The sequence below is a fragment of the Klebsiella sp. TF21-TM genome (genome assembly GCF_019753495.1).
Lineage (GTDB): Bacteria > Pseudomonadota > Gammaproteobacteria > Enterobacterales > Enterobacteriaceae > Klebsiella > Klebsiella quasipneumoniae.
Map to the genome: position 1 here is coordinate 225,848 of NZ_JAIJYL010000004.1, position 50,108 is coordinate 275,955.

Annotated in this window: 46 protein-coding genes and 2 pseudogenes (1 of these 48 cut by a window edge); 39 read left to right on the forward strand and 9 right to left on the reverse strand. The window is 63.2% G+C overall.

Annotated elements, in window-relative coordinates; genetic code table 11:
• The 7 genes from mhpB to K5R89_RS06005 form a co-directional block, all read left to right on the forward strand.
• On the forward strand, positions 1–745 hold the 3' portion of the coding sequence (gene mhpB, locus K5R89_RS05975; RefSeq protein ID WP_023290064.1) for a 2,3-dihydroxyphenylpropionate/2,3-dihydroxicinnamic acid 1,2-dioxygenase. It extends 200 nt beyond the left edge of the window; 745 of the gene's 945 nt are visible here — the last part of the coding sequence; the start codon falls outside the window, past its left edge; it ends in the stop codon at positions 743–745.
• A gap of 17 nt (positions 746–762) precedes the next feature.
• Positions 763–1,629 carry a 2-hydroxy-6-oxonona-2,4-dienedioate hydrolase gene (gene mhpC, locus K5R89_RS05980; protein ID WP_217259226.1) on the forward strand — a complete coding sequence of 289 codons (867 nt, stop codon included), beginning with the start codon at positions 763–765 and terminating at the stop codon, positions 1,627–1,629.
• A 9-nt stretch (positions 1,630–1,638) separates the two neighbouring features.
• Positions 1,639–2,445 (forward strand): 2-keto-4-pentenoate hydratase, encoded by an 807-nt coding sequence (gene mhpD / locus K5R89_RS05985; protein ID WP_217259227.1) that lies wholly within the window; start codon positions 1,639–1,641, stop codon positions 2,443–2,445.
• Positions 2,438–3,388 carry an acetaldehyde dehydrogenase gene (gene mhpF / locus K5R89_RS05990; protein ID WP_217259228.1) on the forward strand — a complete coding sequence of 317 codons (951 nt, stop codon included), beginning with the start codon at positions 2,438–2,440 and terminating at the stop codon, positions 3,386–3,388. Before mhpD ends, mhpF begins: the two co-directional genes overlap by 8 nt.
• Positions 3,385–4,401 carry a 4-hydroxy-2-oxovalerate aldolase gene (gene mhpE, locus K5R89_RS05995; RefSeq protein ID WP_217220005.1) on the forward strand — a complete coding sequence of 339 codons (1,017 nt, stop codon included), beginning with the start codon at positions 3,385–3,387 and terminating at the stop codon, positions 4,399–4,401. The genes mhpF and mhpE overlap by 4 nt, the downstream gene beginning before the upstream one ends.
• Before the next feature lie 71 nt (positions 4,402–4,472).
• Positions 4,473–5,669, forward strand: a complete 1,197-nt coding sequence (gene mhpT / locus K5R89_RS06000; protein ID WP_217220003.1) for a 3-(3-hydroxy-phenyl)propionate transporter MhpT — start codon at positions 4,473–4,475, stop codon at positions 5,667–5,669.
• 102 nt (positions 5,670–5,771) lie between these two features.
• Positions 5,772–6,497 carry a polyphenol oxidase family protein gene (locus tag K5R89_RS06005; RefSeq protein WP_217259229.1) on the forward strand — a complete coding sequence of 242 codons (726 nt, stop codon included), beginning with the start codon at positions 5,772–5,774 and terminating at the stop codon, positions 6,495–6,497.
• 12 nt (positions 6,498–6,509) lie between these two features.
• On the opposite strand, the gene K5R89_RS06010 is transcribed toward K5R89_RS06005, so the two are convergent.
• On the reverse strand, positions 6,510–8,090 hold the full coding sequence (locus tag K5R89_RS06010; protein ID WP_217259230.1) for a rhodanese homology domain-containing protein: 1,581 nt from the start codon (positions 8,088–8,090) through the stop codon (positions 6,510–6,512).
• A 5-nt stretch (positions 8,091–8,095) separates the two neighbouring features.
• Positions 8,096–8,698 carry a cysteine dioxygenase gene (locus K5R89_RS06015; protein ID WP_032453221.1) on the reverse strand — a complete coding sequence of 201 codons (603 nt, stop codon included), beginning with the start codon at positions 8,696–8,698 and terminating at the stop codon, positions 8,096–8,098.
• Positions 8,699–8,804: 106 nt separating this feature from the next.
• Here K5R89_RS06015 and K5R89_RS06020 point away from each other — a divergent pair, with 106 nt between their 5' ends.
• The 7 genes and pseudogenes from K5R89_RS06020 (at position 8,805) to K5R89_RS06050 (ending at position 15,842) form a co-directional block, all read left to right on the forward strand.
• Positions 8,805–9,692 (forward strand): LysR family transcriptional regulator, encoded by an 888-nt coding sequence (locus K5R89_RS06020; protein WP_217259231.1) that lies wholly within the window; start codon positions 8,805–8,807, stop codon positions 9,690–9,692.
• Between the two features lie 144 nt (positions 9,693–9,836).
• Positions 9,837–10,932, forward strand: a pseudogene (locus K5R89_RS06025) (LLM class flavin-dependent oxidoreductase).
• The gene (locus K5R89_RS06030) at positions 10,919–12,070 is read left to right on the forward strand and encodes an acyl-CoA dehydrogenase family protein (protein WP_048335944.1); all 1,152 of its coding nucleotides are present in this window, start codon (positions 10,919–10,921) and stop codon (positions 12,068–12,070) included. Before K5R89_RS06025 ends, K5R89_RS06030 begins: the two are co-directional and overlap by 14 nt.
• 5 nt (positions 12,071–12,075) lie before the next feature.
• Positions 12,076–13,050, forward strand: coding sequence for an ABC transporter substrate-binding protein (locus K5R89_RS06035; RefSeq protein ID WP_101867056.1), 975 nt, complete (start codon positions 12,076–12,078; stop codon positions 13,048–13,050).
• Positions 13,047–14,084, forward strand: a complete 1,038-nt coding sequence (locus K5R89_RS06040; protein WP_023290054.1) for an ABC transporter substrate-binding protein — start codon at positions 13,047–13,049, stop codon at positions 14,082–14,084. The genes K5R89_RS06035 and K5R89_RS06040 overlap by 4 nt, the downstream gene beginning before the upstream one ends.
• Positions 14,065–15,060, forward strand: a complete 996-nt coding sequence (locus K5R89_RS06045; RefSeq protein ID WP_217259232.1) for an ABC transporter permease — start codon at positions 14,065–14,067, stop codon at positions 15,058–15,060. The genes K5R89_RS06040 and K5R89_RS06045 overlap by 20 nt, the downstream gene beginning before the upstream one ends.
• Complete coding sequence (locus K5R89_RS06050) at positions 15,054–15,842, forward strand: ABC transporter ATP-binding protein (RefSeq protein ID WP_064154468.1); 789 nt, start codon at positions 15,054–15,056, stop codon at positions 15,840–15,842. Before K5R89_RS06045 ends, K5R89_RS06050 begins: the two co-directional genes overlap by 7 nt.
• A gap of 256 nt (positions 15,843–16,098) precedes the next feature.
• Here the strand turns inward: K5R89_RS06050 and K5R89_RS06055 are convergent, their stop codons facing one another.
• Positions 16,099–18,171, reverse strand: a complete 2,073-nt coding sequence (locus K5R89_RS06055) for a TonB-dependent siderophore receptor (protein ID WP_072413323.1) — start codon at positions 18,169–18,171, stop codon at positions 16,099–16,101.
• A gap of 505 nt (positions 18,172–18,676) precedes the next feature.
• Between K5R89_RS06055 and K5R89_RS06060 the strand changes: the two genes are divergently transcribed.
• The 9 genes and pseudogenes from K5R89_RS06060 to K5R89_RS06100 all read left to right on the forward strand — a co-directional run bounded on the left by K5R89_RS06060 (position 18,677) and on the right by K5R89_RS06100 (position 26,719).
• Complete coding sequence (locus K5R89_RS06060) at positions 18,677–19,498, forward strand: ABC transporter ATP-binding protein (protein ID WP_023290050.1); 822 nt, start codon at positions 18,677–18,679, stop codon at positions 19,496–19,498.
• On the forward strand, positions 19,495–20,520 hold the full coding sequence (locus K5R89_RS06065) for an iron ABC transporter permease (protein WP_044523758.1): 1,026 nt from the start codon (positions 19,495–19,497) through the stop codon (positions 20,518–20,520). The genes K5R89_RS06060 and K5R89_RS06065 overlap by 4 nt, the downstream gene beginning before the upstream one ends.
• Positions 20,517–21,569 carry an iron ABC transporter permease gene (locus K5R89_RS06070; RefSeq protein ID WP_048297701.1) on the forward strand — a complete coding sequence of 351 codons (1,053 nt, stop codon included), beginning with the start codon at positions 20,517–20,519 and terminating at the stop codon, positions 21,567–21,569. The genes K5R89_RS06065 and K5R89_RS06070 overlap by 4 nt, the downstream gene beginning before the upstream one ends.
• Positions 21,559–22,536 (forward strand): ABC transporter substrate-binding protein, encoded by a 978-nt coding sequence (locus tag K5R89_RS06075; RefSeq protein WP_072413321.1) that lies wholly within the window; start codon positions 21,559–21,561, stop codon positions 22,534–22,536. The genes K5R89_RS06070 and K5R89_RS06075 overlap by 11 nt, the downstream gene beginning before the upstream one ends.
• Positions 22,502–23,435 (forward strand): annotated as a pseudogene (locus K5R89_RS06080) (MurR/RpiR family transcriptional regulator). The gene K5R89_RS06075 and the pseudogene K5R89_RS06080 overlap by 35 nt, the downstream one beginning before the upstream one ends.
• A 92-nt stretch (positions 23,436–23,527) precedes the next feature.
• Complete coding sequence (locus K5R89_RS06085; protein ID WP_217259233.1) at positions 23,528–24,295, forward strand: basic amino acid ABC transporter substrate-binding protein; 768 nt, start codon at positions 23,528–23,530, stop codon at positions 24,293–24,295.
• 63 nt (positions 24,296–24,358) lie between these two features.
• Positions 24,359–25,123: an amino acid ABC transporter permease gene (locus tag K5R89_RS06090; protein ID WP_049014440.1), complete on the forward strand. Its 765-nt coding sequence runs from the start codon at positions 24,359–24,361 to the stop codon at positions 25,121–25,123.
• Complete coding sequence (locus K5R89_RS06095; RefSeq protein ID WP_004189541.1) at positions 25,110–25,832, forward strand: amino acid ABC transporter ATP-binding protein; 723 nt, start codon at positions 25,110–25,112, stop codon at positions 25,830–25,832. The genes K5R89_RS06090 and K5R89_RS06095 overlap by 14 nt, the downstream gene beginning before the upstream one ends.
• A 299-nt stretch (positions 25,833–26,131) precedes the next feature.
• Positions 26,132–26,719: a DUF1062 domain-containing protein gene (locus K5R89_RS06100; RefSeq protein WP_162823530.1), complete on the forward strand. Its 588-nt coding sequence runs from the start codon at positions 26,132–26,134 to the stop codon at positions 26,717–26,719.
• Positions 26,720–26,848: 129 nt separating this feature from the next.
• Here the strand turns inward: K5R89_RS06100 and K5R89_RS06105 are convergent, their stop codons facing one another.
• The 3 genes from K5R89_RS06105 to K5R89_RS06115 all read right to left on the reverse strand — a co-directional run bounded on the left by K5R89_RS06105 (position 26,849) and on the right by K5R89_RS06115 (position 29,032).
• Entirely contained in the window at positions 26,849–27,241 is a 393-nt protein-coding gene (locus tag K5R89_RS06105) for a VOC family protein (RefSeq protein ID WP_032453198.1), read from the reverse strand.
• Positions 27,242–27,282: 41 nt separating this feature from the next.
• Positions 27,283–27,717: a VOC family protein gene (locus K5R89_RS06110; RefSeq protein ID WP_087824081.1), complete on the reverse strand. Its 435-nt coding sequence runs from the start codon at positions 27,715–27,717 to the stop codon at positions 27,283–27,285.
• 115 nt (positions 27,718–27,832) lie between these two features.
• Positions 27,833–29,032, reverse strand: a complete 1,200-nt coding sequence (locus K5R89_RS06115; protein WP_087824080.1) for an MFS transporter — start codon at positions 29,030–29,032, stop codon at positions 27,833–27,835.
• A 296-nt stretch (positions 29,033–29,328) separates the two neighbouring features.
• Here K5R89_RS06115 and K5R89_RS06120 point away from each other — a divergent pair, with 296 nt between their 5' ends.
• Positions 29,329–30,486: a M20 aminoacylase family protein gene (locus K5R89_RS06120; protein WP_254242799.1), complete on the forward strand. Its 1,158-nt coding sequence runs from the start codon at positions 29,329–29,331 to the stop codon at positions 30,484–30,486.
• A gap of 47 nt (positions 30,487–30,533) precedes the next feature.
• Here K5R89_RS06120 and fdhF read toward each other — a convergent pair whose 3' ends face one another.
• Together fdhF and K5R89_RS06130 are read right to left on the reverse strand one after the other, a co-directional pair.
• The gene (gene fdhF / locus K5R89_RS06125) at positions 30,534–32,684 is read right to left on the reverse strand and encodes a formate dehydrogenase subunit alpha (RefSeq protein ID WP_087824079.1); all 2,151 of its coding nucleotides are present in this window, start codon (positions 32,682–32,684) and stop codon (positions 30,534–30,536) included.
• Between the two features lie 246 nt (positions 32,685–32,930).
• Positions 32,931–34,010, reverse strand: coding sequence for a malate/lactate/ureidoglycolate dehydrogenase (locus K5R89_RS06130; protein ID WP_023290033.1), 1,080 nt, complete (start codon positions 34,008–34,010; stop codon positions 32,931–32,933).
• A gap of 303 nt (positions 34,011–34,313) precedes the next feature.
• Between K5R89_RS06130 and K5R89_RS06135 the strand changes: the two genes are divergently transcribed.
• From K5R89_RS06135 to K5R89_RS06145, 3 genes are all read left to right on the forward strand, one after another.
• Positions 34,314–35,402 (forward strand): ABC transporter substrate-binding protein, encoded by a 1,089-nt coding sequence (locus K5R89_RS06135; protein WP_023290032.1) that lies wholly within the window; start codon positions 34,314–34,316, stop codon positions 35,400–35,402.
• 74 nt (positions 35,403–35,476) lie between these two features.
• Positions 35,477–37,246 (forward strand): iron ABC transporter permease, encoded by a 1,770-nt coding sequence (locus K5R89_RS06140; protein WP_004189548.1) that lies wholly within the window; start codon positions 35,477–35,479, stop codon positions 37,244–37,246.
• Entirely contained in the window at positions 37,239–38,309 is a 1,071-nt protein-coding gene (locus K5R89_RS06145) for an ABC transporter ATP-binding protein (protein WP_002908292.1), read from the forward strand. Before K5R89_RS06140 ends, K5R89_RS06145 begins: the two co-directional genes overlap by 8 nt.
• 7 nt (positions 38,310–38,316) lie before the next feature.
• Here K5R89_RS06145 and K5R89_RS06150 read toward each other — a convergent pair whose 3' ends face one another.
• Positions 38,317–38,688 carry a VOC family protein gene (locus K5R89_RS06150; RefSeq protein WP_048335932.1) on the reverse strand — a complete coding sequence of 124 codons (372 nt, stop codon included), beginning with the start codon at positions 38,686–38,688 and terminating at the stop codon, positions 38,317–38,319.
• Between the two features lie 501 nt (positions 38,689–39,189).
• Here K5R89_RS06150 and K5R89_RS06155 point away from each other — a divergent pair.
• The 12 genes from K5R89_RS06155 (at position 39,190) to ccmI (ending at position 49,699) form a co-directional block, all read left to right on the forward strand.
• Positions 39,190–39,945: a gluconate 2-dehydrogenase subunit 3 family protein gene (locus K5R89_RS06155; protein ID WP_004175724.1), complete on the forward strand. Its 756-nt coding sequence runs from the start codon at positions 39,190–39,192 to the stop codon at positions 39,943–39,945.
• 2 nt (positions 39,946–39,947) lie between these two features.
• Positions 39,948–41,732: a GMC family oxidoreductase gene (locus K5R89_RS06160; RefSeq protein ID WP_002908285.1), complete on the forward strand. Its 1,785-nt coding sequence runs from the start codon at positions 39,948–39,950 to the stop codon at positions 41,730–41,732.
• A 10-nt stretch (positions 41,733–41,742) separates the two neighbouring features.
• A complete protein-coding gene (locus K5R89_RS06165; protein WP_072096551.1) occupies positions 41,743–43,083 on the forward strand; it encodes a cytochrome c in 1,341 nt (446 codons plus the stop codon).
• An 83-nt stretch (positions 43,084–43,166) separates the two neighbouring features.
• On the forward strand, positions 43,167–43,790 hold the full coding sequence (ccmA, locus tag K5R89_RS06170) for a cytochrome c biogenesis heme-transporting ATPase CcmA (RefSeq protein WP_023290027.1): 624 nt from the start codon (positions 43,167–43,169) through the stop codon (positions 43,788–43,790).
• Positions 43,787–44,446 carry a heme exporter protein CcmB gene (gene ccmB / locus K5R89_RS06175; RefSeq protein WP_217259234.1) on the forward strand — a complete coding sequence of 220 codons (660 nt, stop codon included), beginning with the start codon at positions 43,787–43,789 and terminating at the stop codon, positions 44,444–44,446. Before ccmA ends, ccmB begins: the two co-directional genes overlap by 4 nt.
• A 49-nt stretch (positions 44,447–44,495) precedes the next feature.
• A complete protein-coding gene (locus K5R89_RS06180; protein ID WP_217259235.1) occupies positions 44,496–45,233 on the forward strand; it encodes a heme ABC transporter permease in 738 nt (245 codons plus the stop codon).
• Positions 45,230–45,460, forward strand: a complete 231-nt coding sequence (gene ccmD, locus K5R89_RS06185; RefSeq protein ID WP_048297689.1) for a heme exporter protein CcmD — start codon at positions 45,230–45,232, stop codon at positions 45,458–45,460. The genes K5R89_RS06180 and ccmD overlap by 4 nt, the downstream gene beginning before the upstream one ends.
• Positions 45,444–45,902 carry a cytochrome c maturation protein CcmE gene (gene ccmE / locus K5R89_RS06190; protein WP_032453185.1) on the forward strand — a complete coding sequence of 153 codons (459 nt, stop codon included), beginning with the start codon at positions 45,444–45,446 and terminating at the stop codon, positions 45,900–45,902. Before ccmD ends, ccmE begins: the two co-directional genes overlap by 17 nt.
• Positions 45,899–47,851: a heme lyase CcmF/NrfE family subunit gene (locus K5R89_RS06195; RefSeq protein ID WP_217259236.1), complete on the forward strand. Its 1,953-nt coding sequence runs from the start codon at positions 45,899–45,901 to the stop codon at positions 47,849–47,851. The genes ccmE and K5R89_RS06195 overlap by 4 nt, the downstream gene beginning before the upstream one ends.
• On the forward strand, positions 47,848–48,402 hold the full coding sequence (locus K5R89_RS06200) for a DsbE family thiol:disulfide interchange protein (RefSeq protein WP_032453183.1): 555 nt from the start codon (positions 47,848–47,850) through the stop codon (positions 48,400–48,402). Before K5R89_RS06195 ends, K5R89_RS06200 begins: the two co-directional genes overlap by 4 nt.
• 11 nt (positions 48,403–48,413) lie before the next feature.
• Positions 48,414–48,860 carry a cytochrome c-type biogenesis protein gene (locus K5R89_RS06205; RefSeq protein WP_072413457.1) on the forward strand — a complete coding sequence of 149 codons (447 nt, stop codon included), beginning with the start codon at positions 48,414–48,416 and terminating at the stop codon, positions 48,858–48,860.
• The gene (gene ccmI, locus K5R89_RS06210) at positions 48,857–49,699 is read left to right on the forward strand and encodes a c-type cytochrome biogenesis protein CcmI (RefSeq protein WP_101996061.1); all 843 of its coding nucleotides are present in this window, start codon (positions 48,857–48,859) and stop codon (positions 49,697–49,699) included. The genes K5R89_RS06205 and ccmI overlap by 4 nt, the downstream gene beginning before the upstream one ends.
• Positions 49,700–50,108 lie beyond the last annotated feature (409 nt).

The following is a 50,108-nucleotide window of genomic DNA, read 5'->3' on the forward strand; positions in this document are numbered from 1 at the left end:
GGGCGTCGGCGCCACCGCCATCGGCGACTTCGCCAGCGCCGCCGGCGACCTGCCGGTGCCCACCGAGCTGGCGGAAGCCTGCGCCCACGCCGTGATCAACAGCGGTATCGACCTGGCGGTGTCGTACAACATGCAGGTGGACCATGGCTTCGCCCAGCCGCTGGAGTTTTTGCTGGGTGGGCTGGATCGCCTGCCGGTGCTGCCGGTGTTTATTAACGGCGTCGCCGCGCCGCTGCCGGGCTTTCAACGCACCCGGCTGCTGGGCGAGGCGATGGGCCGCTTCCTCAACACCCTCAATAAGCGGGTGCTGATCCTCGGCTCTGGCGGGCTTTCGCACCAGCCGCCGGTGCCGGAGCTGGCGAAGGCGGACGCCCATCTGCGCGACCGCCTGCTCGGCAGCGGCAAACAGCTGCCGCCGGACGAACGCGAGCTGCGCCAGCAGCGGGTGATCAGCGCCGCCCGACGGTTTACCGAAGACCAGCGCTCGCTCCATCCCCTCAACCCGGTCTGGGACAACCGCTTTATGAGCCTGCTGGAGCAGGGGCGGCTGAGCGAACTGGACGCGATCGGCAACGACGAGCTGTCGGCGATGGCCGGCAAATCGACGCACGAAATTAAGACCTGGGTGGCCGCCTTTGCCGCGCTATCCGCTTTTGGCCGCTGGCGCAGCGAAGGCCGCTATTACCGGCCGATCCCCGAGTGGATCGCCGGATTCGGCTCGCTGAGCGCCACCACCGAGATTTGATTAACCGGGAGACTAACATGAGCTATCAACCGCAAACCGAAGACGCCACCAGCCGATTCCTCAACGTCGACGAGGAAGGCCGCACGCTGCGCATCCATATCAATGACTGCGGCGACGGGGAAGAGACCGTGGTGATGCTGCACGGCTCCGGGCCGGGGGCCACCGGCTGGGCCAACTTCAGCCGCAACATTGACCCGCTGGTCGAGGCGGGCTATCGCGTGCTGCTCCTGGACTGTCCGGGGTGGGGGAAGAGCGATTCGATCGTCAACAGCGGTTCGCGTTCGGATCTCAACGCCCGCATTTTGAAAAGCGTGGTCGATCAGCTGGGGATCGATAAAGTCCATCTGCTGGGCAACTCGATGGGCGGTCACAGCGCGGTGGCCTTCACCCTGAGCTGGCCGGAGCGGGTGACGAAGCTGGTGCTGATGGGCGGGGGAACCGGCGGCATGAGCCTGTTCACGCCGATGCCGACGGAAGGCATCAAACTGCTGAACGCCCTGTACCGCGAGCCGACCATTGAAAACCTGAAGAAGATGATGAGCATTTTCGTCTTCGACACCCGTGACCTCACCGACGCGCTGTTCGAGGCGCGGCTGAACAATATGCTGTCGCGCCGCGACCATCTGGACAACTTCGTCAAGAGCCTCGAAGCCAACCCGAAACAATTCCCTGACTTTGGCCCGCGGCTCGGCGAGATCGCTGCGCAAACTCTCATCGTCTGGGGACGCAATGACCGCTTCGTGCCGATGGACGCCGGACTACGCCTGCTCGCCGGGATCGCCGGCTCTGAGCTGCATATTTACCGCGACTGCGGCCACTGGGCGCAGTGGGAACATGCCGACAGTTTTAATCAGTTGGTGCTCAATTTCCTCGCACGGGCTTAAGGAGTGATGATGACTATTTCTCTTGACGCGCTGGCGCAACAGTTGCGCGACGCCGAACGAACCGGCCAGGCGATCGCCCCGCTGCGCGATATCCTCGGCGTCGACAACGCCGACGCCGCCTACGCTATCCAGCGCCTGAACGTGCAGCACCACGTGGCCCATGGCCGACGGGTGGTGGGCCGCAAGGTGGGCCTGACCCATCCCAAAGTGCAGCAGCAGCTGGGGGTCAACCAGCCGGATTTCGGCACCCTGTTTGCCGACATGTGCTACGGCGACAACGCCGATGTGCCGTTTGGCCGCGTGCTGCAGCCCAAGGTGGAGGCCGAGATCGCCCTGGTGCTGAAACATGATCTGCCCCATGCCGATACCACTTTTGATGAGCTGTATAACGCCATCGAATGGGTGCTGCCGGCGCTGGAGGTGGTGGGCAGCCGCATTCGCGACTGGTCAATCGGCTTTGTCGACACCGTCGCCGATAACGCCTCCTGCGGCCTGTACGTCATCGGCGGCCCGGCGCAGCGACCGGCGGGTTTGGATCTGAAAGCGTGCGCCATGCAGATGACCCGCAACCAGGAGCTGGTCTCCAGCGGCCGGGGCAGCGAGTGCCTGGGGCATCCGCTGAACGCCGCGGTGTGGCTGGCGCGCAAGATGGCCAGCCTCGGCGAACCGCTGCGGGCGGGGGATATCGTGCTGACCGGGGCGTTAGGCCCGATGGTGGTGATTAACGAGGGGGACAGCTTTGTCGCCCATATTGAAGGTATTGGCTCAGTCGCGGCACGCTTCGTCGCCGCCGGAGAAGGACATCGTGATGCGTAAACGTAAAGTCGCCATTATCGGCTCCGGGAATATCGGCACCGATTTAATGATTAAAATTCTGCGCCACGGCCAGCAACTGGAGATGGCGGTGATGGTCGGCATTGATCCGCAGTCGGATGGCCTGGCCCGCGCCCGGCGCATGGGCGTCGCGACCACCCACGAAGGGGTGGGCGGCCTGATGCAGATGGCGGAGTTTGCCGATATCGACTTTGTCTTCGACGCCACCAGCGCCGGCGCGCACGTCAAAAACGATGCCGCGCTGCGCGAAGCGAAGCCAGGGATCCGCGTCATCGACCTGACGCCGGCGGCGATTGGCCCCTACTGCGTGCCGGTGGTCAACCTTGAGGCCAATCTCCACCAGGGCAACGTCAATATGGTGACCTGCGGCGGGCAGGCCACCATCCCGATGGTCGCCGCGGTCTCGCGGGTGGCGAAGGTGCATTACGCGGAGATCGTGGCCTCCATCGCCAGTCAATCCGCCGGGCCGGGGACGCGAGCGAATATTGACGAATTCACTGAAACCACCTCGCAGGCGATTGAAAAGGTCGGCGGCGCGGGCAAGGGCAAGGCGATTATCGTGCTGAACCCGGCGGAGCCGCCGCTGATGATGCGCGATACCGTGTATGTGTTGAGCGAGATGGCGTCCCAGGAGGCGATTGCCGCCTCGATCGCCGAGATGGCGGCGGCGGTGCAGGCTTACGTGCCTGGCTACCGGCTGAAGCAGCAGGTGCAGTTTGAGGTTATCCCCGAGGATAATCCGGTCAACCTGCCCGGCGTGGGCCGTTTTTCCGGACTGAAAACCGCGGTTTACCTCGAAGTTGAAGGGGTGGCGCACTATCTGCCGGCGTACGCCGGCAACCTCGATATTATGACCTCGGCGGCGCTGGCGACGGCGGAGAAAATGGCCGGGGCAATGAACAGCGCGGCGGGAGCGACAGCATGAACGGTAAAAAACTCTACATTTCGGATGTGACGCTGCGCGATGGTATGCATGCGATTCGTCACCAGTATTCCCTGGCGCAGGTGCAGCAGATTGCCGGCGCGCTGGATAAGGCGGGGGTGGACTCCATCGAAGTCGCCCACGGCGATGGGCTACAGGGATCGAGCTTCAACTACGGCTTTGGCGCCCACAGCGATATCGCCTGGATTGAAGCGGCGGCGGAGGCGGTCAGCCAGGCGAAAATCGCCACCTTGCTGCTGCCGGGCATCGGCACCCTGCACGACCTGAAAGCCGCATATCAGGCCGGGGCGCGGGTGGTGCGGGTCGCCACCCACTGCAGCGAAGCGGACGTCGCGGCGCAGCATATTGCCTTTGCCCGCGAGCTGGGGATGGACACCGTCGGTTTTCTGATGATGAGCCATATGATCTCCCCGCAGGCGCTGGCGCAGCAAGCGCTGAAGATGGAATCCTATGGGGCGACCTGCATCTACGTGGTGGATTCCGGCGGGGCGATGAACATGAACGACATTCGCGATCGCTTCCGCGCGCTGAAGGCGGTGCTGAAGCCGGAGACCGCCACCGGGATGCATGCCCACCATAACCTGAGCCTCGGGGTGGCTAACTCTATCGCCGCGGTGGAAGAGGGCTGCGACCGGATCGACGCCAGCCTGGCCGGGATGGGGGCGGGGGCGGGCAATGCGCCGCTGGAGGTGTTTATTGCCGCCGCCGACAAGCTCGGCTGGCGGCATGGCACCGACCTCTACGCGCTGATGAATGCCGCCGACGAGCTGGTGCGGCCGCTGCAGGACCGCCCGGTGCGCGTCGACCGCGAAACGCTGGCGCTGGGCTACGCCGGGGTCTACTCCAGCTTCCTGCGCCACAGCGAAGCGGCGGCGGCGCGCTATGGCCTCAGCGCGGTGGATATTCTCGTCGAGCTGGGCAAACGGCGGATGGTCGGCGGCCAGGAGGATATGATCGTCGACGTCGCGCTGGATCTGCTTAACCACCAAAAATAACTACGGGCGGCTGACCATGCATCAGCCGCCCATCACCTGCTCCGTTTGTCCGGCTATCGCAAAGGTACCCTATGACCAAGATAACGACCGCAAACTCATCGCGCCTGGTGGTCACCATCGGGCTCTGTTTTATGGTGGCCCTGATGGAGGGGCTGGATCTGCAGGCGGCGGGGATCGCCGCCGTCGGCATGGCGCAGGCCTTCGCGCTGGATAAAATGCAGATGGGCTGGATCTTCAGCGCCGGGATCCTCGGCCTGCTGCCCGGCGCGCTGGTGGGCGGCATGCTGGCGGACCGCCACGGGCGCAAACGCATCCTGCTGGGCTCGGTGCTGCTGTTTGGCCTGTTCTCGCTGGCCACCGCGGTGGCCTGGAGCTTCCCGACGCTGCTGCTGGCGCGCCTGCTCACCGGCCTCGGGCTGGGGGCGGCATTGCCGAACCTGATTGCCTTAACCTCGGAAGCCGCTGGCCCGCGTTTTCGCGGCCGGGCGGTGAGCCTGATGTACTGCGGGGTGCCCATTGGCGCCGCGCTGGCGGCGGCGCTGGGGTTCTCTGGCCTTGCCGCGGCCTGGCAGACCATCTTCTGGATTGGCGGCGTGGTTCCGCTGCTGCTGATCCCGCTGCTGATGCGCTGGCTGCCGGAATCGCAGGCGTTTCAACGCGTGGAGACCAGCGTGCCGCTGCGCACTCTGTTTGCCCCGGGGCATGCCGCCCCCACGCTGCTGCTGTGGCTGGGCTATTTCTTCACTCTGCTGGTGGTCTATATGCTGATCAACTGGCTGCCGATGCTGCTGGTAGGCCAGGGATTCAGCGCCAGCCAGGCGGCGGGGGTGATGTTCTCTCTGCAGATCGGCGCCGCCTGCGGCACCCTGCTGCTGGGGGCGCTGATGGATAAGCTTACTCCGCTGCGCATGTCGCTGCTGATATACAGTGGCATTCTGGCATCGCTGCTGGCGCTGGGCAGCGCGTCGTCGCTGAGCGGGATGCTGCTGGCGGGGTTTGTCGCCGGGCTGTTCGCCACCGGCGGCCAGAGCGTGCTCTACGCGCTGGCGCCGCTCTTCTATCCCGCGGCGATCCGCGCCACCGGGGTCGGCACCGCCGTGGCGGTAGGACGGCTCGGGGCGATGAGCGGTCCGCTGCTGGCCGGCAAGATGCTGGCCCTCGGCACCGGCACCGTCGGGGTGATGGCGGCCTCAGCGCCGGGCATTGTGCTGGCCGGCGTGGCGGTGTTCTGGCTGATGCATCGCCAGCAGCGCGCGGCCATTGTCTGAAGCCTGTCCGGCGGTCCGGCGAAAAAATGCCGGGCCGCCGCCTTGCCTCTGCGCGTGCCCTGGCCTAAGGTAAGACATCATTCTCTGTCGCTTATCGTCTCTATGGCTTACCGCTCCCGCTTGCTCGACGCTATCCCTGGCATCCGCCACGCGTTTCTCGATGTCCACGAAACCGCCGCCTTTCCCTATGCCGAAATGGCGCCGGTGAAGCTGGTCCATGGCAATGAGGTTCATCATTATCAGCAGCCGCTGCCGACGCGCCCGCATGCCGACGCGGTGTTTACCGCCGTCGCCGGGCAAAAGGTGGGGGTGGTAACCGCCGACTGCCTGCCGATACTGATCGCCTCGCGCGACGGTCGCTTCATCTGCAGCGTGCATGCCGGCTGGCAGGGGCTGGCCAGCGGCATTGTCGACAACAGTCTGGCGACTTTTCGCCAGCAGGGGGCGGCGCTGGCCGATCTGGTCATCGCCGTGGGGCCGCATATTCACCCTTGCTGTTACGAAGTCTCCGCCGGATTTTATCAGCAACTGCTGGACCAGCCCGGCGGTGACCGGGTGGCCCGGCACCGCCAGCGGCTGTTCCATTCCCGTTCTGGCCCGGTCAGCGATCCGCTCAAAGCCGAGGCGCGCGGCAGCGATAATCTGTGGTTTGATCTGCGCGCTTTCGCTGAGGCGATCTTCGCAGAGGCGGGGGTGGCGTCAACGAGCGTTGAATGGCTGGGGAGCTGCACCTATTGCACGCCGCAGTCGCTGGGCTCCTACCGGCGCCGGACCCATTTTCCGGCGCCGAAGAGCTTTCAGTACTCGTGGATCATGCGTGAGGCCTGAGTCGCGCTGGCGTTAGATCACCCGAAAACCGTGGGTACCGTCGCGGGCCAGCTGATCCACCAGGCCGTACTCCCACTCCAGATAGGCCTGCATGGCCTCTGCGGAATTATCGGTCCCTTCATAGGGTCGGCGATAGCGATCCCGGCGCTCGACAGCGAGGCCGGCGTCGCCATGGGCTAGCGGCAGACCAGCGGCGATCCACGCCAGCGTCCCGCCGCGCAATACCTGTACCGGCTTACCGGTTAAGGCCGCCACCTCGGGCACCGCGTAGCGGGCCAGCAGGCTGCTGCCGCAGGTCACCACGTAACGTTGAGCGGGAGGGATCGCTTCCAGGGCCTGGCGCAGCTGCGAGCGCGTCAGCCACCACGCGCCGGGGATATGGCGGGCGACAAAGTTGGCGCTGGTGGTGAAATCGAGCACCACCGTACCGGGGTCGTCCAGCTGTTGCGCCAGCTGCGCCGGGCTTATCTCCTCCGCCTGCGGGGCGGGGGGCACTTCGGCGGCTGGTACCCCGCGCTCGCTCAGCTGGCTGGCCGACAGGGCGTTCAGCCGCGCCGTCTCCCAGCCCATCTGCGCCAGCCACGAGCCGGTTATCGCCGCCCGGACGCCATCGTCATCCAGCAGCACGATTCGCGCCCCTCGTACGCTGGCGAAGTGATCGGTCTCCTGCACCAGCTGGCCGCCTGGCGCGCTCAGGCAGCCAGGATAGTGGCCCGCCGCGTACTCCTCAGGGCTGCGCACATCAAACAGGAAGGTGGTGCGGTCGCTCTGCTGCAGCCAGCGTTGCAGGGTCGCCTCATCAATGACCGCCACCCCGGCCCGTTCGGCGAGATGCGCCACCTCGGCGGCCCGGGCGCCAGAGGCGCGGGCGGAGGGATCGTATTGCCGCTGCTGCTGGTGCGCCAGCGTCTGGCCGGCCAGCGTCCAGCCGATAGTGCCATTGCGCAGGGCATGGACCGGGTTCGGCACGCCGGCGTTGATCAGCGACTGGGTGCCGATGATGCTGCGGGTGCGTCCGGCGCAGTTGACGATCACCGGCGTTTGCGGGGAGGGCGTCAGGCTCTCCACCCGCAGGGCCAGCTCGCCGCCGGGCACGCTGATGCTGCCGGGGATGCTCATGGTCTGGTACTCGTCGAAGCGCCGGGCGTCGACGATCACCACCTCCTGTCGGCTGTCGATGAGCGCCTGAACCTCCCGGGCGCTGAGCGACGGCGTGTGACGCACGCTTTCCACCAGCTCGCCAAAGGCTTTACTGGCGGAGTTGACGTCCTGAAACAGCTCGCCGCCGCTGCGGCGCCAGCCGGCGAGACCCTCGGCCAGCAGGGCCACATCCTGATAGCCCCAGGTCCGCAGTCGTTCGACGGCGATCTCCGCCAGCCCTTCGCCATTGTCGTAGACGGTGATCGGGGTGGTGAAGCGCGGTATCCGCCGGCGCACCTCCAGCTCCAGTTTGCTGAGCGGCAGATTGACGGCAAACAGCGGATGAGCGGTGGCGAAATCGGCCTCTTCACGGACGTCGATGAGCGCCAGTTCACGACTGTCGAGCAGCGCCTGGCGGATCCCGGCGGCCTGTCGGTAAGCGTAAGTGGACATAATGGTTATCCTTGGTGTTCGCGGGAGGGATCCCAGATGTTGGGCACATGGCGGTTGGCGTAGCCGGAGATAAACGGTTTTTGCTGGCCTTCCGGGGTATACACCGCGCGCTTCACCGCGCCGATGTTGCCGCCGTAAACATGAATGCTGATGGAGACGCGGTCCGCCAGCGCATTGCTGACGCGATGAATATCGCCATCGTCAACGGAGACTTTCTCCACCTGACCTGCCTGCAGGAGCGTGGCGGCGCCCAGCGGCCGCGGTATGCCGTCTGCATCCAACTGGTAGCGTTGATTCTCCTCCGCGCCGCGCAGCATACCAATGGCCCCCCATACCCGGTGGTCATGGATCGGCGTCGCCTGTCCCGGCCCCCAGACGAAGCTGACGATCGAGAAGCGCTCCCCGGAGTCGGCATGCAGCAGATACTGCTGGTAATGGTGCGGGTGCGGCAGGGTGTACTCTTCCGGCAGCCAGTCGTCGTGACGTACCAGCGCCGCCAGCCGTTGGGCCACGGCGTCAAGCAGCGGCGCGGTCTGGTGGTGTTCACGGTGCAGGCGATCAACCTCATGAATAAAATGGCGTAATTTTTCCAGTCGTGGTCCAGTCATGTGCGGTTCCTGTCAGAGGGACTGGTCAAAACGCTAACAGAGACGTTAATATTATTTAAATGCAATTTACGCATATATTAATATGCAAATTACACATAAGGATCCTATGCGCATCGACGATATTGACGCTCTGCTGGCCACGGTGCAGTTTTCTTCCCTCAATCAGGCGGCGGACTATCTGGGGATCACCCAGTCGGCTATCACCCGGCGCCTGCAGCGTCTGGAGCAGGAGCTGAACGTCACGCTGTTGGCGCGTCAGACCCGCCCGCTGACCCTGACCGCCGCCGGTCAGCGGGTGTACGAGCAGTGCCTGAGCATTAAGCGCGAGACGAAAAAGCTCTACAGCCTGTTGGATCCGGAAGGCGAGCCGCGCGGCGCGCTGCGTCTCGGCGTACCGCAGAGTATCAGCGAGATCGCGCTGCCGGCGGCGCTGGCGGCGCTGAGCCAGCAGTTTCCCGCACTGTCCCCGCAGGTCGCCTGCGGCTGGAGCGGAGAGCTGCAGCGCCGGTTGGAAAACGGCGAACTGGACGGCATGCTGGCGATGGGCCCCGCCCAGCAGACCTTCGCCGAGGGCTACAGCGGGCGGCTGCTGTGTCCCCTGGAGGTGGTGCCGATTGCCGCCCGGCGTCTGAATCTGCGGGCGTCGTCGCTGCGGGAGTGCGTCGAACAGGGCTGGATCCTTAACCCCGACGGCTGTGGACTACGCGCCGGGCTCATCCGCGAGCTGCAAAGCCAGGGTCTGCGCCTGAAGCTTAACGTTGAGAGCGCGGGCGCCCAGCTGCAGATGGCGCTGGTGGCGCAGGGACTGGGGCTGGTGCCGCGGGCGGCGCTGGCGGCCAGCCCGTGGCGTGACGAGCTCGAGGTCGTCAACCTCAGCGACTTTCAGCCTGCGGTGTCGCTGTGGCTGATCCACGCCCGGTATCTGGCAAACTTGCAGTCGCCGCTGACCTTTTTCGCCAGCAAAGTGGTGCAGCAGCTGAGAGTATCCGACTGAAAGCACTATGTATTTTTGTTTAATGCCAGTCTTGCATATTAAGATATGATAAAAATGCATTTTGTTCATTAACACACCCTGTATAGGGTAATGACCAGCGCCGCCGTCGCGGCCACTCCATTACCCTGACGCAAGGAGTTGTTCATGAGCATTCAGTTTCTCGGCATGATTGGCCATCGCCTCTCTTCCGAAACGATTGCCCCGGTGGGGCCGATCTTTGACCGCGACTATATCGTTCGCTTTGCGCAAACCCATGAAGCCGCCGGGTTCGATCGCCTGCTGGTGGGTCACTGGTCCGATCAACCCGACGGCTTTCTGGTGACCGCCCTGGCCGGACTGTCGACGCAGAAAATTCAGTACCTGCTGGCCCATCGCCCCGGTTTTGTATCACCGACCCTTGCCGCGCGCAAATTCGCCACCCTTGAGCATCTGCTGGGGGGCCGGCTGGCGGTGCATATCATCAGCGGCGGCAATGACGCCGAGCAGCGCCGGGACGGCGATTACCTCGATCACGACCAGCGCTATGCCCGCACCGACGCCTTCCTTGACGTCGTACGCCAGGTGTGGACCAGTGAGCAGCCGGTAGATATTCACAACGATTTTTATCAGGCCGAACAGGCCTGGTCAGCCATTCGTCCGCTGCAAAAGCCGCATCTTCCCATCTACTTCGGCGGTTCGTCGGAAGCGGCCATCGCTGTCGCCGGCAAACACGCTGACGTCTTCGCCCTGTGGGGCGAGTCGCTGGCGCAAACCGGCGAGACCATCCAGCGCGTGCGCGCCGAAGCGGCGAAACACCAGCGTGATATTGGCTTCAGCGTCTCGTTCCGGCCGATTATCGCCGACAGCGAAGCCGAGGCCTGGGAGAAAGCCGAGCATATCCTGCACGTCGCCACCGAGCAGGCGGCGCAGCGCGGGGGCGGGTTCAAGGCCAAACCGGACAGCATCGGCGCCCAGCGGCTGCGGGCCACCGCCGCGCAGGGCAGAGTGGTGGACAAACGCCTGTGGACCGGCATCGCCCAGCTGGTGGGCGGCGGGCATAACTCCACCGCGCTGGTAGGCACCCCGGAGCAGGTGGCCGATGCGCTGCTCGACTACTACGACCTCGGGGTGCGCAACTTCCTGATCCGCGGATTCGACCCGCTGAACGATGCGGCAGACTACGGCCGGGCGCTGCTGCCGATCGCTCGTGAAAAAGCCGCGCGGCGTGCGGTGGCGGAGCGCGCATCGTGATCCATCCTGAGCGCGACGACTGGGCGCAGCAGCTGACGGCGGTACGCCAACAGATGGCGGAGCAGGCGGCCAGTCTTGACGCCAGCGGCGACTTTCCCTGGCGCAATATCGACCTTCTGCGCGCGGGGGGCTGGTTAAGCCTCGCCGTGCCGCGTGCTTACGGCGGCGCGGGCGCCAGCCTGGCCCAGCTGCAGCAGGCCATCGCCGCCATCGCCTGGGGTGAGCCGGCGACGGCGCTGATCGTCTGCATGCAGTATCTGCACCATTTGCGGCTGGCGGAAAACGACGCCTGGCACGCGCCGCTGCGCCAGCAGGTTTTTCATGATGCCGTCGAACACGGCGGCCTGATCAACAGTCTGCGCGTTGAGCCGGATCTGGGCTCCCCGGCGCGCGGCGGCCTGCCGGACACCGTGGCGAGCCGCCGCGCGGACGGCTGGGACATCAACGGCCATAAAATCTATACCACCGGCATTGAAGGGCTGCGCTGGCTGGCGGTTTGGGCGAGAAGCGATGAGAACCCGCCGCGGGTGGGCACCTGGCTGGTGCCTGGCGACAGCCCGGGGATTAGCGTGGTGAAAAGCTGGGATCACGCCGGGATGCGGGCTACCGGCAGCCATGAGGTGATTTTTCGCCACGTGCGGGTGGCGGCAGAGCATGCGGTGGATGTCTGGCCGGTCGATGCGCCACCCGCCGCTCAGGCGGAACCGTTGCGCCTGTTCGCCAACCGACAGACGGCATTGCTGGCGGCGATCTATGACAGCATCGCCCGCGCCGCTCACGACTGGCTGGTGAGGTGGCTGGCGGGGCGGGTGCCCGCGGGTCTCGGCCATCCGCTTTCCCGCCTGCCGCGGGTGCAGGAGAAGGTCGGGCAGATCGCCGAACTGCTGTTGGTTAACCGCAGCCTGCTGGAGCAGGCCGCTGCGCTGCGCTTTTCCGCCATTGAGGCCAACCTGGCGAAAGTCACTATCACCGACAACGCCATTCAGGCGGTGAATATCGCGCTCGAGCTGACCGGCAATCATGGCCTCAGCCGACAAAACCCGCTGGAACGCCACTACCGCAATGTGCTCTGCGGCCGGGTGCATACCCCGCAGAGCGACAGCGCCTGGCTGGCAGCCGGCCACTTCGTCTTTCAATCACAAGGATAATCACGATGCGTCTATCATTCTCAGGCCGGGTGGCGGCAGCGCTGATGCTGCTGGCGCTGGGCGGTTACGCGACGGCGCAGGAGCGGCTTACCCTGCGCATCGCCGATCAAAAAGGCGGCATGCGTTCGCAGCTGGAGGCGGCCAACGCCCTGCAAAACCTCCCCTACGACATTAAGTGGGCCGAATTTCCGGCCGCCGCGCCGCTGGCGGAAGCCCTTAACGCTGGCGCGGTGGACGCGGGGATCATCGGCGATGCGCCGCTGCTCTTCGCCCTGGCTAACGGCGCGCCGGTAAAAGCGATCGCCGTGGACAAAAGCAACCCGGCGGGGACCGCGGTGCTGGTTTCTCCCGGCAGCGCGATAAAAACCGCCGCCGGGTTAAAAGGCAAGCGCATTGCCACCGGCAAAGGGTCGATTGGCCATTTCGTGGCGCTGAAAGCCCTCGAGCAGGCGGGGATTTCACCGAAGGAGGTGCAGTGGGTGTTCCTCGGTCCGGTGGACGCCAAAGTGGCGCTGCTTAACGGTTCGGTGGATGCCTGGGCGACCTGGGAGCCCTACACCACCCAGATGGTGAAGACCAACGAGGGGCAGATCCTGGTGAGCGGCAAAGGGCTGCTGCCGGGGAATACCTTCCTTGCGGCAACGGATTCAGCGCTTAACGACCCGAAAAAGCGCGCCGCGCTGCAGGATTATCTCCAGCGCCTGGCCGGCGCCGAACGCTGGGCCTACGCCAATCTCGACAGCTACGGCAAAACGCTGGGGGAGATCATCCGCTTCCCGGCGGAGATCGCCCGCGCGCAGTTTGCCAACCGCCAGTCGCAGTGGCAGTCGCTGGCGGAGGAAACGGTGACCCAGCAGCAGGCGACGGCGGACTTTTATCTCGCCAACGGCCTGATCCGCACCCGGCTGGACGTGAAGCCGACCTTTGACTCCAGCTTTAGCGTGCCCGCCGGGCCGGCCCACGCGGAGGTAACGCCATGACCCCGTCCGCTTTTTCCCGTCGACGTTTTTTACAGCTCAGCGGTGGCCTGGCGCTGGCCGGGGTTTCCCTGCCGCTGTGGGCTCACGATATGGCGGAGATGGCCAGCGGCGATGCTCATCCGGCGCTGCGCCTGCCGCAGCCGTACAAGATCAAGCTGGCGATCAACAAAAGCGCGGTTTGCCTCGCGCCGGTCGCCGTCGCCGAGCAGCAGAAGATTTTCAGTAAATATAACCTCGACGTTGAGTTTGTTAACTTCGGCAACTCCACCGATGTGCTGCTGGAGGCGATCGCCACCGGCAAGGCCGACGCCGGGGTGGGGATGGCGCTGCGCTGGCTGAAGGCGCTGGAGCAGGGCTTTGACGTCAAGCTCACCGCCGGGACCCATGGCGGCTGTCTGAACCTGCTGACGGCCAAAGCGTCGCCGTTCAACGGCCTTGAGAGCCTGAAAGGGCAAACCATCGGCGTCACCGACATGGCCGGACCGGATAAAAACTTCTTCGCCATCCTGCTTAAGCGCCACGGTATCGATCCGATAAGCGACGTGCAGTGGAAAGTCTACCCGGCGGATCTGCTCAGCGTGGCGCTGGATAAGCGCGAGATCGCCGCCATCAGCGGCAGCGAGCCGTTCAGCTATCGGCTGCTGGAGACCGGCAAGTATCAGCTGATCGCCAGCAATATGACCGGGGACTATGCCAATCTGAGCTGCTGCGTGCTGGGGGTGAGCGGGAGCCTGGCGCGGGATCATAAACCGGCCGCCGCGGCGCTCACCCAGGCAATCCTTGAAGCGCACAGCTATGCCGCCGAACACCCGGAAAGCGTGGCGCAATCTTTCCTCGCCCATGCGCTCAACACCAGTGAAGCGGAGGTAAGCGGCATTCTGCACGGACAGGGGCACGGCCACCACGCGGTGGGTGAGGCGTTCGTGAAAGAGCTGACGCAGTATGCGGTCGACCTGCAGCGGGTGCAGGTGATCAAACCGGGCACCGATCCCCATCAGTTTGCGGAGAGTATCTATGCCAACGTATTCGCCTGAGCAGGCGCTGGCGCGCCCAACCGGCCGCGCGCCGCTGTGGGGAGAAGGGCTGCTGGCCGCCGCGCTGTGGCTGATGGGCGGCCTGTTCACCCTGGCCTGGCCCGATGCCGGGCGGCGCTGGCCGTTTAGCGAGGGCTGGGCGCTGGCGCAGTTCGCCTTCGGCGGCGGCTTGCTGCTGCTGGCGCTGAGCTATCGCTACTGGCGAGCGCGCGGCGCGCGCGTGCTGCATGCCGGCAAGTGGCTGGCGCTGCTGCCGGTGCTGTTCGCTGCCTGGGAAGGGCTGACCGCCAAGAGCGGCGTGCTGCCGGTGCCGTTTTTCGCGCCGCCGCAGGCGCTGATCGAGGTGCTGCACGACGACTGGCCGCGTCTGCTCGACAGCCTGCTGCACTCCCTGTGGCTGCTGGGGCTTGGGGTGCTGCTCGGCACCAGCAGCGGGTTCGTCACCGGTCTGGCCATTGGCTGGTCGCAACGGATAGGCTACTGGGTCCATCCGGTGTTACGCCTGCTGGGGCCGGTGCCGTCCACCGCGCTGCTGCCGCTGTGCCTGTTTATCTTTCCGTCAAGCTTCGGCGCCAGTGTGTTTTTGATTGCGCTGAGCACCTGGTTCCCGGTCACGGTGCTGACCTGGTCCGGGGTTATCGGCATTGACAAGGCGTGGTACGACGTGGCGCGGACGCTCGGCGCCAGCCAGCGTTTCCTGATCCTGCGGGTAGCGATCCCCGCCGCGCTGCCGAACGTCTTTGTCGGCCTGTTTATGGGGCTTGGCGCGTCGTTTTCGGTGCTGATTGTGGCTGAAATGGTCGGGGTGAAGTCGGGGATCGGCTTCTACCTCCAGTGGGCCCAGGGCTGGGCGGCCTATCCCAATATGTACGCCGCGCTGCTGGTGATGGCCTTGCTGTGCTCCGGCCTGATCAGCGGATTATTTATGCTGCGCGATAAGCTGCTGAGCTGGCAGCGGGGAGGGATGCAATGGTAACCGCGACGTCAGGTTCGCAGACGATAGCGCGCGGCGCGGCGGTATCGATAAGCCATCTTCATCACGCGTTTACGCTCGGCAAACAGGCGGTGCCGGTGCTGGAGAATATCAGCCTGCAGCTGCGGCCAGGGGAAAGCGTGGCGCTGCTGGGCCCTTCCGGCTGCGGTAAATCCACCCTGCTGCGGCTGCTGGCCGGGCTGGAAGCCCCGCAGAGCGGACAGATGCACTTCGACGGCGCGCCGCTCGGCGCTCCGGGGCCGGAGCGCATACTGGTGTTTCAGGACCCGACGCTCTATCCCTGGCTGACGGTGCGGCAGAACGTGCTGCTGGGCCCGCAGGCGCAGGGCAAAAGGGGGCTGGAAGCAAAGGCCGACGCGCTGATTGACCGCATCGGGCTGCAGGCCTTCAGCGAAGCGTGGCCGCGGCAGCTGTCAGGGGGGATGGCGCAGCGCGCCGCGCTGGCGCGCGCGCTGTTGAACGAGCCGCGCCTGCTGCTGCTCGACGAGCCGCTGGGCAAGCTTGACTCGCTGACCCGCATCAGCATGCAGCGGGAGCTGATCGCCCTCTGGCAGCAGCAGGGGTATACCAGCCTGCTGGTGACTCACGATATCGAAGAGGCGCTGCTGCTGTGCGAGCGGGTGCTGGTGATGTCGCCGCGTCCGGGGCGGATTATCGCCGAGTTCGCGCTGCCGCTGGCCTTTCCCCGCCACCGCGATAACCCGCAGCTGCTGCAGCATCGTCAGGATATATTGCGCATCCTCGGCCAGGAGGAGGACTGGTAGGGTAAACGCACTCCCCGGTGGCGGCTGCGCCTTACCGGGCCTGGGAACTCGAGAGGAAGGGGAAAGACTGCAGGCCGGTGCAAGCGCAGCGTCGCCCGGCCATGGACATCCGGAACCATGCGCCACGTTTTGCCCGGTGGCGGCTGCGCCTTACCGGGCCTGCGAACTCCACAGAAGGGGAAGGACCGTAGAACGTAGGCCGGTGCAAGCGCAGCGCCGCCCGGCAATGAGCATCCGGCGCGACGCCATGTACGGCTTAAAAATCCATCTTCACCGTGAACTGTACCTCACGCGGATCGCCAATCTGATTGCCGAGGTTATTGGTGCCGATGGAAGAGGTGTAATAGGTCTTATCAAACAGATTCTTCACATTCACCTGCAGCGTCACCGGATACTGCAGCTTCATCTTATAGGCGGCGAACACGTCCGCCACCGCATAGCCCGGTAGATAATAATCCGCGCCGTTGGTGCCGGAGCGCTTGCTGAGCGCATGGCCGCCGCCGCCCACCGTCAGGGTGTTGCTGTTGTAGACGTTATGAATGTCATAGGTCAGGAACAGCGAACCGGTGTGTTTCGGTACGTTCGGCAGCGGTTTCCCGGCGTAATCCGGATCTTCCAGCACTTTGGCGTCGGTGTAGCCGTAGCTGGCGATCACGCTGAGGTTATCGGTGATGGACCCCGCCAGATCCACTTCCACGCCCTGGGAACGCACCTTGCCCGCGGTTTTGGCCACCGTCTCATCGCCAATGCTCTCGGTGTACAGCACATTGCGCTTATGAATATCAAACAGCGCGATATTGGCGGTAATGCCCTCCAGCAGGTCGAATTTGGCGCCCACTTCGTAGGAGGTGGACTCTTCCGGCGGCAGCTCGCCGATATAGCTGGCGATCGACGACTGCGGCATAAACGACTGGGCGACGTTGGCGAACAGCGACACGTTCGGCGTCACTTTGTAGACCAGGCCGGCTTTCGGCGTCCATTTCTCATCGCGGCTGTCGGTATTGACGTTAAACGGTCGGCCTTTACCGGCGTACTGGGTGTAATACTGGTAGCGCACGCCGGCGACGGCGATCCAGTTGTCGGTCAGGTACAGCGCGTCCTGCACGTAAGCGGCATAGCTCTCCTGCTGGATCCGCTGATCGCTGTCGGACGCGGAGACGGTATTGCAGGTGTCGAGGGCGCCGTAGACCGGATGATAGATATTAAAGCCTTTCACGTTCTTGCAGCGCAGCATATCGGTGCGCAGCAGATCGTAATTCTCATAGGCGACGCCGGTCAGCAGTTCGTTATAAAAGCCGCCCACCACCACGTTGCCCTGCAGGTCGGCGCGGGTCGAGTGCATCTTCTGCGTGGAGCCATGGGTTCCATCGACCCGGCGGGTCAGGTTGCCGGTCGCCGAATCATAAGCCATTACTCGCGCCTGGTTATCGTTATAGTGATCCTGGCTGTAGCTGTAATCGAAGCGCGCGGTCCAGGCGTCGTTAAGGCGATACTCGGCGTTGAGCTGGGCGAGGTCGGAATAGCCATCGGTAATATTAAACGCTTCATCGAAGCGGGTTTTGCGATCGACGTTCACCGCATGGCCGGTATTCAGATCGAAAATAGTGCCGCGGTCAAAGGGCGCGCTGTAGTCGCGGTGCGAATAGGACGCGGTCACCGTCGCCCGGTCGCCAAACCAGGTCAGGGAAGGGGCGAAAAAGCTGCTTTTGTTTTTACCGAAATTGCGCCAGTAATCTTCATTCTGATAGTCCCCAATCAGCCGGTACGCCAGATTCGTGCCTTCGATGGGGCCGGTGACGTCGACGCTGCCGGTACCGCCGCCAAAGCTGGAGGACGTCGCGGAAACCGAACCGGAGAACTGCCGCTCCGGACGTTTGGTGATGACGTTGATCAGCCCGCCGGGGTCGAGAATACCGTACAGCGTCGAGGCGGGTCCCTTCAGGACTTCCACCCGTTCGGTGGCGGCGTTAAAGCTGCGCGGCAGAACGGTGCGCAAACCGTTGGTCATGATCGAGCCGTCGCGGTTAGCGCCGAAGCCGCGGCGGGTAAAGGCGTCCTGGGTGCCGCCGAGGGTGTTGGTTTGCACCACGTTGGCGACGTTATACAGCGCCTCGTCGAGCGAGGTGGCGTGCTGATCTTCGAGAACCCGGTCGCTGACGGTATTCACCACCTGCGGAATATCCAGCAGCGGCATCGCGGTCAGCGTCGCGGTAGAGGAGCTGAGCGGTTGATAGCCGCTGGTGGCGCTCTGCTGGGCGCCATCGGCCACCACGGTGATGGTCTCTTCCGCGTCGTTGTTACCTTTCGCCGCGTTATTTTCCGCGGCCATTAATCCCGGTGAGGCTAAAAAAAGAAGCGAAAAAAGCGCCCGCCCTTGCAACGAGGTGAAGGCGACATGGGGTTGAGTCATTATCTTTTTCTCGTGAATGAATCTGCCTTTGCGGTCAGATAAAGCCAATAAAATCATTGCCCTGAATAATAAAAACACGCGATTTAGCGTCTGAACGCGCCTTTCTACGTGTAATTGAGAATCATTCAATCATGAAGGAATGTAGTAGTAAACGTTATACAAGATAAAAAATCAGCGGCGGGGAACAGGGCGTTTTAAACACCTCCATCAGGGAATATCCTGTGGTTATCTATTTGATATTATTTTATTTTAATTCTATTGCGTTGGCGCGGCCTCGCTGTAGTCATCGTCCGCGCCTGAAGACGATGGCGACTATTGACTACTACATTCATCCCCGTCATGATCAAAAGAGAATGAGATTTATTTTGATTTGACTGCAGAATGTCCAGCCATCGCCTGGAACGCTGCGGCGCAGGAGCGAGTTATGCCACAGCGGGTGACACCTGCAGAGCAGGGGATCGTACTGGATGCCCTGTCGGCCGGCTACGGCCAGACCCTGATCGTTGACGACATCAACCTGACCATCCCCACCGGCAAAATGACGGTGCTGGCCGGGGCGAACGGCTCCGGCAAATCCACGCTGCTGTCGACCATCGCCAGGATGCTGAAACCGCTCGGCGGCTGCGTGCGTCTGGACGGGCAAGCCATTCATCAGATGCCGACGAAGGCCGTCTCGCGCCAGCTCGGCATCCTGCCGCAATCGCCGCTGACGCCGGAAGGGTTAACGGTTTTCGAACTGGTCTCGCGCGGTCGCTTCCCGTGGCAGGGGCTGATGCGTCAGTGGTCCGACGCCGATGAGCTGGCGGTGGAAGAGGCGCTGCGCTTAACGGGCACCCGCGAGTTCGCTCATCTGCCGGTGGACAGCCTCTCCGGCGGCCAGCGTCAGCGCTGCTGGATCGCCATGGCGCTGGCCCAGCAAACGGCCACCATTCTGCTGGATGAACCGACCACCTGGCTCGACCTGCGCTATCAGGTCGATATTCTCGAACTGCTCCAGACCCTGACCCGCGAGCATGGCCGTACGGTGGTGACGGTGCTCCATGACCTTAACTTTGCCGTCAACTATGCCGATCTGCTGGTATTCCTTAAACAGGGGCGCATCGCCGGGACGATTAGCGACGGTGAAGTCTGTAGCCCTGAGCTGATTAAACGCGTGTTTGACGTTGACGTGCAGATGTCGATTAACCCGCAAACCGGCAAACCGTTCTTTATGCCGTTTCGCGCCCGCCAGGCGGCGGCACAATGAGCGTGGTTAGCCTGCATCCCGCGCGGCGGCGCGCCCGTCCCCGGCTGGCGCTGCTCCTGCTTACGCTGCTGCTTATTGCCGGCTCGCTGGTGCATCTTGGCCTGGGCGCCCGCTGGATCGCCCCGCAGACGGTGCTGCAGGCGCTGCTGGAGTACAACCCGCGTAACTTCGATCAGCGGATAATCGTCGAACTGCGCCTGGTGCGGCTGGCGGCGGCGCTGCTGACCGGCGCGGCGCTCGGCGTCGCCGGGCTGCTGCTGCAGACGGTGATCCGCAACCCGCTGGGCGAGCCGCATATCCTCGGCCTTAACGCCGGCGCGTCGCTGGCGGTGGTGGCGACCTCTGCGCTGGGGCTCTCCTTCGGCGCTTTCCCCGCCGCGCGGCCGCTGACGGCCGCCTGCGGCGCGGCGCTGCTGTTCGGCGGGGTGATGGCGCTGGCCTCTGCCGGTCGCGGCGGAGCGACGCCGCTGCGCATCACGCTGTGCGGGGTAGCGCTGTCGGCGTTTGCGTCGGCGGTGACGGCGGCGATATTAATTCTCGATGAACAAACGCTGCTGGCGATGCGCACCTGGCTGGCGGGCGATCTGGCCGGGCTGAACTGGAGCACGCTGCGGACGGCGCTGGTCCCGGCGCTGATCGGCCTTGGCGTTGCGCTGTTCCTTGCCCCGCGCCTCAACGTGCTGGCGCTGGGGGATAAGGTAGCGCTGGGCCTCGGCGTGAACCTCGTCCAGACCCGGCTGCTGGGCCTGCTGGCGATTGCGCTGCTCTGCGGCGCGGCGGTGGCGGTGGCCGGGCCGATCGGCTTCGTCGGACTGGTGGTGCCGCACGTGGTGCGTCGTCTGGTGACGGAAGATATCCGCCTGGCGCTGCCCCTGGCGGCGCCGGTGGGGGCGCTGGTGCTGCTCCTGGCGGATATCGCCGCCCGGACGCTGGTCGCCCCTCAGGAGCTGGCCACCGGGGCGATGACCGCCCTGGTGGGCGCGCCGCTGTTTATCTTTATCGCCGCGAGGTTTTTTAAATGATGCGCGCCGTCCATCGGGCCGGCTTTCGGCCGCTGGTTTTCGCTTCCCGCCAGCTGCTGCTGCGCCCGGCGGCGCTTAACATTGCCGCCTTAATGCTGCTGATGCTGCTGGCGCTGGGGCTGTACAGCCTCAGTCGCGGCAGCTATCCGCTGCCCGCGTCGACGCTGGCGCGGGCCCTGCTGGCGCCGCAGGAGATTGGCGAGCAGCCGCGCTTTATTCTGTTTGATATCCGCCTGCCGCGGATCCTGATGGCGCTGCTGTGCGGGGCTATGCTGGGGCTGGCCGGCGCGGCGATGCAGAGCATCACCCGCAACGGGCTGGCCGACCCGGGGCTGATCGGCGTCAAAGAGGGGGCCAGCATCGTGGTCCTGGCGCTGGTGCTGTTTTTCCCGGCGGTAGGCCTGGTCTGGCGGCCGCTGGCGGGAATGGTCGGCGGCGTGGCGGTGGCCCTGCTGGTCCTGACGCTGGCGCGCGATTGTTCGCGACCGCGCTTTATTTTAATTGGCGTCGGCGTCTCCTGGACCCTGGCGGCGGCGGTCGGCATCTTTATGACCACCGCCGACGTTCGCGACGTGCAGACGGCGATGATCTGGCTGGCGGGCAGCCTGCAGGCCGCCACCTGGCCGCTGCTGGCGGTGGCCTTTTGCTGGGCGCTGCCCGGGGCCATCATCCTGTTCTGTACCGCCCGGGCGGCGGACGCGGCGCTGCTGGGCGACCGGACCGCCATCGGCCTTGGGGTGCGTCTGCAGCAGCTCACGCTGCTGCGCTTTTTCGCCCCGGTGCTGCTGACCTCGGCCAGTGTCTCCTGCGTCGGCAGCCTGGGCTTTGTTGGCCTGATGGCGCCGCATATGGCGCGTTTTGTGCTGCGCGGCGGCCAGGTATCGCTGCTGAGCGGAAGCGCGCTGATTGGCGCCTTGCTGGTGCTGGTGACCGATACCCTTGGCCGGCTGGCGTTTGCGCCGCTGCAGATCCCGGCGGGGATTGTTATTGCCCTGGTGGGCTGCCCGTTTTTTGTTGTCTTACTCTGGCGTCGCCGCGATGCCCTTTAACCAGGAAGGTATTATGCGTTGGTTCGTCTCATTGCTGCTGTTGCTGACGGGGGCCGTCAGCGCCGCCGACCCACAAACTCAGACTTTTACCGATGATTTAGGCCGCACGGTCACCGTCCCGCTCCATCCGCAGCGTATCGTTTCGATGCACGATCTCGACATTACCATTCCGCTGATTGAGCTCGGGGCGCCGCCCATCGCCAGCCACGGCCGGACGCGGCCGGACGGCAGCCACTATCTGCGCTCCAGCGCCCAGCTCACCGGCGTCGATTTCGACAATAGCGATATCCGCTTTATTGGCACCGCCGATATCGATCTGGAAGCGGTGGCCGCCGCCAGGCCGGATCTGATCATCACCGAGCCCAGCCGTCACGTGTCGGTGGAGCAGCTGGAGAAGATTGCCCCGACGGTGAGCATCGACCATCTGCAGGGCAGCGCCCCGGAGATTTACCGCAAGCTGGCGCAGCTGACCGGCACCCAGCCGCGGCTGGCGATCCTCGAGCGCCGCTATCAGGAGCAAATCAAGCAGCTGAAAGCGATGGTCAACCCGTCGCAATACAGCGTCTCGGTGATCCAGGCGAACAACGGCAAGGTCACGGTGCATCATTCTTACCACGCGCTGGGCCGGGTGCTGCGCGACGCCGGGTTCCGCTTTCCGCCGTTGATTGAGCGGATCCCCGACGGCCAGCGAATTGACGTCAGCGCGGAACAGCTGCCGGAGCTGGACGCCGATTTTGTCTTCGCCACCTGGCGGTCGGATACCGGCGGTAAGCCGCAGGATGAGCTGCAGGCGATGGAAGGGGTGATGCCCGGCTGGTGCGACTTTATGCGCGCCTGCCGCACCGGGCGCTATATTTTGCTGCCGCGGGAGGAGGTGATCTCCAACTCCTACGCCGCGCTCTCTCTGATGGTGGCCCAGGTGCAGTCGCATATTGCCGGCAGGCCGATCCCGGCGGTGGCCAAATGAAAAGCGCGGTGAAAAAAGAGAAGGGGCGGGTCGACCTGTTCGGCGAACGCTATCGCGCCCGGGCGCATCAGCTCTCTCCCCGCCTGCGGGCCGTGGTCAGCTATATCAACGACAACCGCGAGGTGGTGCTGGAGCAGACGGCGATGGAGATCGCCACCGCGACCCAGACCTCTGACGCCACGGTGGTGCGCGCCATCCAGGCGCTGGGCTTCGCCGGGCTGCGCGAGCTTAAGCAGACTATGGAGCGCTGGTTCGGCACCTCGGTCACCTCGGCGGAAAAGATGCGCTCGACGGTCACCGCACTCGCCAGCGACGTCAATTCCAGTATTGATTTTGTGCTTGAAGGGCACCAGCGGGTCTGCGAGGTCCTGTCGCGGGCCGACAACCGCGCGGCGGTGGCCCAGGCGGTGGCGTTGCTCAGCGACGCGCGCCAGGTGGGGATCTTCGGCATCGGCGCCTCGGGGATCCTCGCCGAGTACACCGCCCGGCTGTTCAGCCGCATTGGCCTGCCGGCTTACGTGATGAACCGCACGGGCTTTAGCCTCGCCGAACAGCTTATCGGCCTGCAGCGCGGCGATGTGCTGATCATGATGGGGCAAAAATCCCCCCATCGCGAAGGGATGACCACCCTGCGCGAGGCGAAGCGGCTGGGTATTCCGACCATCCTGCTGACCCAGGCGGTGGACTCGCGCTTCAGTCAGGAGGCGCAGGTGGTGATCGACGTCCCGCGCGGCGGGGACAGTAGCCGGATGCCGCTGCACGGCACGGTGCTGGTCTGTCTGGAGATGATTGTCCTGTCGGTGGCCTCGACCACGCCACAAAAAACGGTGAAATCCCTGAAGCGAATCAACGACCTGCACCGGGCCATCGGTAAGTCCGGCGGTAAACGGGCCAGTTGATAAGATAATTCACCAGCGGGAAGGTTTCCGGTTGCATACAAAAGTAAGTGTGTGTATTTTTATGCAAAATAAATGCATAAAAAGGATATCTCATGGTTAAGAATTTGCTCAAAGCGTGTTTCATGATGGCCGCGCTGACGGCAGCCGGACAGGCGGCTGCGGAAACCTACACCGTCGGCTCCGGCGGCACCTACCGGCCATTTGAATTTGAAAACAGCCAGAAACAGCTGGAAGGTTTTGATATCGACATCATCAAAGCCATCGCCAAAGCCGAAGGCTTTGACGTCAAACTGGTCAATACCCCATGGGAAGGTATCTTCGCCACGCTGAACACCGGCGACCGCGACATCATCATCTCCGGGATCACCATCACCGATAAACGCAAACAGATGGTCGATTTCTCCGCGCCGTACTTCCCGGCCGAGCAGTCTATCGTCGTCGCCCAGGATTCGCAGGTCGATTCCCTCGCAACCCTGAAAAACGAGAAGGTCGGGGTGGTGAACTCCAGCACCGGCGATATCGTGGTCTCTGAGGTACTGGGCAAAAACAGCACGGCGATCAAGCGCTTCGACAATACCCCGCTGATGCTCCAGGAGCTGTTCGAGGACGGCGTCAGCGCCGCGGTGGGTGACGTCGGGGTGGTGAAGTACTACATCAAGCAGCACCCGGAGAAGCAGTTCAAGCTGGTGCCGGATGCCAAATTTGAACGCCAGTATTTCGGTATCGCGGTGGCGAAAGGCAACAGCGAACTGCTGGGCAAAATCAACGCCGGTCTGCAGAAGATTGTTGCCGACGGCACTTACGCCAAAATCTATAAAACCTGGTTCGACGACAACGTGCCGACGCTGCCAGCGCAATAACCCACCTTTTTCAGTGACCACGGCTATCGCCCAGGCGATAGCCGTATTTTTTAGGGAAGGACTATGACGGGATTCCGTTGGGAGATCATCGAGGAGTACGGCCCGCTGTTTGTGGACGGCGCCCTGATGACGATTAAATGTACCATTATCTGCGTGATCCTCGGGACGCTGTGGGGGTTAACCCTCGGTCTCGGACGGATGGCGAAGGCCGAGCACGGGCCATGGAAATATATTCTCCGCTACCTGGTGCAGTTTCCGGTGCGCTTTTACGTTAGCGCCTTCCGCGGTACGCCGCTGTTCGTGCAGATCATGGTGGTGCACTTTGCGCTGGTGCCGCTGTTTATTAACCCGCGCGACGGCCTGCTGGTGACCAGCAGCCTGATGAGCGCCGACTTTGCCCGCGAGCTGCGCGCCAGCTACGGGGCGTTCCTCTCCTGCATTGTGGCGATCACCCTTAACGCTGGCGCCTATGTGTCGGAGATTTTCCGCGCCGGCATCCAGTCGATCGACAAAGGGCAGATGGAGGCCTCCCGCGCGCTGGGCATGCCGTGGTGGAAAACCATGCGCAAGGTGATCCTGCCCCAGGCGTTTCGCCGCATTCTGCCGCCGCTGGGCAACAACGCCATCGCCATAGTCAAAGACTCGTCGCTGGCCTCGGCGATAGGCCTGGCCGATCTGGCCTACGCCGCGCGCACCGTCTCCGGCGCCTACGCCACCTACTGGGAACCCTACCTGACCATCTCCCTGGTCTACTGGGTGATCACCTTCCTGCTGGCGCAGCTGGTTAACCGTCTGGAAAAGAGGTTTGGCAAAAGTGATTCACATTAATAACTTACATAAGCGCTTCGGTGACAGCCACGTGCTGCGCGGCATCAGCTGCGACATTAAACCGCAGGAAGTGGTGTGCATCATCGGCCCCTCCGGATCGGGGAAAAGTACCTTTCTGCGCTGTATGAACGCCCTCGAGACGGTCAGCGAAGGCGAGGTGGTGGTCAACGGCTTTGCCGCCCACGACCGCACTACCGACCTCAACAAGATGCGCGAAAGCGTCGGCATGGTGTTCCAGCGCTTTAACCTGTTCCCGCACATGACGGTGCTGGAAAACCTGATTATGGCGCCGATGAATCTGCGCAATATGCCGCGCCAGCAGGCGGTCGACCTGGCGGAAGCCTTGCTGGCGAAGGTGGGCTTAAGCGATAAGCGCGACGCCTGGCCCTCGAGCCTGTCCGGCGGCCAGCAGCAGCGCGTCGCGATTGCCCGCGCGCTGGCGATGAAGCCGTCGATAATGCTGTTCGATGAGCCCACCTCGGCGCTGGATCCGGAGCTGGTGGGCGACGTGCTGGAGGTGATGAAAAACCTCGCCAGCGAGGGGATGACCATGGTGATCGTGACCCACGAAATGGGCTTTGCCCGCGAAGTGGCCGACCGGGTGATCTTCATCGACCAGGGCGTGATTCAGGAAGAGGGCAAGCCGGGGCAGATCTTTAGCGCGCCGACCAACCCACGCACCGCCGCGTTCCTCAGCAAGGTGCTGTAAACCGGGCGGGCTGGCGCCAGGCCAGCCCGCTGAGTGTTGTCAGATATATTGATGATATTTTTCATCATCAGTATAAACATTGACTGAACTCATAAATCCCGCGACGACTCCTTTGTTAATCTCCGGGTATCGCTTTGGGCTTCACCAGGAATATAACGTTGGAAATCTTTTTTTAACCCACTGAAAAATAGCGACTAACTATTTTTCATACGCCAAAAATCATGGTCCGTTAATGACGGACTCGGTTTCGTATGGGTTAAAAAAGGTACGTTATGACAGTTACATGGACGGTCACGCCCGTGGGGTATCAGCACATTGCCAAACGCTGCCCCTCCTGCAATGTAAAACGCGACTTCGCCCCTTCCGGCGCCATCCGGGTGAATTCGCAAAAGAAGCTGCTGGATATCTGGAGCATCTATAAATGCACGCACTGCGATTACACCTGGAATATCGCCCTGTTTTCCAGGCTGCACGTCAGCAAGATTAACCGCGAACGGCTTCAGCGTCTGAGGCAGAACGATGCTGCCATGGTTCGCTATTATGCCGCTGACCTCGCGACGCTGAAGCGCAACGGCGCCGAGCCGTCGGGGCAACCTGATTTTCGTATTCAGGAGCATTGGTCGGTCAGGTTGATGGCTTGCCCGCAAATAATGGTGCGCGTTCGGGTCCTTCAGCCTTTTCGCGTCAGCCTGCTATCAATACTGAAAAAGCAGCTCAAGCTGAGTACGGCTGATATCCGGTGGTTGGTCGCGACAGGGCAGATCAAAGGTATTCCAGTAAAACAGCTCAAGACGAAAAAGCTGAGGGAGATGGAATGTCATTTTCAGCTGGCGGCGGAAACGCTGTATGCGCGACGCCGGATTACGTTATCACTTCGCTGTAGATAACTCGTCGGGAAGATAAGCCGTAGCGCTTTAACCGCGGTTTTTCGTTATTCTCAATGAAATCAGGACGGCGAAGTCGGCCGTCCTGAATTACTCATTACTGCCTGAAAAAGGCACTTCCGCAGCAGCCATTCAAGCTGCCGACGCATAATAAACAAACGCCAGCTTATTGCCGTCGGGATCGCGGACGTAGGCGCTGTGAAAGCCGTCGCCATACTGCGGACGGTGACCGGGCGCGCCTTCGTCACGTCCGCCGAGTTGCAGGGCGAGGGCATGCAGTTCCGCAATATGTTCGACGGAGCGGGCGTTAAGCGCCACCATCGTTCCATTGCCCACCCCGGCAGGCTGCTGATCAAAGGGGACGCCCACGCACAGCCCGCAGGTCTGGTTTCCGTTGAAGGTGCCCCATGAGGCGCCTTGTTCGTTACGGCCGGCTTTGGCGTGCCCCAGCAATGCCATTAACGGGTCATAGAACTCGATGGCGCGTGGTAGATCGTTCGTTCCCAGCATAATGTATGAAAACATAGTGTCCTCCTGTTGCGGACAAAAAGGTGACTTTCGCCCGCTTACTGCGTGAAGCGGATGGCAACAGACCCGGCGCTGCGCTCAGCCTCGCCATGGTACACCGCCTCAATATTATTCCCCTGCGGATCCAGCACAAAAGCGGCATAGTAACCAGAATGATAGTGTCGTTCGCCAGGCGCGCCGTTATCGCGGCCGCCATGGGTCAGCGCCGCATGGTAAAAAGCGTCCACCATGTCGCGATCTCTGGCCTGGAACGCCAGATGGTGGCGCCCTGTCAGTTTCCCGGCGGCCTCCGGGCTGTGGCGTGAGGCCACCACCAGTTCGTCAGCCAGCAAGTATTCATTGGCGGTGGCGATCGCCGGGATCTCCAGCGCCGACAGTACGGCGGTATAGAAGTTTTTGCTTGCCGCAAAGTCTTCGACAACCAGCAGAATATGATCGATCAATCTGCCACGATGTAAGGCATTGCTTTCCATGGAATGTCCTCCTGGCAGGGGGGCCGGCAATGGTTAACAGCAGTGAGCCAGCAAAAACAGGATGCCCTCCGGTAAGGGCCATAAAAAAGGCTGGCGCCAGGCCAGCCCGTCAGGACTACTGCGCGGACTCCGTCACTTCGTCCATGTCCTCTTCCTGCTCGCTGGCGAGCAGAGTTTTCTCGTTTTTACACAGACACTGGATCAGCAGGAACAGCCCGCCGCTGGCCACCAGGGTGGCGATCAGGCCATCGTAGCCGGTGATGCCGATCAGCATGCCGCTGACTACCGGCCCGGCGACGCTGCCGGCGGACCAGAAAAAGCCGAACAGGGCGTTAATCATAATCAGCTTCTGCCCGCTAAAGGTTTTCCCCGCCCGCACCAGCGACAGGGTATACAGCGCCCCCGCCGCGGCGCCCAGCAGCAGACAAATGGCCATCAGCTGAATGCGTGAGCCGAGCATCAGCGGCAGGGCCAGCAGCGACAGGCTGAAGACCACCGCGCAGGCCAGATGCACGCGGCGAATGCCGACCCGGTCGGCCAGCCAGCCGAGCGGGGTCTGGAACATCGCATCCCCGGTAAGCACCACGGTCACCAGCAGCACCGCCATTCCTTCATTAAGCCCCTTGTCCATGCCGTACAGCGGCAGCAGGGCGAGGATGCTGGCGTCGAAGAAGGCGAAGCAGAAGACCCCGGAGGCCAGTACCGGCAGGAAGGCGCCGAGGCTGCGCCAGCTGGCGCGCTCCCCAAGGCTTTCGCGGGTGCCGGTGGGCAGATGGCGCAGCATCAGCAGGCAGACGGCGGTGACCGCGACGATCGCCATCAGCGCCGAGGCCTGCCAGGCGGGGCCGACGGAGATCAGCAGCGGCCCGGCCAGCTGGCAGCCGGTAAAGGCCGAGGCGTAGATGCCGGTGAGGGTGGCGCGCTGGCTGCCCGCCGCGCCGCCGGTGATCCAGCTTTCGCCCAGTACGATAATGACCCCGGAGGCCAGGCCGGTCAGCAGGCGCGGCAGCAGAAGCAGCGTCATATCGGTGGTCATGCATGAGGCGATGGTCGCCAGCGCCAGCAGGATCAGACTGCCGCTCAGCAGTACGCCCATTTCAACGCGCCGGCACAGCGCAGGAGAGAGGAAAGAGGAGATCATCATACCGGCGGGCGGCAGGGCGGCCAGCAGGCCGACGTACAGCGGCGCAACCTGCTGCTGCGCCAGCTCAAGACTGATTAACGGCACCGTATAGCCGGTGATAAATCCCACGAGCGACGCGGCCATGATCATCGCCAGCGTGGGGGCAAGACGATTCTGGTCTGGGTTAAACATTTTATTTCCGATGACGGAGAGGTCAGTAGTGGATCCTTCGGCAAACTGCCGTCCTGAGTTGCATAATAATTAATCGCCTGGCCGTTGTCACCGTTGAAATCACTACCAAAAAAGGTCCGCCCGGCCGCGGCTGGCGTGTACGCCGCGCCGCCGCCGCATTTCGTGACGTTGTCAGCGTGTTAACGACAGGATATAACGGAGGGAGCGGCAGCGACCCGGCGCCGGTGAGCGACGGGGAAAAACGCAACGCATGACCCAATTATTCAGCATTACGCTATGCAGGAAAGGAGTAATACATGGCCGTATCGCCGTCACTGATCGCCGAAGCCACAGGCTGGCGACGTGAGTTTCACGCCGCGCCTGAGCTCGGATATCAGGAGCAGGAGACCTCGCGCCGCGTCGCCGAGCTGCTGGTCTCGTTTGGCCTGCAGGTTCATCGCGGGCTGGCCGGCACCGGCGTCGTGGCGACGCTGGAAAACGGCCCCGGGCCGGTTATCGGCCTGCGCGCCGATATGGACGCCCTGCCGATCACCGAGCTGGGGAGCGTCAGCTACAGTTCGCGCCGCGCCGGGGTAATGCACGCCTGCGGCCACGATGGCCACACCGCGATGCTGCTGGCGGCCGCAGCCCATCTGGCGCAGACCCGCCAGTTCAGCGGTACCGTCCACTTTGTCTTCCAGCCGGCGGAAGAGAACCTTGGCGGCGCGCGCAAAATGGTGGAAGAGGGGTTATTCGAACGCTTCCCGATGGATGCGATTTACGCGCTGCATAACTGGCCGGGGATCCCCCTCGGCGAAGTGGCGCTCAGCGATGGCGCGATGATGGCTTCCCTCGACGCCTTCGAGATCACCCTGCGCGGCAAAAGTTGCCATGCGGCGATGCCGGAGAGCGGGGCCGATCCCATCGTCGCCGCGGCGCAGCTGATTATGGCGCTGCAGACCATCCCCTCCCGTCGCCTGTCGCCACAGGATTCCGCGGTGGTCAGCATCACCCAGATAAACGGCGGCGAGGCGATCAACGTCCTGCCGGACACCGTGGTGCTGCGCGGCACCTTCCGCTGCCTGAGCAATCGCGTTCGCGCCCGCGTGCGGGAGCTTATCGAAAGCTATGTGGCCACCCAGCCTCAGGTGTCCGATGTCCGGGGCGAGATTAGCTGGTTTCCCGGGTATCCGGTGACCAAAAACCATGCGCCGCAGGCGCAGCTGCTGCGCGAGGTGGCGGTCGCCACCCTCGGCGCGGAGGCGGTGCGCTGGAACCAGGCGCCGTCGATGGCCTCTGAGGATTTTGCCTGCATGCTGGAGGTCTGTCCGGGGGCCTATTTCTGGATCGGCACCGATGGCGAAACGCCGTCGAAGCCGTTGCATAACGCCAGCTATGACTTTAACGACGCGCTGATTAGCCACGGGGTGGCGATGTGGGTGGCGCTGGTGGAGAAACAGCTGCCGGCGGCGTAACCCGCCGGCAGCGGCAGGAGGGAAGGGAGCGCGCGCGCTCCCTGAGGTCAGACGTCGGCGGCGGCTTTCAGTCGCGCCTTCATGTCGCTGTAGGCGGTCCAGGCATAGCGCTCCGCCCACTGCTGGTCGGCAATCGCTTCCACTTTCACCGCACAGTATTTGGTCTCCGGCGTTTTGGAGATTGGATCCAGGTTATCCTGGGTCAGTTCATTACAGGCGCCCACCCACCACTGATAGGTCATATAGACCGCGCCCGGGTTGATGCGATCGCTGAGGTCGGCGCGGGTGATGACCTTTCCGCGCCGGGAGCTTACCCACACCAGCTGTTTGTCGGCGATCCCCAGCCGTTGCGCATCCACGGGATTCATCTGCACCCGTCCCGGCTCGTCGGCCAGCGACTGCAGCGCGGCGCAGTTGCCGGTCATCGAGCGGCAGGAGTAGTGCCCCACCTCCCGCACTGTGCAGAGCACCAGCGGCCATTCATCATCCGGACGCTCCGCCGGCGCGCGCCAGGCGGTGGCGAACAGTTGCCCTTTACCTGATGGGGTGTCGAAGCGGTTGTCTTTATACAGCCACGGCGTGCCGGGGTGGTCGAGGGTCGGGCATGGCCACTGAACATGGCCCATATCGCCCATTTTCTCCCAGGTCACGCCGTAGAACAGCGGGCAGAGCTCGCGCATCTCGTCCCAGATCTGCTGGTTGCTCTCATAGTGCATCGGATAGCCCATTTCGCTGGCCAGCAGACTGATGATCTCCCAGTCGCGCTTCACATTCCCCGCCGGCGGGATCGCCTGTTCAAACCGCTGAAACCCGCGGTCGGCGCAGGTGAAGACGCCGCTGTGCTCGCCCCAGGAGGTGGCCGGCAGCAGGACATCGGCAATCTCCGCCGTTTTGGTCATGAAGATATCCTGCACCACCACGAAGTCCAGCGCCTCGATGCCTTTGCGCACCAGGCCGAGGTCGGCTTCGGTCTGCAGCGGATCTTCGCCCATGATGTAGTAGGCTTTGATCTCGCCCGTCAGCGCCTTATGCGGCACCTCGGTGATGCGGGTGCCGACCTGGTCATCCATCTGCGCCGGGTCGATCCCCCAGGCGGCGGCGAATTTCGCCCGCACGGCCGGGTCGGTGACCTCCTGATAGCCGGGGAACAGGTTCGGCAGCACGCCCATATCGCAGGCGCCCTGTACATTGTTTTGCCCACGGACCGGGCCCACGCCGACGTTCGCCCGTCCCAGGTTGCCGGTGAGCAGCGCCAGGCTTGCCAGGCCGCGCACCACGTCCACCGCCTGGCCAAACTGGGTGACCCCCATGCCCCACATAATGGTGGCGGAAGGGGCGGCGGCAAACATGCGCATTGCCTCGCGGATCGCCTGCGCGCTGACCCCGACAATCCCTTCCACTGCTTCCGGGGCGTAATCTTTCACCGCCTCGCGGTAGGCGTCCAGCCCTTCGGTATAGCGTTCGACATAGGCTTTGTTGTACAGCTCTTCTTCCAGCAATACATAGCCGAAGGCGTTCACCAGCGCCATGTTGCTGCCGTTGTTAAGCTGCAGATGACGGTCGGCTATGCGTGCGGTTTCAATGCGTCGCGGATCGCAGACGATGATTTTGGCGCCGTTTTCCCGGGCTTTGATCACCCGGCGGGCGACGATGGGATGGGAGTCGGCGCAGTTGTAGCCAAAGACCAACAGGCACTTCGAGTTTTCGATGTCGCTTATCGAGTTGCTCATCGCCCCGTTGCCCAGCGCCTGCTGCAGCCCGGCGACGGAAGGGCCATGGCAGACGCGGGCGCAGCAGTCGACGTTGTTGGTGTTCAGCACCGCGCGGGCGAACTTTTGCATCACATAGTTGGTTTCGTTGCCGGTGCCGCGCGAGGAGCCGGTGGTCATGATGGCGCGCGGGCCATGCTTCTCTTTGATCTCCCTGAGCTTGCTGGCGGTATAGCGAATTGCCTCCTGCCAGCTGACCGGCGTGAAAGCGCCGCCTTTCTGGTAGCGGATCATCGGTTGTTTAAGACGGGGCGTCAGGAGCTGCGTGTCGTTAAGAAAATCCCAGCCGTAATAGCCTTTCAGGCACAGCTGGTTCTGGTTGGTGACGCCGTCGGCGGCTTCCGCGCGAATGATTTTATTGTTGTCGACAACCAGTTTAAGTTTGCAACCCGCCCCGCAGTAGGGGCACACGCTCGTGATTTTTTTCATCAGTAACAGACCTGTTAACAGTGAACAGAGGATCGCTGTCGCGCCGGGCCCGACGGGCAACGATCGCGGTATCGCCTGGTGGTGATGCGGACGCAGGCCCGCTGCGCTATGCAGGTCTCGTGCCAGATTTTAATTTATTGATTTACAATGAAAAATAACAGGAGAAGGATGACGGGAGCGTGACCTCGTCACTAATGACGATGACGCAGAGCGCCGACGTCAGACGCTCTGCAGGGGATAATGCCGCTACGCGAGAGGGCGGCAGCGGGCGATATGCGACTCGCTCAGGCCGACGTCGCGCGCGGCGGCGCAGATTGCCTGCCAGCTGCCCGCATCCAGCGGGATCCCCTCGGCCAGACGCGCTTCGCGGTTGGCGGCCTCCCATTCGCCGGGGGCCAGCACCGGGGCATCGGGATCGTGCGGCGACTGTTTACACCATGCGATAAAGGCCTCCGTCTGCGCCTGGCTGTCCGGGGCATCGAACGCGTCCGGGCGCAGGATCACGGTGGTCATGCAGTTAAAGATGGCGTCGACGCTGGTCTGCAGGCTTTCCTGATGGGTGGTTTGCCCCCCGGAGAGCGCGCCGCCGAGCACTTCGCACAGTGTCGCCAGGGCATAGCCTTTGTGCTGGGCGAAGGTGAGCAGGGCGCCCAGCGGCGAGGTCTGCATCACCGCCGGGTCGGTGGTGGGCAGCCCCTGGGCGTCGATCAGGCAGCCGGGCGCCACGGCTTCTCCTTTGTGCCAGGCGACGCGGGTTTTACCAAAGGCGATGGCGCTGGTGGCGTAGTCCAGCAGCAGCGGCGGATGGCCCGCGCGGGGAAACACCACGCACAGCGGGTTAGTGCCGAAGCGGCTGTCTTTTCCGCGGAACGGGGCGACCATCGGGTCGCCGATCACGCTGACGAAGTGAATGGAGATCAGCCCGGCGGCGGCGCACTGCTCCGCCCAGTAGCCGATGCGTCCGACGTGATGCGCATTGCGCAGGGCGATAGCCGCCATGCCGTGCTGCTTCGCCTTTTCGATGCCTAACTGCATCGCTTCGTGGGCGACCACCTGGCCGAAGCCGGCGTTGCCGTCGAGGGTGACCACGGCGCCGGCGTCTTTGGTGACCGTGGCGTGGCGGTTGAGCTGCAGAAAGCCGCCGGCGTGGGATTTGACATAGCTTGGGATCATCCCGACGCCATGGGAGTCATGCCCGGCCAGGTTGGCGGCGATCAGATGGTCGGCGACCAGCGTCGCTTCTTCTGAGCGGCTGCCGAGATGGGTAAACAGTGAGACGACAAACTGATGCAGATCCGTCGCCAGAAAGCGGTGTCCTGTTGGCACTGATTCTCTCCTGTAGTCTGTTGTTATTTTATTATGTTTGCCGTTTTATGCTGCGCCGCCCGGCGCAGAAGGTCAAGGGCGGACTCTCCCGGCGACAGGCCACTGCGCCAGCGCCTGGGTTATACGACAGACGATAAAAAACCGGTCCGGGATCGCGTTTTAATTAACGTCATAAACACCACATTTTTAAATTCTGCCACTGTCACAAAAGCCAGAAAAAAGCCAGCCCCGGCGTTGCAAGGGGAGCTGATACCACTATATGTTAAATTTGTGTTTATTAATTGATGATTAAAGGTTGGTATCATGTATAAGAAAATAAGTGGTTTAGTGGTTTCACTGACGGCCGTTTTCGCCTGTGCCGCCTGGGCGGAGGTGCCTGCGGGCTATCCGGCGGATTATCAAAAAACGGTTGATGCCGCCGTCAAAGAGGGCAAGGTGGTGATCTATTCCACAACCGATACCAAAGCGGCCGGGCCGTTAATTAAAGGATTTGAAGCGCAATATCCGGGCGTAAAAGTCGAATATAACGACATGAACAGCACCGAGCTGTATAACCGCTATATCAGCGAGCAGGCCGCCGGGGGCGGCAGCGGGGACGTGGTGTGGAGCTCATCGATGGATACCGCGCTGAAATTAGCCACCGAGTACGCGGAACAATATGCCTCGCCGGAGGTGAAGCAATTACCCGACTGGGCGGTGTGGCAGCAGAAAGCCTATGGCACCACCTACGAGCCGGTGGTATTTATCTATAACAAACGGCTGATCCCGCAGAATGAGGTCCCGGACTCGCACACCGCGCTGGCCAAATTGATCGCCAGCCAGGCCGATAAATTTAAAGGCAAAGTCACCACCTACGATATCGAAAAATCGGGCCTCGGCTTTATGCTGGCGGTCCAGGACAGCCAGGCCGACGCGAACTATTTTACCGACCTGGCGAATATCGCCAAAGGCGGCCTGACGGTGCAGTCTTCCACCGGCACGATGATGGAGCGCGTCTCCTCTGGCGAAAACCTGATCGGCTATAACATTCTTGGCTCCTATGCCGAAGCGCGGGCGAAAAACGATCCCTCTTTAGGCATCGCCTATCCGAAAGATTACGTGCTGGTGCTCTCCCGCGTCTCGTTTATTAGCCAGGAGAGCGAACATCCCAATGCGGCGAAATTGTGGCTGGATTATGTCCTGTCGGAAAAAGGCCAACAGATCCTCGCCAGCCAGGCGGATATTCCCTCTCTTCGTCGCGATATTGAAGGCAAAAATGATATCGACGGCATGACCACGCTGCTGGGCAAAGCGTTAAAACCGATCCCGGTCAACGAAACGCTGCTGGATTATTTACAGCCGCAAAAACGTCTGCAGTTTATTAAACAATGGCGCAGCGCCGCCGCGAAATAATCCTCCCCCGGGGCATCGCCGATGCCCCTTATTCACACCCGGCGGGTTTATTCACCTGACCAAAGGGATGAACCATGAATGTATTACGCAGAAAGTGGCAGGGGCTGCCGCGCGGCGTGGTGGTGTGCATCACGGCGCTGGTGATTTACGTCCCGCTGTTATTTATTGTGGTGCAGAGTTTTCTCTCCGCGCCGTTCTTTTCCCGCTCCAAATCCTGGAGTCTGGAAGCCTTCGCCTTTATTTTTACCGACCCGGATTTTTATCTGGCGTTAAGGTCAGGGTTTATTCTGGCCTTTGGCCTGGTGATTATCGCCATTCCGCTGGGCGGTATTTTGGCCTTTCTGATGGTACGCACCGATTTACCCGGCCGGCGGTTCATTGAGCCGCTGATCCTGGTGCCGATCTTCGTCTCGCCGATGGTGCTGGGCTTTGGCTACGTGGTGGCCGCCGGGCCGGTAGGCTTCTTTTCCCAGTGGGCGCAGCAGCTGATCGGCTTTGTGCCGTGGAATATCTACTCGATGTTCAGCATTGTGGTCATCGCCGGCTTAACCCACGTGCCGCACGCCTATCTCTACATCTCCTCAGCGCTGCGCAGCGTCGGCTCGGACGTGGAAGAGGCGGCGCGCACCGTCGGCGCCACGCCGCTGCAGGTGATGACTTCGGTGAGTCTGCCCATGGTGCGGCCCTCCATTCTTTACGCCTGCGTGCTGCTCTTTTTCCTTGGTCTGGAAGTCTTCGGTCTGATGCTGGTGCTGGGCGACCCCGAGGGCAACATGGTGCTGGCGACCTATCTCTACAAGCTGACCAATAAGCTTGGCACCCCCTCCTACCATTTGATGGCGGCGGTGGCGGTGGTGCTGATCTGCATCACCATCCCGCTGGTCATGCTCCAGCGTCGGCTGATGCGCACGGCCAACCGCTTTGTCACCATGAAGGGCAAGGCGTCGCAGGCGCGGGCGCTGCCGCTGGGCAAATGGCGCTGGGTGGCCGGGGCGGTGGTGGTGGCCTGGCTGACGGTGACCATCGGCGTGCCGCTGCTCGGCGTGGCGCTGCGCGCCTTTATCTCCAACTGGGGCGTCGGCGTGTCGCTGTGGGATGAGCTGTCGCTGACGACGTTCCACAATATCTGGCAGCAGCCCAACCTGCTGCGGGCGATCGTCAACTCGATGGCTATCGGCATCGTCGGCGGCGCGCTGGCGGTGATCTGCTATCTGTTTGTCGGCATCGCCATGCACCGCAAAGCGGACAACGTCACCCGCTTTCTTGATTACAGCGTGCTGGTCCCGCGCGCGGTGCCGGGGCTGCTGGCCGGTCTGGCCTTCCTGTGGGTGTTCCTGTTTGTGCCGATGTGGCTCGATCAGTCGCTGAAGCATGGCTGGCTCTCGGCGCTGCCGGTGGCGGACTGGCTGCGGGAGCACCTTATCGTGCAGCTGCGCGCGCTGCGCAATACCATCTTCAGCGTCTGGCTGGCCTACACCGTGGTATGGATGGCCTATGGCCTGCGGCTCATCTCCTCGACGCTGCTGCAGGTGGGCCCGGAGCTGGAGGAGGCGGCGCGCAGCACCGGCGCCTCGCGGGGGCAGATCACCCGCCACGTCACCGTCCCGCTGTCGCGCTATGGGCTGATTGGCTCCTGGCTGCTGATGTTTCTGATCTTTGAGCGCGAATATTCCACCGGCGTCTATCTGCTGTCGCCGGGTACCGAAACCATCGGCTCGATGCTGGTGTCGCTGTGGGCGGCGGGGGCCATCGATATCGTCGCGGCGCTCTCCTTTATCAATATTCTGCTGGTGGTGATTGGCCTTGGCATCGCCCTGCGCTTTGGAGTGAAATTACATGATTGAGTTATCGGTTGAAAATCTGCATCTCACCTATGGCGACAACCCGGTGCTGAAAGGCGTGTCGATGACGCTCGGCCGGGGAGAGGTGGTGTCGCTGCTGGGGCCTTCGGGAAGCGGCAAAACCACGCTGCTGCGGGCGGTGGCCGGGCTGGAAAAACCGACGAGCGGACGGATCGCCATCGGCAACCGCACGGTGTACGACGGCACGCCGCGCAGCGAAATCCCGGCCGAAGAGCGTAACCTCGGGCTGGTGTTCCAGTCCTATGCCCTGTGGCCGCACAAAACGGTGTTCGACAACGTGGCCTATCCGCTGAAGCTGCGTAAAGTCGCCGCCGGGGAGATAAAAGAGCGGGTGCAGCGCGTGCTGGATCAGCTGGGGCTGGGGCATCTTGGCAACCGCCATCCGCACCAGCTCTCCGGCGGCCAACAGCAGCGGGTGGCCATTGGCCGGGCGCTGGTCTACAACCCGCCGGTGATCCTGCTGGATGAGCCGCTCTCTAACCTCGACGCCAAGCTGCGCGAGGAGGCGCGGGTGTTTCTGCGCGAGCTGATCATCAAGCTGGGCCTCTCGGCGCTGATGGTCACTCACGATCAAAATGAAGCGATGGCGATCTCCGATCGTATTCTGCTGCTGAACAATGGCGTCATCGAGCAGCAGGGGACGCCGCAGGAGATGTACGGCAGCCCGGCGACGCTGTTCGCCGCCGAGTTTATGGGCAGCAATAACCGCCTGCACGGCAAGGTGATGGCGCTGGAGAACGGCAGGGCGCGCATCGAAGGCGCCAGCTGGAGCCTGTGGGGGCGAGCGGGCGAGGGGGTCAGCGTAGGCGAGCCGGCGACGGCGGTGATCCGCGTCGAGCGCCTGCGTCTTGACGGCGCGGCGCAGGATAACAGTCTCCAGTTACCGCTGCTGACCAGCATGTACCTCGGCGACCGCTGGGAGTACCTGTTCCGCACCGAGGGCGACGACTTTCCGCTACGCGCCTACGGAACCGCGCTGCGCGATGCTGAACACTGCCATCTGACGCTTCCGGCGGAGGATGTGTGGATTTTTCCGCAGCGGTAACCGTTTGTTAAGACGCCAGATGGCACACGGCTTCAATATTGTGCCCGTCTGGCGCAATCACAAAGGCGGCGTAGTACCCGGCGTGGTAGTTGGGCCGTAACCCCGGCGCGCCGTTGTCCTTTCCTCCGGCGGCCAGCGCTGCCTGCCAGAAAGCGTCTACCTGCTCGCGGCTGTCGGCGCGAAAGGCGATATGCAGCGGCGCCGGTTTGTCCGCACTTTGATAGAGACACAAAGAGACATCGCCGCTGCCGGCCAGCTCTGCGCCGTAGGTCGGCTCGCCTTCATCGACCAGCGTTACGCCAAGCGGGGCCAGAGCCTGTAAAAAGAACGCTTTGCTGGCGGCATAGTCGCTGACGCCGAATTTCACATGATCGAACATCTCTTCTCTTCTCCTGTGGACGGGGTATCGCCAGCCGAACGCGTTAGCCGGGAAATAGATGCAAAATAGTTAACAACGGGTAGTAACTTTTTTAACAGCTCAAAATGTTTAATTATTCCTAATACGAGTATTTACAGACGTTTAATCTGCCATGTACCATAAACAAAAAATAACATTTGTGATACAAGTCACTCTTTTTTGGCGCATGGGTAAGCTCAGCGCGGTGTGAACGCCGCCGGTTTACCGCCTCAAGGTTATGGCAGCACCCTTCTCACGATGACATTCCGGTGAATTTCTCTCCGATTTCCCGCGTTTCGTTGAGAATCGTCTACTATCCAAACGATAACCCTATAAATGATATCGCCTCTGGCGATGTTTTATCCGACTTGCCGGTCCGGGCCAGACGCTAAGCGGTTTAAAAGCGCAATGGTATCGGTTCCAGCACGACATTCACTGGTTTTGTCAGCGACAAAAACAGTAATTTTCAATGACAGGAATGTGATGATGTCGAGCGAGAAAACTAACAATTCCAGGCGTGATTTCCTGGTGAAATCGATGGCGCTGATCCCGACGGTGGTGATCGGCGGCGCGGGAGCAGGGGCCATTGGCGTGGCCACCAGCGCGACCGCGCAGGCGGCCCCCGCTTCAGAGCCAGCCTCCGGGAACACGGCGGCGGCCAGCGACTGGAAGCCGCAGTTCTTCAACGATCGTGAGTGGGCGTTTATCAACGCCGCTGTCGCTCGCTTAATCCCGGCGGATGAACTTGGCCCCGGCGCTAAAGAGGCCGGCGTGCCGGAGTTTATCGACCGCCAGCTCAATACCCCTTACGCCACCGGCTCCATCTGGTATATGCAGGGGCCCTTCAACCCCGACGTGCCGAAAGAGATGGGCTATCAGCTGCCGCTGGTGCCCAAACAGATCTATAACCTCGGGATCGCCGATGCCGAGGCCTGGTGTCAGGACAAGTATCACAAGACCTTTGCTGAACTGAGCAGCGAGCAGCAGGACGAGGCGCTCGGCCTGTGGGAATCGGGCAAAGCCGAGTTCAAACAGCTACCGGCTTCGCTGTTCTTCACCTATCTGCTGCAGAACACCCGCGAAGGCTTCTTCAGCGACCCGATCCATGGCGGTAACAAAGGCATGGTTGGCTGGACGCTGATTAATTTTCCCGGCGCGCGCGCCGACTTTATGGATTGGGTTGAACGGGGCGAACGCTACCCCTTCCCGCCGGTATCAATTAATGGGGAGAGGGCGTAATCATGGCCACCGTATTGAAAAAAACCGATGTCGCGATCGTCGGCTTCGGCTGGGTTGGGGCGATCATGGCCAAAGAGCTGACCGAAGCCGGGCTCAACGTCGTGGCGCTGGAGCGCGGCCCGATGCGCGACACCTGGCCGGACGGCGCCTATCCGCAGGTGATTGATGAGCTGACCTACAACATCCGCCGCAAGCTGTTCCAGGATCTGTCGAAAAGCACCGTCACCATCCGGCATAACACCAGCCAGCAGGCGGTGCCGTATCGCCAGCTCGCGGCTTTCCTGCCGGGTACCGGCGTGGGCGGCGCCGGGCTGCACTGGTCCGGCGTCCATTTCCGCGTCGATCCCATCGAACTGCGGATGCGCAGCCACTATGAAGAGCGCTACGGCAAAAACTTCATTCCCCAGGATATGATCATCCAGGATTTCGGCGTCACTTACGACGAGCTGGAACCGTTCTTCGATAAAGCGGAGAAAGTGTTCGGCACCTCCGGGACCGCCTGGTCGATCAAAGGCAAGGTCGTCGGTAAAGGCCGCGGCGGCAACGCCTTCGCCCCGGACCGTTCAGATGACTTCCCGCTGCCGGCGCAGAAAAACACCTGGTCAGCGCAGCTGTTTGAAAAAGCGGCGCTCGAGGTGGGCTACCATCCCTACAACCTACCGTCGGCCAACACTTCCGACTCCTATACCAACCCGTACGGCGCGCAGATGGGCCCGTGCAACTTCTGCGGTTTCTGCAGCGGCTACGCCTGCTACATGTACTCCAAAGCCTCGCCGAACGTGAACATTCTGCCGGCGCTGCGCCAGGAAAAACGCTTTGAGCTGCGGACCAACGCCAACGTGCTGAAGGTCAACCTGACCGACGACAAATCCCGTGCTACAGGCGTGACCTACGTCGACGGCCAGGGACGCGAAATGGAGCAGCCGGCGGACCTGGTGATCATCGGCGCCTTCCAGTTCCATAACGTGCACCTGATGCTGCTCTCCGGGATCGGCAAACCCTACAATCCGGAGACCGGCGAAGGGGTGGTGGGGCGTAACTTCGCCTACCAGAACATGACCACCATTAAGGCCATTTTCGACAAAGACACCTACACCAACCCGTTTATCGGCGCGGGCGGCAACGGCGTCGGTGTCGACGACTTCAACGCCGACAACTTCGACCACGGCGCGGCGGGCTTTGTCGGCGGTTCGCCGTTCTGGGTCAACCAGGCCGGGACCAAGCCCATCTCCGGTTTCCCGGTACCGCCGGGCACCCCGGCGTGGGGCAGCAAATGGAAAGCGGCGGTGGCCGATACCTACACCCATCACCTGTCGATGGATGCTCACGGCGCGCACCAGTCCTATCGGCAGAACTACCTCGATCTTGATCCGAACTACAAAAACGTCTTTGGCCAGCCGCTGCTGCGCATGACCTTTGACTGGCAGGAAAACGACATCAAGATGGCGCAGTTTATGTTCGATAAGATGGCGCCGATCGCCAAAGCGATGAAGCCGAAATATATCCTCGGCAGCCCGAAAAACGCCAACAGCCACTTTGATACCACCACCTACCAGACCACCCATATGAACGGCGGGGCGGTGATGGGGGAGGATCCGAAAACCAGCGCCGTTAACCGTTATCTGCAAAGCTGGGACGTGCATAACGTCTTCGTCATCGGCGCCTCCGCTTTCCCGCAGGGGCTGGGCTATAACCCAACCGGCACGGTGGCCGCGCTGGCGTACTGGTCAGCGAAGGCGATCCGCGAGCAGTATCTGAAAAATCCGGGTCCCCTGGTGCAGGCATAAAGGAAGGCAGATGATGAAAATGCAATGGTTATCGGCCCTGGTGCTTGGGGCATTGAGCTGCGCGGCCTTCGCCGAAGAGGCGCCTGCGGACAGCAATCTGATTAAGCAAGGGGAGTATCTGGCGCGGGCGGGGGACTGTGTCGCCTGCCACACCAACGGCAAAGCGGGCAAACCTTTCGCCGGCGGTCTGCCGATGGAGACGCCGATCGGCACCATCTACTCCACCAATATCACGCCGGATAAAGAACACGGCATCGGCGGGTACACCTTCGAAGAGTTCGACGACGCGGTGCGCAAGGGTGTGCGGAAAGACGGTTCCACGCTCTATCCGGCAATGCCGTATCCCTCATTCGCGCGGATCAGTGAAGCGGACATGCGCGCCATGTACGCCTACTTTATGCACGGCGTGGAGCCGGTGAATGTCGCCAACAAGGACACCGACATCCCGTGGCCGCTGTCGATGCGCTGGCCGCTGGCGTTCTGGCGCGGCATCTTCGCCCCGACGCCGAGCGACTTTGTCGCCAACCCGCAGGTTGACCCGGTGCTGGAGCGCGGTCGCTATCTGGTGGAAGGCCTGGGCCACTGCGGCGCCTGTCATACCCCGCGTAGCCTGACGATGCAGGAAAAAGCGCTCAGCGAGAGCGAAGGCGATGATTACCTGGCGGGCAGCAATGCGCCGATTGACGGCTGGGTCGCCTCCAGCCTGCGCGGCGAAAACCGCGACGGTCTGGGGACCTGGAGCGAAGCCGAGCTGGCTGAGTTCCTGAAAACCGGACGTAACGATAAATCGGTGGTCTTCGGCGGCATGAGCGATGTGGTGGAGCACAGTCTGCAGTATCTCTCTGATGACGACATCACCGCCATCGCCCGCTATCTGAAGTCGCTCCCGCCGCGCGGCGGCAAACAGACCCCAGCCCCGGTGGAAGACAGCGTGGCGAAAGATCTGTGGAAGGGTAACGACAGCAAAACCGGCGCCGCGCTGTATGTCGATAACTGCGCCGCCTGCCACCGCACCGACGGCGCGGGCTACCAGCGCGCCTTCCCGTCGCTGAAGGGCAACCCGGTGGTGCAGACCGAAGATGCCACTTCGCTGATCCACATCGTTCTGACCGGGAGCACCACGCCGGCGGTGAAAGATGCGGTCTCCAACCTGACCATGCCATCGTTCGGCTGGCGTCTGGACGACCAGCAGGTGGCGGATGTGGTCAACTTCATCCGCACCAGCTGGGGCAACAACGCGCCGGCGGTCAGCGCCAGCGATGTGGCGAAGGTGCGTAAGGAGACCGCGGCGCACGATGAGAAGGCGTTAGGCAACGCCGATATCTCGAAGCTGCCGGGGGCCGGACAGTAACCGTCAGGGTTGCGTCGCCCGCGCGGCGCAACCCATACTTAGCCAGGACGTAAAATACTGTCTGAATCAAGGAGTTTGCCTTCATGCTGCATGCAGAGCGACTGACCTGCATCGTTGACGATCGACCGCTGTTTGCGGAGCTGACGCTATCCCTTGCTGCCGGCGAGCTGCTGCAGGTCGCCGGTGATAACGGCGCGGGGAAAACCTCGCTGCTGCGGATCCTTTGCGGCCTGGCGCGCCCGGAAAGCGGGGTGGTGAGCTGGCAGGGCCAGCCGCTGGCCCAGGTGCGGGAGTCATTTCACCGGCAGCTGCTGTGGCTGGGCCATAAGCCCGGCGTCAACGCGGCGCTGACCGCCGATGAAAACCTGCGTTTCTTCTTTCCGGCCAGCCGCCTTCAGCAGCGGGAAAGCGCCCTCGCCGCCGTCGGCCTGGCGGGCTATGAAGATCTCCCCTTAAGCCAGCTCTCCGCCGGGCAGCAGCGCCGGGTGGCGCTGACCCGCCTGTGGTTAACCGACGCGCCGCTGTGGATCCTCGATGAGCCGTTCACCGCCCTCGACGCCACGGCGATAGAAACCCTGACCCGTCGCCTGGAGCAGCACGCCCGGCAGGGGGGAAGCGCGATCCTCACCACCCATCAGCCGCTGCGGCCGCTGGGCTGCCCGTTGCGCACCCTGCGCCTCGGCGACGACGGCGGGAGGCGGCAATGATGAGAGCGCTGTTGGCCCGGGAACTGCGCCTGGCGTGGCGCAGCGGGGCAGAGATCCTCAATCCGCTATGGTTCTTTCTGATCGTCATCACCCTGTTTCCGTTCGGCGTTGGCGCCGCGCCGCAGCTGCTGGCGCAGATTGCGCCGGGCGTGGTGTGGGTCGCCGCGCTGCTGGCGGCGCTGCTGGTGATGGAGCGGTTATTTCGCGACGACTGGCAGGACGGTTCTCTGGAGCAGCTGATGCTTCTGCCGACGCCGCTGGTGGCGGTGGTGCTGGTGAAGGTGGTCGCCCACTGGATGATGAGCGGCCTGCCGCTGCTGATCGTCTCGCCGCTGGCGGCGCTGCTGCTGGGGATGAATCTGCACGACGCCGGCGTGCTGGCGCTGACCTTGCTGCTTGGCACGCCGACGCTCAGTTTTCTTGGCGCGGTGGGGGTTGGCCTGACCGTCGGCCTGAAGCGCGGCGGCGTCCTGCTGAGCCTGCTGGTGCTGCCGCTGGCGGTGCCGCTGCTGATTTTCGCCACCGCGGCCTGCCAGGCGGCTGCCGCCGGGCTTCCGGTCGGCGGCTATCTGGCGATGCTGGCGGCGTTCTTAACCGCCAGCGCCACCCTGTGCCCGTTCGCCACCGCCGCCGCGCTGCGGCTGACCGTGCAATAATTCGCTGCGCCTGCGGGCGCGGCCATCATAACCGTGTGAGTAAGCGTCTATGTGGAAAGCGTTACATCAACTGGCGATCCCCGAGCGGCTGTACCGCCTGTGCGGGTGCTGGATCCCCTGGCTGGCGGCGTTGAGCGCGCTGTTGCTGGTCATCGGCCTGGGGTGGGGCTTTGGCTTCGCCCCGGCGGACTATCAGCAGGGGGAAAGCTACCGGATCATGTATCTTCACGTCCCGGCGGCGATGTGGTCGATGGGGCTGTACCTGGCGATGGCCGTCGCGGCCTTCGTCGGGGTGGTCTGGCAGATCAAAATGGCCGACCTGGCGATCGCCGCCCTGGCGCCGGTAGGGGCGGTCTGCACCCTGGTGGCGCTGGTCAGCGGCGCGGCGTGGGGCAAGCCGATGTGGGGGACCTGGTGGATCTGGGACGCCCGCCTGACCTCGGAGCTGGTGCTGCTGTTTCTGTATGCCGGGGTCATCGCCCTGTGGCACGCCTTTGACGACCGGCGGCTGGCCGGGCGCGCGACGGGGATCCTCGTCCTGGTCGGGGTGGTCAATCTGCCCATCATTCATTACTCGGTTTACTGGTGGAACACCCTGCACCAGGGCTCGACCAACCTGCAGCAAACCATCGACCCGAGCATGCGTCTGCCGCTGCGGATCTGCATTTTTGCTTTCCTCGCGCTGTCGGTCACCCTGACCCTGATGCGCCTGCGTAACCTGATCCTCCAGCTGGAACGTCGTCGACTGTGGGTGGTGGCGCTGGCTAACAAAGGAGCCGCCCGATGAGCCCCGCTTTTTCTTCGTTCGCCGCCTTCCTGAATATGGGCGGCTATGCCCTGTACGTCTGGCTGGCGGTGGCCGTGGCCATCGCCGCCTTTGGCCTGCTGACGGTTCATACCCTGTGGGCGCGGCGGGCGCTATTCCATGAGGTGCGACGCCAGCAGGCGCGCGAGCGGCGGATCGCGGCCGCTCGCGAACATGACAAGGAGGCCGCGGATGCAAGCGCGTCGTAAAACCCGGCTGTATATCGTGCTGGCGGTGCTCGCCGGCCTTGGGCTGACCGTCAGCCTGACGCTGTACGCCCTGAGCAGCAATATCGATCTGTTCTACACCCCGGGAGAAATTATCTACGGTAAAACGGAAACCCGGGCGCTGCCCCATACCGGGCAGCGCCTGCGGGTGGGAGGCTACGTTCAGCCCGGCTCCCTGCAGCGCGACCCGCAAACCCTCGACGTGCGCTTTAAGCTGTATGACGCCCGCGGGGTCGTGGACGTCAGCTATAAGGGCATTTTGCCGGACCTGTTCCGTGAAGGACAGGGCGTGGTGGCCCAGGGCGTTCTGGACGGCGAGCGGCATATCACCGCTCAGCAGGTGCTGGCCAAGCATGATGAAAATTACACCCCGCCGGAGGTGAAAAACGCCATGACGCCGGCGAAAGCGGAGGCGCAGCCATGATGCCGGAGCTGGGCAACTTTTTATTGTGTCTGGCGGCGGGGCTGGCGCTGCTCCTGAGCGTCTATCCCCTGTGGGGCGCGGCGCGGCAGGACCGGCGGCTGATGGCCCTGGCCCGGCCGCTGGCCTGCGGGCTGTTCGCCTGTATCGGCGGCGCCTTCCTGCTGCTGGTGCACGCCTTCGTGGTCAACGATTTTACCGTCCGCTACGTGGCGGAAAACTCCAATAGCGCGCTGCCGGTGTGGTATCGGGTGGCGGCGACCTGGGGGGCGCACGAGGGCTCGCTGCTGCTGTGGGTCCTGCTGCTCAGCGTCTGGACCTTCGCCGTCGCCCTCTTCAGCCGCCGGATGCCGCTCGACGCCGTCGCCCGGGTGCTGGCGGTGATGGGGATGATCGCCTTTGGGTTCCTGCTGTTCATCCTCTTTACCTCCAACCCGTTCAGCCGCGGCCTGCCGCAGTACCCCATTGACGGCCGCGACCTTAATCCGCTGCTGCAGGATATCGGCATGATTTTTCATCCGCCGATCCTCTATATGGGGTACGTCGGCTTCTCGGTGGCTTTCGCCTTCGCCATCGCCTCGCTGCTGGCGGGGCGGCTGGACACCGCGTGGGCGCGCTGGTCGCGTCCCTGGACCCAGGCGGCGTGGATGTTCCTCACTCTCGGCATCGTGCTGGGCTCGGCGTGGGCCTATTACGAACTGGGCTGGGGCGGCTGGTGGTTCTGGGACCCGGTGGAAAACGCCTCGTTTATGCCGTGGCTGGTAGGGACCGCGCTGCTGCACTCCCTGGCGGTGACCGAGAAGCGCGGCAGCTTCCGCGCCTGGACGGTGCTGCTGGCCATCGCCGCCTTCTCCCTGTGCCTGCTGGGCACCTTCCTGGTGCGCTCCGGGGTGCTGGTCTCGGTGCATGCCTTCGCCTCGGATCCGTCGCGCGGGCTGTTCATTCTGGCGCTGCTGATTGTCGCCATCGGCGGGTCGCTGCTGCTGTACGCCCTGAAGGGCGGCCGGGTGCGCGCGCGGGTGGAACATACCCTGTGGTCGCGCGAGTCGTTCCTGCTGGGCAACAATATTTTGCTGATGGCCGCGATGCTGGTGGTGCTCCTCGGAACGCTGCTGCCGCTGGTGCATAAAGAGCTGGGCCTCGGCAGCATCTCCATCGGCGAGCCGTTCTTTAACACCATGTTCACCGCCCTGATGGCGCCGTTTGCGCTGCTGCTGGGGCTGGGACCGCTGATCCGCTGGCGGCGCGATGACGTCGCCAGGCAGATTAAGCGCCTGGTGATCGCCCTGGTGGTGACGTTGTCACTTTCTCTGGCGCTGCCGTGGCTGCTGCAGGATCGTATCACCGCGATGGCGGTCATTGGTCTGATGATGGCCCTCTGGGTGCTACTCTTCGCCCTGATGGAGGTTCACGAACGGGCCACCCATCGCCACGGCTTCTGGCGCGGCCTGCGGACGCTGACCCGCAGCCAGTGGGGGATGGTGCTCGGTCACGTCGGCGTGGCGGTGACCGTTATCGGCATCACCTTTAGCCAGAACTACAGCGTGGAGCGCGATGTACGGATGCGCCCCGGCGACAGCATCGATATCCACCGCTATCACTTTGTGTTTAACGGCGTGCGCAATATCGTCGGCCCCAACTGGACCGGCGGGGAAGGCATTATTGCCGTGACCCGCAACGGCCGCCCGGAAGCGACGCTGTATGCCGAGAAGCGCTTTTACACCGCCAGCCGGATGATGATGACCGAGGCGGCGATCAGCGGCGGGCTGACCCGCGATCTGTACGCCGCGCTGGGGGAAGAACTGAGCGACGGCAGCTGGGCGGTGCGTCTGTACTACAAACCGTTCGTTCGCTGGATCTGGTACGGCGGGGTGCTGATGGCCCTCGGCGGCCTGTGCTGCATGCTCGACCCGCGCTACCGGATGCGTAAGAAACTGCAGGAGGCCTCATGAACCGGAAGCTGCTGTTTATCCCGCTGGTGCTGTTTCTGGCGCTGGCCGCCGCGCTGTTCTGGCAGCTGATGCGTAACGCCGATGGCGACGACCCGACGACCCTCGAGTCGGCGCTGATTGGCAAACCGCTGCCGGAATTTCGCCTTGAAGCGCTGGATACCCCCGGTCAGACGCTGGACCGACGGACGCTGATTGACGGCAAGCCGCTGCTGCTTAACGTCTGGGCCACCTGGTGCCCAACCTGTCGCGCCGAGCATCAGTTTCTCAACGGCCTGGCGCAGCAGGGCGTGCGGGTGGTGGGGATGAACTACAAAGACGATCGGCAGAAGGCGATCAGCTGGCTGCAGCGCCTGGGTAATCCGTACAGGCTGAGCCTGTACGACGGCAACGGCATGCTCGGCCTGGATCTGGGGGTTTATGGCGCGCCGGAGACGTTTCTCATCGACGGTCAGGGCATCATCCGCTGGCGGCACGCCGGCGACCTGAACGACCGGGTGTGGCGCGAGGAGCTCCAGCCGCTGTGGAATCAATACAACCGGGGGGCGGGCTGATGAGAGGTGTCATAGGCATCCTGCTGGCGCTGATGCTGACCGGCCAGGCGTGGGCCGCCATCGATACCTGGCAGTTTAAAGACGAAGCCCAGGAGCAGGCGTTCCGCGAGATCACCTCCCGGCTGCGCTGCCCGAAATGCCAGAACAACAGCATCGCCGACTCGAACGCGATGATTGCCGCCGATATGCGGCAGAAGGTGTACGAGCTGATGCAGCAGGGGAAAACGAAAGGGCAGATCGTTGACTATATGGTGGCCCGCTACGGCAATTTTGTCAGCTACGAGCCGCCGCTGACCGCGGGAACGGCGCTGCTGTGGCTGGGGCCGGGGCTGTTCATCCTGGCGGGCGCGGGGGTGATTATCGCCCGCGCGCGTCGTCGCGACATTCCTGACGCGGCGCTCAGCGCCGAAGAGCGCCAGCGGCTGGCGGCATTATTGAAAGAAGGAAAAGAACGATGAGCCTGTTGGTGGTTATCGCCGGGCTGCTGCTGGCTGGCGCGCTGGGGCTGCTGTACTTCCCGTGGTCGGGCAAAGGGGCGGTGGACCGCGATACCCTCAACCGCGCCCTGTATCAGTCGCGCCTGCAGGAGCTGGCGCAGGAGCGCGGCGAGGACAACCCGGCGCTGGTCGTCGAGCTGCAGCGCACGCTGCTGACGGATATCCCGCCCCAGGCACAGCCTGGCGAACGGCCGCTAAGCCGCTGGGCGCTGCTTCCGGGCGCGCTGCTGCTGGTGGTCCTGAGCCTGGGCCTGTATCTGAAAACCAGCGATATTGGCCAGGTGCTGCTCTGGCAGCAGGCGGAGCGGCATTATCCTGCGCTGCTGCAGCAGGTTAAGGACCCGACCGCGCCGCCTCTGCGTATGGATGAACTGGCGGAGCTGCGGCTTGGCCTGCGCAGCCATCTGCAGAATACTCCGCACGACCTCGCCGGCTGGCAGCTGCTTGGGCGGCTGGGGCTGTTGTTGAACGATGGCGAGACGGCGATCGGCGCTTTTGGCCGGGCGCATGCGCTGGCGGTGGACGACCCGGCGGCGGCTTTCGATTACGCCAGCGCGCTGGTGCGGGCGGGGGATAGCGGTCAGGTCCGGATGGGCGAGCTGCTGCTGCGCGACCTGCATCAGCGACAGCCGACCAGCCTGCCGGTGCTGGAGATGCTGGCCCTGAGCGCGGTGCGTAATGAAGATTACCCCGAAGCCGTGGCGGCCCTGCAGGCGTTGCTGGCCCGGCTGCCGGAAGGGGATGCGCGGCGCGAGGCGATTGTCCGCCAGCTGGCGCAGGCGCAGCAGCAGGCGCAGTAACTGCCCGGCGGCGCTGCGTTAGCGTGGGCCTGGGGATATGAGCTGACGGGAGGCCTTTGTAGGCCGGGTAAGCGAAGCGCCACCCGGCAACATGTTGAGCTCGGAGCCTGATACCTTCCCGGCGGCGCTGTGTTAGCGTGGGCCTGGGGATATGAGCTGACGGGAGGCCTTTGTAGGCCGGGTAAGGCGCAGCCGCCACCCGGCAACATGGCGGGCACGGAGCGATATCTTGCCCGGCGGCGGGGGAGACTGTTATGGGTTTTACAGGTTCTCAGCCCGGGGAAAGCGTTTATCACGCGTGGTTTCAGCGTAGTTTGCGCTCCCGGTTAGTCTTCTGCGTTATGTCTCTTACGGCGCAGGGAGCGCACAGGGGGCGGCCAGTCGCCGCCGCCCCCTGTACCCCCGGGCT

What these genes read in the sequence shown, in the direction of transcription:
- ccmE (WP_032453185.1), top strand. Translation starts at nt 45,444, where the DNA reads ATGCAAGCGCGTCGTAAAACCCGGCTGTATATCGTGCTGGCGGTGCTC.
- K5R89_RS06060 (WP_023290050.1), top strand. Translation starts at nt 18,677, where the DNA reads ATGCCACAGCGGGTGACACCTGCAGAGCAGGGGATCGTACTGGATGCC.
- K5R89_RS06015 (WP_032453221.1), bottom strand. Translation starts at nt 8,698, where the DNA reads ATGACTGGACCACGACTGGAAAAATTACGCCATTTTATTCATGAGGTT.
- K5R89_RS06090 (WP_049014440.1), top strand. Translation starts at nt 24,359, where the DNA reads ATGACGGGATTCCGTTGGGAGATCATCGAGGAGTACGGCCCGCTGTTT.
- K5R89_RS06055 (WP_072413323.1), bottom strand. Translation starts at nt 18,171, where the DNA reads ATGGCCGCGGAAAATAACGCGGCGAAAGGTAACAACGACGCGGAAGAG.
- K5R89_RS06165 (WP_072096551.1), top strand. Translation starts at nt 41,743, where the DNA reads ATGATGAAAATGCAATGGTTATCGGCCCTGGTGCTTGGGGCATTGAGC.
- fdhF (WP_087824079.1), bottom strand. Translation starts at nt 32,684, where the DNA reads ATGAAAAAAATCACGAGCGTGTGCCCCTACTGCGGGGCGGGTTGCAAA.
- mhpF (WP_217259228.1), top strand. Translation starts at nt 2,438, where the DNA reads ATGCGTAAACGTAAAGTCGCCATTATCGGCTCCGGGAATATCGGCACC.
- K5R89_RS06120 (WP_254242799.1), top strand. Translation starts at nt 29,329, where the DNA reads ATGGCCGTATCGCCGTCACTGATCGCCGAAGCCACAGGCTGGCGACGT.
- K5R89_RS06075 (WP_072413321.1), top strand. Translation starts at nt 21,559, where the DNA reads ATGCCCTTTAACCAGGAAGGTATTATGCGTTGGTTCGTCTCATTGCTG.
- K5R89_RS06160 (WP_002908285.1), top strand. Translation starts at nt 39,948, where the DNA reads ATGGCCACCGTATTGAAAAAAACCGATGTCGCGATCGTCGGCTTCGGC.
- ccmD (WP_048297689.1), top strand. Translation starts at nt 45,230, where the DNA reads ATGAGCCCCGCTTTTTCTTCGTTCGCCGCCTTCCTGAATATGGGCGGC.
- K5R89_RS06045 (WP_217259232.1), top strand. Translation starts at nt 14,065, where the DNA reads ATGCCAACGTATTCGCCTGAGCAGGCGCTGGCGCGCCCAACCGGCCGC.
- K5R89_RS06035 (WP_101867056.1), top strand. Translation starts at nt 12,076, where the DNA reads ATGCGTCTATCATTCTCAGGCCGGGTGGCGGCAGCGCTGATGCTGCTG.
- K5R89_RS06070 (WP_048297701.1), top strand. Translation starts at nt 20,517, where the DNA reads ATGATGCGCGCCGTCCATCGGGCCGGCTTTCGGCCGCTGGTTTTCGCT.
- K5R89_RS06150 (WP_048335932.1), bottom strand. Translation starts at nt 38,688, where the DNA reads ATGTTCGATCATGTGAAATTCGGCGTCAGCGACTATGCCGCCAGCAAA.
- K5R89_RS06005 (WP_217259229.1), top strand. Translation starts at nt 5,772, where the DNA reads ATGGCTTACCGCTCCCGCTTGCTCGACGCTATCCCTGGCATCCGCCAC.
- K5R89_RS06200 (WP_032453183.1), top strand. Translation starts at nt 47,848, where the DNA reads ATGAACCGGAAGCTGCTGTTTATCCCGCTGGTGCTGTTTCTGGCGCTG.
- mhpC (WP_217259226.1), top strand. Translation starts at nt 763, where the DNA reads ATGAGCTATCAACCGCAAACCGAAGACGCCACCAGCCGATTCCTCAAC.
- K5R89_RS06135 (WP_023290032.1), top strand. Translation starts at nt 34,314, where the DNA reads ATGTATAAGAAAATAAGTGGTTTAGTGGTTTCACTGACGGCCGTTTTC.
- K5R89_RS06115 (WP_087824080.1), bottom strand. Translation starts at nt 29,032, where the DNA reads ATGTTTAACCCAGACCAGAATCGTCTTGCCCCCACGCTGGCGATGATC.
- K5R89_RS06180 (WP_217259235.1), top strand. Translation starts at nt 44,496, where the DNA reads ATGTGGAAAGCGTTACATCAACTGGCGATCCCCGAGCGGCTGTACCGC.
- mhpD (WP_217259227.1), top strand. Translation starts at nt 1,639, where the DNA reads ATGACTATTTCTCTTGACGCGCTGGCGCAACAGTTGCGCGACGCCGAA.
- K5R89_RS06145 (WP_002908292.1), top strand. Translation starts at nt 37,239, where the DNA reads ATGATTGAGTTATCGGTTGAAAATCTGCATCTCACCTATGGCGACAAC.
- K5R89_RS06110 (WP_087824081.1), bottom strand. Translation starts at nt 27,717, where the DNA reads ATGGAAAGCAATGCCTTACATCGTGGCAGATTGATCGATCATATTCTG.
- ccmI (WP_101996061.1), top strand. Translation starts at nt 48,857, where the DNA reads ATGAGCCTGTTGGTGGTTATCGCCGGGCTGCTGCTGGCTGGCGCGCTG.
- K5R89_RS06065 (WP_044523758.1), top strand. Translation starts at nt 19,495, where the DNA reads ATGAGCGTGGTTAGCCTGCATCCCGCGCGGCGGCGCGCCCGTCCCCGG.
- mhpE (WP_217220005.1), top strand. Translation starts at nt 3,385, where the DNA reads ATGAACGGTAAAAAACTCTACATTTCGGATGTGACGCTGCGCGATGGT.
- K5R89_RS06195 (WP_217259236.1), top strand. Translation starts at nt 45,899, where the DNA reads ATGATGCCGGAGCTGGGCAACTTTTTATTGTGTCTGGCGGCGGGGCTG.
- ccmA (WP_023290027.1), top strand. Translation starts at nt 43,167, where the DNA reads ATGCTGCATGCAGAGCGACTGACCTGCATCGTTGACGATCGACCGCTG.
- K5R89_RS06085 (WP_217259233.1), top strand. Translation starts at nt 23,528, where the DNA reads ATGGTTAAGAATTTGCTCAAAGCGTGTTTCATGATGGCCGCGCTGACG.
- K5R89_RS06020 (WP_217259231.1), top strand. Translation starts at nt 8,805, where the DNA reads ATGCGCATCGACGATATTGACGCTCTGCTGGCCACGGTGCAGTTTTCT.
- ccmB (WP_217259234.1), top strand. Translation starts at nt 43,787, where the DNA reads ATGATGAGAGCGCTGTTGGCCCGGGAACTGCGCCTGGCGTGGCGCAGC.
- K5R89_RS06050 (WP_064154468.1), top strand. Translation starts at nt 15,054, where the DNA reads ATGGTAACCGCGACGTCAGGTTCGCAGACGATAGCGCGCGGCGCGGCG.
- K5R89_RS06105 (WP_032453198.1), bottom strand. Translation starts at nt 27,241, where the DNA reads ATGTTTTCATACATTATGCTGGGAACGAACGATCTACCACGCGCCATC.
- K5R89_RS06010 (WP_217259230.1), bottom strand. Translation starts at nt 8,090, where the DNA reads ATGTCCACTTACGCTTACCGACAGGCCGCCGGGATCCGCCAGGCGCTG.
- K5R89_RS06040 (WP_023290054.1), top strand. Translation starts at nt 13,047, where the DNA reads ATGACCCCGTCCGCTTTTTCCCGTCGACGTTTTTTACAGCTCAGCGGT.
- mhpT (WP_217220003.1), top strand. Translation starts at nt 4,473, where the DNA reads ATGACCAAGATAACGACCGCAAACTCATCGCGCCTGGTGGTCACCATC.
- K5R89_RS06140 (WP_004189548.1), top strand. Translation starts at nt 35,477, where the DNA reads ATGAATGTATTACGCAGAAAGTGGCAGGGGCTGCCGCGCGGCGTGGTG.
- K5R89_RS06155 (WP_004175724.1), top strand. Translation starts at nt 39,190, where the DNA reads ATGATGTCGAGCGAGAAAACTAACAATTCCAGGCGTGATTTCCTGGTG.